55 protein-coding genes and 1 pseudogene (2 of these 56 running past the window's edge) are annotated in these 55,424 nt (G+C 64.0%); 27 read left to right on the forward strand and 29 right to left on the reverse strand.

The window, feature by feature from the left end; translation table 11 throughout:
• Positions 1–390 carry the final stretch of a cyclic nucleotide-gated ion channel gene (locus IVB50_RS21910; protein WP_247297252.1) on the forward strand. Its footprint begins 837 nt before the window's first position, so the window shows 390 of its 1,227 coding nt (coding positions 838–1,227); the start codon falls outside the window, past its left edge; its stop codon occupies positions 388–390.
• 4 nt (positions 391–394) lie between these two features.
• Here IVB50_RS21910 and IVB50_RS21915 read toward each other — a convergent pair whose 3' ends face one another.
• Positions 395–889 (reverse strand): DUF3455 domain-containing protein, encoded by a 495-nt coding sequence (locus IVB50_RS21915; RefSeq protein ID WP_247297254.1) that lies wholly within the window; start codon positions 887–889, stop codon positions 395–397.
• Between the two features lie 99 nt (positions 890–988).
• Positions 989–2,203 (reverse strand): NADP-dependent isocitrate dehydrogenase, encoded by a 1,215-nt coding sequence (locus tag IVB50_RS21920; protein ID WP_018456365.1) that lies wholly within the window; start codon positions 2,201–2,203, stop codon positions 989–991.
• 357 nt (positions 2,204–2,560) lie between these two features.
• Here IVB50_RS21920 and IVB50_RS21925 point away from each other — a divergent pair, with 357 nt between their 5' ends.
• Positions 2,561–3,760 (forward strand): TrmJ/YjtD family RNA methyltransferase, encoded by a 1,200-nt coding sequence (locus tag IVB50_RS21925; RefSeq protein WP_247297255.1) that lies wholly within the window; start codon positions 2,561–2,563, stop codon positions 3,758–3,760.
• 60 nt (positions 3,761–3,820) lie between these two features.
• Here IVB50_RS21925 and IVB50_RS21930 read toward each other — a convergent pair whose 3' ends face one another.
• The 5 genes from IVB50_RS21930 to mddA all read right to left on the reverse strand — a co-directional run bounded on the left by IVB50_RS21930 (position 3,821) and on the right by mddA (position 8,922).
• Positions 3,821–5,524: an amidohydrolase gene (locus IVB50_RS21930; RefSeq protein WP_247297257.1), complete on the reverse strand. Its 1,704-nt coding sequence runs from the start codon at positions 5,522–5,524 to the stop codon at positions 3,821–3,823.
• 171 nt (positions 5,525–5,695) lie between these two features.
• Positions 5,696–6,445 carry a hypothetical protein gene (locus tag IVB50_RS21935; RefSeq protein WP_247297259.1) on the reverse strand — a complete coding sequence of 250 codons (750 nt, stop codon included), beginning with the start codon at positions 6,443–6,445 and terminating at the stop codon, positions 5,696–5,698.
• A 28-nt stretch (positions 6,446–6,473) separates the two neighbouring features.
• Positions 6,474–7,451: an NADPH:quinone oxidoreductase family protein gene (locus tag IVB50_RS21940; RefSeq protein WP_247297261.1), complete on the reverse strand. Its 978-nt coding sequence runs from the start codon at positions 7,449–7,451 to the stop codon at positions 6,474–6,476.
• Positions 7,448–8,098, reverse strand: a complete 651-nt coding sequence (locus IVB50_RS21945; protein WP_247297263.1) for a helix-turn-helix transcriptional regulator — start codon at positions 8,096–8,098, stop codon at positions 7,448–7,450. The genes IVB50_RS21940 and IVB50_RS21945 overlap by 4 nt, the downstream gene beginning before the upstream one ends.
• Before the next feature lie 23 nt (positions 8,099–8,121).
• Positions 8,122–8,922, reverse strand: coding sequence for a methanethiol S-methyltransferase (mddA, locus tag IVB50_RS21950; RefSeq protein WP_247297265.1), 801 nt, complete (start codon positions 8,920–8,922; stop codon positions 8,122–8,124).
• A 148-nt stretch (positions 8,923–9,070) separates the two neighbouring features.
• Between mddA and IVB50_RS21955 the strand changes: the two genes are divergently transcribed.
• Together IVB50_RS21955 and cynS are read left to right on the forward strand one after the other, a co-directional pair.
• A complete protein-coding gene (locus tag IVB50_RS21955) occupies positions 9,071–10,615 on the forward strand; it encodes an alpha/beta fold hydrolase (protein WP_247297267.1) in 1,545 nt (514 codons plus the stop codon).
• A 138-nt stretch (positions 10,616–10,753) separates the two neighbouring features.
• Positions 10,754–11,242: a cyanase gene (gene cynS / locus IVB50_RS21960; protein WP_018455520.1), complete on the forward strand. Its 489-nt coding sequence runs from the start codon at positions 10,754–10,756 to the stop codon at positions 11,240–11,242.
• Positions 11,243–11,297: 55 nt separating this feature from the next.
• Here cynS and IVB50_RS21965 read toward each other — a convergent pair whose 3' ends face one another.
• Complete coding sequence (locus IVB50_RS21965; RefSeq protein ID WP_018455521.1) at positions 11,298–11,621, reverse strand: DUF1476 domain-containing protein; 324 nt, start codon at positions 11,619–11,621, stop codon at positions 11,298–11,300.
• 310 nt (positions 11,622–11,931) lie between these two features.
• Here IVB50_RS21965 and purC point away from each other — a divergent pair, with 310 nt between their 5' ends.
• Complete coding sequence (gene purC / locus IVB50_RS21970) at positions 11,932–12,699, forward strand: phosphoribosylaminoimidazolesuccinocarboxamide synthase (protein WP_008974302.1); 768 nt, start codon at positions 11,932–11,934, stop codon at positions 12,697–12,699.
• 12 nt (positions 12,700–12,711) lie between these two features.
• Positions 12,712–12,954, forward strand: coding sequence for a phosphoribosylformylglycinamidine synthase subunit PurS (purS, locus tag IVB50_RS21975; protein WP_026232966.1), 243 nt, complete (start codon positions 12,712–12,714; stop codon positions 12,952–12,954).
• Between the two features lie 10 nt (positions 12,955–12,964).
• Here purS and IVB50_RS21980 read toward each other — a convergent pair whose 3' ends face one another.
• Positions 12,965–13,981 carry a magnesium and cobalt transport protein CorA gene (locus IVB50_RS21980; protein WP_018455523.1) on the reverse strand — a complete coding sequence of 339 codons (1,017 nt, stop codon included), beginning with the start codon at positions 13,979–13,981 and terminating at the stop codon, positions 12,965–12,967.
• 163 nt (positions 13,982–14,144) lie between these two features.
• On the opposite strand from IVB50_RS21980, the gene purQ reads away from it, so the two are divergent.
• Positions 14,145–14,846 (forward strand): phosphoribosylformylglycinamidine synthase subunit PurQ, encoded by a 702-nt coding sequence (gene purQ, locus IVB50_RS21985; protein WP_247297269.1) that lies wholly within the window; start codon positions 14,145–14,147, stop codon positions 14,844–14,846.
• Positions 14,843–15,813, forward strand: a pseudogene (locus IVB50_RS21990) (tripartite tricarboxylate transporter substrate binding protein BugD). The gene purQ and the pseudogene IVB50_RS21990 overlap by 4 nt, the downstream one beginning before the upstream one ends.
• A gap of 45 nt (positions 15,814–15,858) precedes the next feature.
• Here IVB50_RS21990 and IVB50_RS21995 read toward each other — a convergent pair.
• Entirely contained in the window at positions 15,859–16,257 is a 399-nt protein-coding gene (locus IVB50_RS21995) for a RidA family protein (protein ID WP_018455526.1), read from the reverse strand.
• A gap of 153 nt (positions 16,258–16,410) precedes the next feature.
• Between IVB50_RS21995 and IVB50_RS22000 the strand changes: the two genes are divergently transcribed.
• Positions 16,411–17,007 carry a TetR/AcrR family transcriptional regulator gene (locus IVB50_RS22000; RefSeq protein ID WP_085349363.1) on the forward strand — a complete coding sequence of 199 codons (597 nt, stop codon included), beginning with the start codon at positions 16,411–16,413 and terminating at the stop codon, positions 17,005–17,007.
• Between the two features lie 31 nt (positions 17,008–17,038).
• On the opposite strand, the gene IVB50_RS22005 is transcribed toward IVB50_RS22000, so the two are convergent.
• Complete coding sequence (locus IVB50_RS22005; protein WP_247297270.1) at positions 17,039–17,995, reverse strand: DMT family transporter; 957 nt, start codon at positions 17,993–17,995, stop codon at positions 17,039–17,041.
• 75 nt (positions 17,996–18,070) lie between these two features.
• Positions 18,071–18,550: a PaaI family thioesterase gene (locus IVB50_RS22010; protein ID WP_085384292.1), complete on the reverse strand. Its 480-nt coding sequence runs from the start codon at positions 18,548–18,550 to the stop codon at positions 18,071–18,073.
• A gap of 183 nt (positions 18,551–18,733) precedes the next feature.
• Here IVB50_RS22010 and purL point away from each other — a divergent pair, with 183 nt between their 5' ends.
• Positions 18,734–20,944, forward strand: a complete 2,211-nt coding sequence (purL, locus tag IVB50_RS22015; RefSeq protein ID WP_247297271.1) for a phosphoribosylformylglycinamidine synthase subunit PurL — start codon at positions 18,734–18,736, stop codon at positions 20,942–20,944.
• 101 nt (positions 20,945–21,045) lie between these two features.
• Here the strand turns inward: purL and IVB50_RS22020 are convergent, their stop codons facing one another.
• Positions 21,046–22,224: an acyltransferase gene (locus IVB50_RS22020; RefSeq protein WP_085349361.1), complete on the reverse strand. Its 1,179-nt coding sequence runs from the start codon at positions 22,222–22,224 to the stop codon at positions 21,046–21,048.
• A 190-nt stretch (positions 22,225–22,414) separates the two neighbouring features.
• On the opposite strand from IVB50_RS22020, the gene IVB50_RS22025 reads away from it, so the two are divergent.
• Positions 22,415–22,588, forward strand: coding sequence for a DUF1328 domain-containing protein (locus IVB50_RS22025; protein ID WP_007602280.1), 174 nt, complete (start codon positions 22,415–22,417; stop codon positions 22,586–22,588).
• A gap of 175 nt (positions 22,589–22,763) precedes the next feature.
• Here IVB50_RS22025 and IVB50_RS22030 read toward each other — a convergent pair whose 3' ends face one another.
• Positions 22,764–23,123 (reverse strand): DUF427 domain-containing protein, encoded by a 360-nt coding sequence (locus IVB50_RS22030; protein ID WP_247297272.1) that lies wholly within the window; start codon positions 23,121–23,123, stop codon positions 22,764–22,766.
• Positions 23,124–23,333: 210 nt separating this feature from the next.
• On the opposite strand from IVB50_RS22030, the gene IVB50_RS22035 reads away from it, so the two are divergent.
• Together IVB50_RS22035 and IVB50_RS22040 are read left to right on the forward strand one after the other, a co-directional pair.
• Positions 23,334–23,570: a BolA family transcriptional regulator gene (locus IVB50_RS22035; protein WP_007602284.1), complete on the forward strand. Its 237-nt coding sequence runs from the start codon at positions 23,334–23,336 to the stop codon at positions 23,568–23,570.
• 24 nt (positions 23,571–23,594) lie between these two features.
• Positions 23,595–24,788, forward strand: coding sequence for a low temperature requirement protein A (locus IVB50_RS22040; protein WP_026232969.1), 1,194 nt, complete (start codon positions 23,595–23,597; stop codon positions 24,786–24,788).
• Positions 24,789–24,813: 25 nt separating this feature from the next.
• Here IVB50_RS22040 and egtD read toward each other — a convergent pair whose 3' ends face one another.
• Together egtD and egtB are read right to left on the reverse strand one after the other, a co-directional pair.
• The gene (egtD, locus tag IVB50_RS22045) at positions 24,814–25,785 is read right to left on the reverse strand and encodes an L-histidine N(alpha)-methyltransferase (protein WP_085384329.1); all 972 of its coding nucleotides are present in this window, start codon (positions 25,783–25,785) and stop codon (positions 24,814–24,816) included.
• A gap of 52 nt (positions 25,786–25,837) precedes the next feature.
• Positions 25,838–27,130, reverse strand: a complete 1,293-nt coding sequence (egtB, locus tag IVB50_RS22050; RefSeq protein WP_162496424.1) for an ergothioneine biosynthesis protein EgtB — start codon at positions 27,128–27,130, stop codon at positions 25,838–25,840.
• A 240-nt stretch (positions 27,131–27,370) separates the two neighbouring features.
• On the opposite strand from egtB, the gene grxD reads away from it, so the two are divergent.
• The 4 genes from grxD to IVB50_RS22070 are packed head-to-tail and all read left to right on the forward strand — an operon-like array spanning position 27,371 to position 30,849.
• Entirely contained in the window at positions 27,371–27,697 is a 327-nt protein-coding gene (gene grxD, locus IVB50_RS22055; protein ID WP_007602294.1) for a Grx4 family monothiol glutaredoxin, read from the forward strand.
• Between the two features lie 3 nt (positions 27,698–27,700).
• The gene (locus IVB50_RS22060) at positions 27,701–28,252 is read left to right on the forward strand and encodes an O-acetyl-ADP-ribose deacetylase (protein ID WP_018455537.1); all 552 of its coding nucleotides are present in this window, start codon (positions 27,701–27,703) and stop codon (positions 28,250–28,252) included.
• Between the two features lie 46 nt (positions 28,253–28,298).
• Positions 28,299–29,585 (forward strand): serine hydrolase domain-containing protein, encoded by a 1,287-nt coding sequence (locus IVB50_RS22065; RefSeq protein WP_247297273.1) that lies wholly within the window; start codon positions 28,299–28,301, stop codon positions 29,583–29,585.
• A gap of 1 nt (position 29,586) precedes the next feature.
• Complete coding sequence (locus IVB50_RS22070) at positions 29,587–30,849, forward strand: serine hydrolase domain-containing protein (RefSeq protein ID WP_018455539.1); 1,263 nt, start codon at positions 29,587–29,589, stop codon at positions 30,847–30,849.
• On the opposite strand, the gene IVB50_RS22075 is transcribed toward IVB50_RS22070, so the two are convergent.
• From IVB50_RS22075 to murI, 6 genes are all read right to left on the reverse strand, one after another.
• Entirely contained in the window at positions 30,850–31,917 is a 1,068-nt protein-coding gene (locus IVB50_RS22075; RefSeq protein ID WP_247297275.1) for a threonine aldolase family protein, read from the reverse strand.
• A 90-nt stretch (positions 31,918–32,007) separates the two neighbouring features.
• Positions 32,008–32,625, reverse strand: a complete 618-nt coding sequence (gene rpsD / locus IVB50_RS22080; RefSeq protein WP_007602315.1) for a 30S ribosomal protein S4 — start codon at positions 32,623–32,625, stop codon at positions 32,008–32,010.
• Between the two features lie 196 nt (positions 32,626–32,821).
• Complete coding sequence (locus IVB50_RS22085) at positions 32,822–33,589, reverse strand: acyltransferase (protein WP_018455541.1); 768 nt, start codon at positions 33,587–33,589, stop codon at positions 32,822–32,824.
• A gap of 105 nt (positions 33,590–33,694) precedes the next feature.
• Positions 33,695–34,078 carry a cupin domain-containing protein gene (locus IVB50_RS22090; RefSeq protein WP_027518835.1) on the reverse strand — a complete coding sequence of 128 codons (384 nt, stop codon included), beginning with the start codon at positions 34,076–34,078 and terminating at the stop codon, positions 33,695–33,697.
• A 62-nt stretch (positions 34,079–34,140) separates the two neighbouring features.
• Entirely contained in the window at positions 34,141–34,914 is a 774-nt protein-coding gene (locus IVB50_RS22095) for an aldolase/citrate lyase family protein (RefSeq protein ID WP_247297281.1), read from the reverse strand.
• A gap of 61 nt (positions 34,915–34,975) precedes the next feature.
• Entirely contained in the window at positions 34,976–35,773 is a 798-nt protein-coding gene (gene murI, locus IVB50_RS22100; protein ID WP_247297282.1) for a glutamate racemase, read from the reverse strand.
• 173 nt (positions 35,774–35,946) lie between these two features.
• Here murI and IVB50_RS22105 point away from each other — a divergent pair, with 173 nt between their 5' ends.
• Positions 35,947–36,498, forward strand: coding sequence for a cytochrome b (locus IVB50_RS22105; RefSeq protein ID WP_247297283.1), 552 nt, complete (start codon positions 35,947–35,949; stop codon positions 36,496–36,498).
• Positions 36,499–36,605: 107 nt separating this feature from the next.
• Positions 36,606–37,247, forward strand: coding sequence for a glutathione S-transferase family protein (locus IVB50_RS22110; RefSeq protein ID WP_247297284.1), 642 nt, complete (start codon positions 36,606–36,608; stop codon positions 37,245–37,247).
• A gap of 16 nt (positions 37,248–37,263) precedes the next feature.
• Here IVB50_RS22110 and IVB50_RS22115 read toward each other — a convergent pair whose 3' ends face one another.
• Positions 37,264–38,070 (reverse strand): cyclic nucleotide-binding domain-containing protein, encoded by an 807-nt coding sequence (locus IVB50_RS22115; RefSeq protein ID WP_018455547.1) that lies wholly within the window; start codon positions 38,068–38,070, stop codon positions 37,264–37,266.
• Between the two features lie 278 nt (positions 38,071–38,348).
• On the reverse strand, positions 38,349–39,440 hold the full coding sequence (locus tag IVB50_RS22120) for a preprotein translocase subunit SecD (protein ID WP_247297286.1): 1,092 nt from the start codon (positions 39,438–39,440) through the stop codon (positions 38,349–38,351).
• Between the two features lie 258 nt (positions 39,441–39,698).
• On the opposite strand from IVB50_RS22120, the gene IVB50_RS22125 reads away from it, so the two are divergent.
• The 4 genes from IVB50_RS22125 (at position 39,699) to IVB50_RS22140 (ending at position 46,925) form a co-directional block, all read left to right on the forward strand.
• Positions 39,699–41,606 (forward strand): acyl-CoA synthetase, encoded by a 1,908-nt coding sequence (locus tag IVB50_RS22125; RefSeq protein WP_247297288.1) that lies wholly within the window; start codon positions 39,699–39,701, stop codon positions 41,604–41,606.
• A gap of 167 nt (positions 41,607–41,773) precedes the next feature.
• A complete protein-coding gene (locus tag IVB50_RS22130) occupies positions 41,774–43,627 on the forward strand; it encodes a caspase family protein (protein ID WP_247297290.1) in 1,854 nt (617 codons plus the stop codon).
• 39 nt (positions 43,628–43,666) lie between these two features.
• On the forward strand, positions 43,667–45,475 hold the full coding sequence (locus tag IVB50_RS22135) for a caspase family protein (protein ID WP_247297292.1): 1,809 nt from the start codon (positions 43,667–43,669) through the stop codon (positions 45,473–45,475).
• A gap of 124 nt (positions 45,476–45,599) precedes the next feature.
• Complete coding sequence (locus IVB50_RS22140) at positions 45,600–46,925, forward strand: hypothetical protein (RefSeq protein WP_085358876.1); 1,326 nt, start codon at positions 45,600–45,602, stop codon at positions 46,923–46,925.
• A gap of 105 nt (positions 46,926–47,030) precedes the next feature.
• Here the strand turns inward: IVB50_RS22140 and IVB50_RS22145 are convergent, their stop codons facing one another.
• Together IVB50_RS22145 and purB are read right to left on the reverse strand one after the other, a co-directional pair.
• Positions 47,031–48,203 carry a M20 aminoacylase family protein gene (locus IVB50_RS22145; protein WP_085349348.1) on the reverse strand — a complete coding sequence of 391 codons (1,173 nt, stop codon included), beginning with the start codon at positions 48,201–48,203 and terminating at the stop codon, positions 47,031–47,033.
• A gap of 108 nt (positions 48,204–48,311) precedes the next feature.
• Positions 48,312–49,619 (reverse strand): adenylosuccinate lyase, encoded by a 1,308-nt coding sequence (gene purB / locus IVB50_RS22150; RefSeq protein ID WP_247297294.1) that lies wholly within the window; start codon positions 49,617–49,619, stop codon positions 48,312–48,314.
• A gap of 575 nt (positions 49,620–50,194) precedes the next feature.
• Between purB and IVB50_RS22155 the strand changes: the two genes are divergently transcribed.
• Positions 50,195–50,779: a TetR family transcriptional regulator gene (locus tag IVB50_RS22155; protein WP_018455555.1), complete on the forward strand. Its 585-nt coding sequence runs from the start codon at positions 50,195–50,197 to the stop codon at positions 50,777–50,779.
• 57 nt (positions 50,780–50,836) lie between these two features.
• Here IVB50_RS22155 and IVB50_RS22160 read toward each other — a convergent pair whose 3' ends face one another.
• The 3 genes from IVB50_RS22160 to IVB50_RS22170 form a co-directional block, all read right to left on the reverse strand.
• Positions 50,837–51,139, reverse strand: a complete 303-nt coding sequence (locus tag IVB50_RS22160; RefSeq protein ID WP_018455556.1) for a hypothetical protein — start codon at positions 51,137–51,139, stop codon at positions 50,837–50,839.
• Positions 51,140–51,282: 143 nt separating this feature from the next.
• Positions 51,283–51,930, reverse strand: coding sequence for a response regulator transcription factor (locus IVB50_RS22165; protein ID WP_085385056.1), 648 nt, complete (start codon positions 51,928–51,930; stop codon positions 51,283–51,285).
• A gap of 7 nt (positions 51,931–51,937) precedes the next feature.
• Positions 51,938–53,308 carry a histidine kinase gene (locus IVB50_RS22170; protein ID WP_085361683.1) on the reverse strand — a complete coding sequence of 457 codons (1,371 nt, stop codon included), beginning with the start codon at positions 53,306–53,308 and terminating at the stop codon, positions 51,938–51,940.
• Positions 53,309–53,487: 179 nt separating this feature from the next.
• On the opposite strand from IVB50_RS22170, the gene IVB50_RS22175 reads away from it, so the two are divergent.
• The 3 genes in view from IVB50_RS22175 to IVB50_RS22185 are tightly spaced (each overlapping or abutting the next) and all read left to right on the forward strand, a layout consistent with a single transcriptional unit that may run on beyond the window.
• On the forward strand, positions 53,488–54,258 hold the full coding sequence (locus tag IVB50_RS22175) for a MotA/TolQ/ExbB proton channel family protein (protein WP_085351049.1): 771 nt from the start codon (positions 53,488–53,490) through the stop codon (positions 54,256–54,258).
• A complete protein-coding gene (locus IVB50_RS22180; RefSeq protein WP_085351050.1) occupies positions 54,255–54,941 on the forward strand; it encodes a hypothetical protein in 687 nt (228 codons plus the stop codon). Before IVB50_RS22175 ends, IVB50_RS22180 begins: the two co-directional genes overlap by 4 nt.
• On the forward strand, positions 54,934–55,424 hold the 5' portion of the coding sequence (locus tag IVB50_RS22185) for a hypothetical protein (RefSeq protein WP_018455562.1). It continues 115 nt past the right edge of the window; 491 of the gene's 606 nt are visible here — the first part of the coding sequence; it begins with the start codon at positions 54,934–54,936; the stop codon falls past the right edge of the window. Before IVB50_RS22180 ends, IVB50_RS22185 begins: the two co-directional genes overlap by 8 nt.

Here is a 55,424-nt window from a genome sequence, read left to right on the forward strand (position 1 = left end):
GAGATCGCCGACATCATGCGGCTGCTGCGGGCGCGCACGATCGAGCAGGGCGAGATCCTGGTGCGGCGGGGCGATGCGGCTTCGTCGATGTATTTCATCACCGCCGGCGAGGTCGAGATCGCGCTGCCGAACCAGCAGGTGCGGCTCGCGGATGGCACATTCTTCGGCGAGATCGCGCTGCTGCATAAGACAAAACGCAGCGGCACGGTGACGGCGACACGCAAGAGCCGGCTGCTGGTGCTCGACGCCCAGGACTTTCACGCCTTGATCGAACGCATGCCGACGCTCGCCGCGCACGTCCACAAGACGGCAAAGGCGCGGCTGGAGGGCAGCGGCGACCTTGCAGTGGCGGAGCTGGCGCAGGTGGAGCGCGACGGCACCGACCGCTGAGGGCTCAGCCCTTCTTCAGGAAGACGTAGTCGGCCGAATAGGGCGCGCTCTTGAAGTCGCCGGCCTTGTCGCACGCGCCGTCGAGCTTGCCGCCATGGGTGTTGATGCGCTGAACCGTGGTAACGGGCGTGAGGACGCCGCTGCCGCGGTGGGCGGTCACTTCCAGCTTCAGCCAGGGAATGTCGGCGGCAGTGGTACCCGGCGCATTGCCGGCGGCCTTGGCGGCCACGGCGCTGCCGTCGGCATGCTCCCAGTTCGGTCCGGCATAGTGCCGGCCGATCGTCTTGCCCTCGGCGAGCAGGGTGGCGATCGGTTCACAAAAAGTCCAGGCGAGCTTGCCGTCGGTGCCGGCCTTGCATTCATAGACCTGCGCGCCCTCGGCGTGGACGCTGAGCACGATGCTCTCGCCGGGCGCGGCGATGGCGTCGGGAAGCGGGTCGGCGGCCACAGCCGGTCCAGCGAGCAGCAACAGGCAGGGGACGGCAAGCTTGATCGACATGGTCGCATCTCCGCGCAAAGGTCCAAATAAGCGAACGGGCCGCGTTTGCGACGCGGCCCGTGATGATGTCCGGCCCAGTCGGGCGAAATTGCGGACGGCTTACGCCGCCAGCGCCTTGCCGAGGTTCTCGGCGACCTTGTCGAGGAAGCCGGTTGTCGAGAGCCAGCGCTGGTCGGCGCCGACCAGGAGCGCGAGGTCCTTGGTCATGTAGCCTTCCTCGACAGTGTCGACGCAGACCTTCTCCAGGGTGTTGGCGAACTTGGCGAGCTCGGCATTGTTGTCGAGCTTGGCGCGGTGCGACAGGCCACGGGTCCAGGCGAAGATCGATGCGATCGAGTTGGTCGAGGTCTCCTTGCCCTTCTGATGCTCGCGGTAGTGGCGGGTCACCGTGCCGTGGGCGGCTTCGGCTTCTACCGTCTTGCCGTCGGGGGTGAGGAGAACCGAGGTCATCAGGCCGAGCGAGCCGTAGCCCTGCGCCACCGTGTCGGACTGCACGTCGCCGTCGTAGTTCTTGCAGGCCCAGACATAACCGCCGGACCATTTCAGCGCGGAGGCGACCATGTCGTCGATCAGGCGGTGCTCGTAGGTCAGGCCCTTGGCGTCGAATTCCTTCTTGAACTCGCGCTCGTAGATGTCCTGGAAGATGTCCTTGAACCGACCGTCATAGACCTTCATGATCGTGTTCTTGGTCGAGAGATAGACCGGGTAGTTACGCAGCAGGCCGTAATTCAACGATGCGCGGGCGAAGTCGATGATGGAATCGTCGAGATTGTACATCTGCATCGCGACGCCGGCGCCGGGGGTCTTGAACACTTCCTTCTCGATGACGGTGCCGTCCTCGCCGACGAACTTCATCGTCAGCGTACCCTTGCCCGGGAACTTGATGTCGGTGGCGCGATACTGGTCGCCATAGGCGTGGCGGCCGATGATGATCGGCTTGGTCCAGCCGGGAACCAGGCGCGGCACGTTCTTGCAGATGATCGGCTCGCGGAAGATCACGCCGCCGAGGATGTTGCGGATGGTGCCGTTCGGCGACTTCCACATCTGCTTGAGGTTGAACTCCTTCACCCGGGCTTCGTCCGGGGTGATCGTGGCGCACTTGACGCCGACGCCGACCTTCTTGATCGCCTCGGCGGCGTCGATCGTGACCTGATCGTTGGTGTGGTCGCGGTACTCCATTCCCAGGTCGAAATATTGCAGCTCGACATCCAGGAACGGGTTGATCAGCTTGTCCTTGATGTACTGCCAGATGATCCGGGTCATCTCGTCGCCATCGAGTTCGACGACGGGGTTGGACACCTTGATTTTTGCCATGATCGGGGAAGCCTCTTGGGAACGGCGCTTGTGGCGCGCCACGGGAATATCCGCCGCCTCTTAGCACCGGGACGCGGCCGGCGAAAGCCAAGGGATTATGCACTTTTAGCTCATCCAGCCTCCGCAGATGGGGGGCGGGAGCAGCCCTGCCGCGGGGACCGGGCTGAGGTTTCAGGCGAGATTCAAAAGTCGAATCCAACCCGTTATTTCCCTTGAGAATTTCGTCAGGACAGGCAAACGACAGGCGAACGGGCGCCGGCCCAAGACCGAGGTCAGACCAGGTCAGGACCGGCCTTGAATCAATTCATGAAGAGCGCCTGTCCAAGACCTTGAGAACCAGTGTGAAAGCGAAGCGAGATGTCCGGGACTGACAAGAGCAAAGCGGGCCTTTCTCTCGACGGTCCCATCGTGATCCTGGTCGAGCCGCAGCTGGGCGAAAACATCGGCATGGCCGCGCGCGCCATGGGCAATTTCGCGCTGAGCCGATTGCGCATCGTCAACCCTCGCGACGGCTGGCCCAACATCGCCGCCCAGCGCGCCGCCGCCGGGGCCGACTATATTCTGGACAAGGTCGAATTGTTTGACACGGTCGGTGAGGCCGTCGCCGACCTCGACCTGCTGTTCGCCACCACCGCGCGTCCCCACGACCAGGCCAAGCCGGTGGTGGGACCGGAAGCCGCAGCTAGCGAGATTTCCGGGCACGCCGCCGCCGGCGGCAAGGCCGGTATCCTGTTCGGCCGGGAGCGCTGGGGCCTGACCAATGAGGAGGTCGGGCTCGCCAACCGCATCATTACGTTCCCGGTCAATCCGGGCTTTGCCTCGCTCAACCTCGCCCAAGCGGTGCTGCTGGTCGGCTACGAATGGTTCAAGCGGGCGACCTCCGGCGAGCTGCCGCACGCCATGCCGGAGCGCTCCGAGCGCGCCTCGCAGCACCAGATGCAGGCCTTCTTCGACAATCTCATCCGCGAACTCGACCGGGTCGAATTTCTGCGCCCGGCCGAGAAGCGCGACACCATGCTGGTGAACCTGCGCAACATCTTCACCCGGATGGAGCCGACCAAACAGGACATGCACACCCTGCACGGCGTGGTGATGGCGATCGCGGAGGGACGGAAAGGACCGGCCAAGGGCGGCGTGCTCGACGGCGAGCAGGCAACGCGCCTGCGCGCGCTGTTGGCCGAGCACGGGCAGGGTGGCGGCGTGCCCGACAGCGGCTCCACCGTGCGCGGCCTCGCCCGTCTGCTCCGCCGCAACCCAACCGATGCCGAGCGGCTGCTTTGGCAGGCCCTTACACGCGACCGCCGCTTCGCAGGCCAGTTCAAGCGCCAGACTCCTGTGGGGCGGCATATCCCGGACTTCGTCTCGTTCCCGCACCGGATCGCGATCGAACTGGTGAACACGGGCGAGAATGAGACGATCGTCGCGGATCGCGCGTCGCGGCGGGCGTGGCTCGAGGCGCGCGATTATCGCGTGATCGAGATGCGGGCTGCGGACGTGGAGCGGGATCTCGAGGCGGAGCTGGTACGGTTGCAGGGGATGATCGAGCAGAGCGTGTAGATTTCGTCGGGAAGCAGAGCGAATGGTCGCTGTCGCTCACCTTGGCCGATCAGGGCCGGTTCAGCGCTGGAAGACCACCTTGCCGCCGACCAGGGTTAGGTCCACCTTGATGTCCTTGATCTGCTCCTCCGGCACGGCCGCGTAGTCAGCAGAGAGCACCACGATGTCCGCCAGCTTTCCGGGCTCAATGGTCCCTTTGCGCGCTTCATCGAACGTATAACGCGAAGCCGCGCTGCTGTAGAGCCGGAGGGCCTGCTCGCGCGTGATGGTTTCTGCCGAGCCGTAGACGTTTCCGTTGGGGTCCTTCCTGGTGACCATGATGTACATGTTGAGGAAGGGGTTGATCGGGTTGACCGGAAAATCCGTCCCGGCGCCGAGGCTGTTGAGCCCCATTTTTTCGATCAACGTCCTAGTCGGCACGGCGCGGTCGGCGGTTGCTTTCCCGAGAAATCGTTCGACGGTCGCTGCCTTATCCCACATGAAAACGTTCTGGAAATCTATGCGGACTCCCAGTCTTTGCGCACGCTCCATCTGTTCTGGCCGGATCAGGCTGGCGTGGATGAGGACGAAGCGACGGTCGCGGATCGATTTTTCTTTATCCGCTGCCTCGAAGGCATCGAGCACCTGGTCAATACCCAGATCGCCCACCACGTGGACACCGACACGCCAGTCATAACGGTTGCAGACGGAGATGAGTTGCTTCAGCCGCTCGGGAGTCTGCTGCGTGATGCCGTGATAGTTGTCGTGTGAATCGGGATACACGTCACGCATGAGCGCTGTCTTCAGCGTCATGCCGCCGTCGTAAAAGATCTTGATGCCCGCGAACTTGAGCCAATCGTCGCCGAAGCCTGATGAGGCCCCATTGCCTGACATGATCGCTTCCCATGCCGTCACATCGGCTGGGGGCTCCGGTCGAAACATCACGCCGGTGCGCAAAGTGGCTTTCCCGGCTGCGACAAGCTTCTGCAGCGTGCGGACATCGCGCGGCTCTGTTGCGCCTTCGATCACACTGGTGATGCCGAAGCTGTTCAGCACACCTTCGGCGATGGTGAATTGCCGCATTTCGTCGTCTTCTGTCCAGGGTGGTACGGCCTTCTCGACCCGATCGATCGCCGTCTCCACGAGCACGCCGGTCAATTCACCGGCTGCGTCGCGTTCAAACTTTCCACCACTCGGATCCGAGGTGGTCTTGTCGACACCGACCACTTGTAGAGCCATGGTGTTCGCCATCGAGAAATGCCCGACGGTGCGAAGATAGACCGGGTTGTTCGGAGCAACGCTATCGATCTCCTGCCTCGTGAGATAGCGCTTCTCGGCCAATTGCGAGGGCGGGTGCCACGCGCCACCTACAATCCACTCACCCGGCTTCTTCTTGGTGACGAACGATTTGATGGCCTCGAGCGCGTCCGCAACGGTCTTGGCTCGGCCCAGGGTTACGACATAGTCGCCCAGACCAGCGGCCTTGAAGTGAGCGTGTGTATCGATCAATCCGGGGATGACGGTCTTGCCAGACACATCGAGCACGCGGGTCCGGGCGCCTGCAAGCGCCTTGATCGAAGCACTGGTTCCGGTCGCGATGATCTTTCCATCCGCGACGGCGACTGCCTCCGTGACGGTCGATCGGTCGTCTAAGGTCAGAACCTTGCCATTAACGAGGACCAGGTCAGGCGCATTAAGCTCCGGCTGCTGTGCCTCGGCATTTGCGACGCCAGCGATGAACATGCCCGTAGCAAGGATTGCAAATGCCTTTAACTTGCGGACCATCGCGTACCCTCTTGGATCTTTTTTGCTTGGCGACAACTGCAAGAATATCTTTGATTAAACGTGGGTTCAACGCTTCTCGAGGCTTGGCAGCGTCGCACGGTGGCTAAAGTGGAGTGCTCCCGTGGTTAGCTGGAAAGCTGGCCCTCCTGGTACCGGGCACCCATGTCCCCTCTACGAAGGACGTCCGAGCTGCACTTCGCGCTGGACCGCAATCCATGTCGCTCGCGCCACCGCCAGCAATCTCCCGGCTTCATCGTGAAGCGCAGCTTCGGCCGCGCGTTTGCGGCCGTCGCGGCCGATGGGCCAGGCCGTGATGATGCAGCGTTCTCCCGGGCGCGGGCGGGCTTCGATCCGTGCTGACATTCGCCCCAGCAGCAGCGGTGCCTTGTCGAAGCCGCCGCTCTGTGGATCGCAATTGCAGGCAAAACCGGTGGGGCAGTCGAGCGCCGACCAGAGGAATTCCGGCGCGACGAGGCCGTCGTCGGCGGCGAGATTCTGATCCGGCGTCCAGCTCGCCGCGAGAACGGCGTTGTGACCACGGAGCGCGCCGGCAAAAATGCGCAAGCCGTCGCCTTTCGCCCTTGCCGGACCGCACACGAAACATGTCGGCAATGGATGCTCGTGCGGCTTGACCGGCGTCAGCAATTCGGCGGCGCAGGCGTCCTCGAAGCTGGCTGTCTCCAGTCGCGAAAGCTCCACGCTTGCCGGCTGCCCGGTCGCGACGATCTTGTTGCCGTCGCGAAGCTCCCATGTGCCGTCGTCGGTTGCGACCGCATCGAGCGGAGTGTCCAGCGGCGGCGGCGCGCGCAGCGTTATCTCCGCGGCGCCGGGAATGTGGCGGGCGAGCCGGCCGCAGACATAGCCGCCGTTGCCGGAGTTCGGAGGACCGCAAAAGCGTTTGTCGATGATGATCTGTGTCATCGGTTTTGTTCTCTCTTTCCGGCTCACCTTACCTGATCTTGAGGACAATTCGCCCCTGAACCGTTCGGTTGGCCACGGCGCGCATGGCTTCTCCGGCCTCCTCCAAACGAAGGACGCGATCGATGTGCGGACGGATTTTTCCCTCGGCCAGCAATTGCATCAGCGTGGCGTTCATACGCGCGGCATCAGCTGAGAATTTCTCCGCCCAGGCGCCGACGAAGACGCCGAGGATGGAATAGTTCTTGAGCAGCGGCAGGTTCATCGGGAGCTGGGGAATTTCGCCGCTGGTGAAGCCGATCGGCATCAGCCGTCCGCCCCATTTCATCGACCGCGCCATCTGCTCGAAAATCGCGCCGCCGATCGTGTCGAAGCCGATGTCGATGCCTTCTCCTGACGTGATCGACTTGATGCGGTCGCGCAGATCCTCGCTACTATAGTTGACGATTTCGCCAGCCCCATAATTGCGGACGAGGGCACCCTTGTCATCGGAGCCGATACCGGCGACGACGTGCAGGCCCAGGTGGCGGCCAAGGTCGACCGCGGCAAGGCCGACTCCGCCGGCGGCACCGGTGACGAACAGCGTTTCGCCGCGCTGCGCCCTGGCCCGCTCGACCAGCGCATAATAGGCCGTGCCGTAATTGTGCAGGACCGTCGCCGCTGCCTCGAACGCGACGCCTTCCGGCAGAAGCACGCACTTTGAGTCCTTCGCTATCATCCGTTCGGCGTAGCCGCCGGTCCAGGCGCTGCACGCCACGCGGTCACCAGGCGCGAATCCCGTGACCTTGTCGCCGACCGCGACGACGACACCGGATGCTTCCGTGCCGGGCACGAAGGGCGTCGGCGGCCGCATCTGATAGAGACCCGAGACCACCAACTGGTCCATGAAACTGACGGAGGCCGCATGGACGTCGATCAGGATCTCGTCGCCGGAGGGCTTCGGCTCGTCGATTTCACTAAGGCGCAAATCGGCGGGGCCAGTGAATGAGCTGCATAGAATTGCTCTCATCGTGTCGCTCCAACGGATTGTCTGCATTCGGCAGGTTTGCGTAACGGCGTCGCATATCCCGCGACAAGCTTGACGAAATCTGCCTGTCGCGCTGCACCGGTCTTTTCAAACAGGCGCCGGACATGCGTCTTGATCGTCGTATTGGCGACGCCGAGTGCCGCCGCCACTTCGGGAACGCCGCCGCGTTCGACGATCGCGAGCATCACACGCAACTCGGTCGGCGTCAGTTTGAATGCCTTGCCGATCACTTCGGAACGAGACGGTAGCATCAGCGCCGCCCTGCGGACGAACAGCGCGGCGACGGCGCTGTAGGCGACACCCCCACGTCGGCGCGCGCCGGAAGTTAACGGCAGAGCATGGGCGACGTGGCGCTTCCCATCCCGCCCGATCATCGGCAGCGCGATCCCGTCGGCGCCGAGGAACGCGTTTTCCTGCCCGGCGGCGGCGAAAAAATGCTGCAGGGTCCGGTTGACCGTCGGATCGCAAGCCGCGAGGTGCCCGCGGATTTCGTGCAGGATGTCGCGCGCTTCGATCATGTCCTGCCCGGCAGTATTGGCGTGAATGAGACGCGCCTCCGCGTCAACGAGACAAAGACCGACGTCAAGCCCATCCAGCGTATCGGCAAACGTGGCGGCCTCCGCCGACATCCGGGGAATAGCTGATATTGTATTCATTGCGACGCTCCAGCAGGCCGAGGCGGCTGGCGATCTTCCGTCCGACGACCGAAAAGACGCGGCAGCAGCATGGGAACGCGCCGGCGATAGTCATGGTAGGTCGCGCCGAACTCGGCGATCAGGTCGCGCTCCTCGAACTGAAGCGCGGCCAGGATGTAGGCGGTGTTTGCGAGCGCAAACAGAAGGTGGCCAACAGTCATCTCGGGCGTGGCCCAGAACGCGAGCAGAAAGCCGAGCATGATGGGATGGCGCACGATCTTGTAGAGCAGCGGCGTCCTGAACGATTGACCTGGTATCTCGCTCCCGCGGAACGCGACGAAGGCCTGGCGGAGGCCGAACAGATCGAAATGATCGATCATGTGGGTCGAGGCGAACGCGATGAGCCAGCCCAGCCAATGCACGCCGATCAGCAACCAGGCCACCATTCCGCTCGCCTCCCAGATCGGCGTCGGGATCGGACGCCACTGCCAGAACAGCAGCAACAAGATCAGGCTGGAGAGCAGCACATAGGTGCTGCGCTGGCAGGCGAGGGGAAGGAATTTGGCCGACCATCGTTTGAAGGCCGGGCGCGCCATGACGCTGTGCTGGATCGCAAACAGGCTCATCAGCAGCAGGTTGACGACGATGGTGAAGCTCAGGTCCGTGGGGTTGCCGACATCGATCGACTTATCGATCGACATATCGATCGACTTGGGCACGACATAATTGCCGACGAAACCGAGCGCATAGAGAAATGAGACCGTGAAGATCACGTAGCTCACGATGGCGTAGAGCAGGATCAGGAGGCGCGAGATCATGTTTTTTCCTATTGTGCCTGATGCAGCCGTGCCGCATGGAGGAGCCTGAATTGCTCGCCCGCGAGCAGGCTCGATCTGCCCCGACTGCTATTGCTGGACCGTCCCCTGTGCGTCCCCCGGGGGCGCCGCAAGGGGAGGGAGGACTTTCATGACGGCTTTCTCGCTGGGGACATTCGGGTTCCCTGAGGTCCACGCCGACGGCCGCCCGATCAAGTTGGCCTTGCGCAAGGGCCTGGCGCTGCTGGTCTATCTCGCGGAGGCCAAGGGCGCTGTGGCCCGCGAAATCGTGGCGACGCTGCTGTGGCCTGAAACTGACCGCGAGACCGGCCTTGCGCGGTTGCGGCGGCTGCTTCACCGAATCGAGCTGACGCTCGGTCAGCAGGTGTTCGAGACCGACCGCACCAGTCTGCGATGGTCTCCGGCAGTCGCGCTGCAGGTCGATGCACATATTTTCGAGAGCGCCTGCGATCGCGGTGACTTTGACGAAGCCTGCCAGATTTATCGCGGAGATTTCCTCGCAGGCTTCTCCCCGGAGGACTGTCCGGAATTCGACGATTGGGCGTTCTTCCGCCGCGAGGCGCTGCGGGGACGGCTGATGCACGCGCTGGAGCGTCTGGTGCAGGACAAGACCGCTGCCGGAGACTACTTCGCCGCGACCGCGCATGCGACCCGTCTGGCCGAGCTCGATCCTTTGAGCGAGGTCTATGGCCGGCATCTGATCCGCAGCCTGCTGCTGGCGGGCGACCGCAGCGCGGCAGAGCGGCACCATGCGGCACTGACGCGGCGGCTGCGTGACGAGCTTGGTGTTACGCCGGAAGCCGAGACCGCGGCGTTGATGAGTCCTGCGGCGGCACACTCTGTACCAGCGACGCGCTACGTCAAGGGCGCCGGTGTGCATCTGGCGTATCAGACCTATGGCAGCGGTCCGCTCGACATCCTGGTCATGCCCGGCTTCGTATCGCATGTGGAACGCGCCTGGGAGCATCCGGCGAGCCGAACCTTTCTGGCCTCACTGACGAAGCTGGGGCGTCTGATCGTGTTCGATCGTCGCGGGATCGGGTTGTCCGACCGGGTTGGGTCGGCGCCTGATATCGACGTCACCGCGGAGGATATCGGCACCGTGCTGCGCGCCGCGGATGCGCGCCGCGTCGTGCTGTTCGGCGCATCCGAGTGCGGGCCGGCCTGCATCAAATTCGCCGTCGACGAGCCGCGTCTCGTGGCCGGACTCATCCTGTTCGGTGCATTGGCCAAGGGCTGCTGGTCGCAGGACTATCCGCACGCGTTGCGCGCCAGCCAGTACGACGCCTGGAGCAAGCACCTCATCGCGCAATGGGGAGGTCCGGTGGGGATTGAGACCTTCGCACCCAGCCTTGCCGGCGATCCCCAGGCCCGCGCATGGTGGGCGGGGCTATTGCGCGCGGCCTCCAGTCCCGGCGGCATCTCGGCCGTGCTCGAGGCGTTTCGCGACGCCGACGTGCGGCAGCTTTTGCCGCAAATTGCCATGCCGACATTGGTGTTGCATCGTCGGGACGACAAGGCCGTACGGATCGCGGCCGGCCGCGATGTGGCGAGCCGGATCAAAGGTGCGCAATTCGTCGAGCTCGACGGCAACGATCACTGGTTCTTCGCGGGCGATCAGCAGCCGGTGCTCGATGCGATCAGGGGATTTACGGAAGCATTGCCGAGGCGATGAGGCGAGGCACGTAAATCCGTAGCCCCGGTCATTGGCACGTTTCGTGCCTGCCAAAGTGGCACAAAAAAGCGTCGCGTCTATCCGCTGCCTCGAGGAAATGAGCCGGCGCGACATAGTCTTAGCCAAGGAGACCCTGACATGAAACGCGAAGACCTCACCGAGAAGCTGCTCGACATCAAGCGCGAGAAGGGCTGGAGCTGGAAATATATCTGCGAGAAGATCGGCGGCTATTCCGAGGTGCTGATAACAGGCGCGATCCTCGGCCAGATGAAACTGACGAAGCCGCAGGCGGCCAACGCCGGCGAACTGTTCGGCCTGTCGAAGGCGGAGACCGCCATGCTGAACGAGGTGCCGATGCGCGGCACCGGCACGCCGATGCCGCCGACCGACCCGCTGATCTACCGCTTCTACGAGATGGTGATGGTCAACGGCCCGGCCTGGAAGGCGCTGATCGAGGAGGAGTTCGGCGACGGCATCATGTCGGCGATCGACTTCGACATGGCGATCGAGCGCGTGGCGAATCCGAAGGGCGACCGCGTCAAGTTCACGATGAGCGGCAAATTCCTGCCGTACAAATATTACGGCGCCAGCGGCAACGTGCCGGAATATGGGTTCAAGGAGGGATAGCTGGTTGGCATTCCGGGGGCGCGTCGCAGACGTGGCCCCGGAATGATGCTTCGCCTTATTTCCCGGCCTTCACCTCGGCCGCCGCCACCGCGATCAGCTCGTTCATCTTGGCGCGAATTGCCTGTTCGGTGACGGCCACGTTCTTGGCGGCGAAATCGGCCATGACCTTGCGCAGGACGTCGGCGTCACCGGCTTCCTCGAAATCGGCCGCGACCACCTCCTTGGCATAGGCCGTGGCGGCATCACCCGTGATGCCGAGCTTTTCGGCCGCCCACAGCCCGAGCAGCCGGTTGCGGCGGGCTTCCGCCTTGAATTTCTGCTCCTCGTCGAGGGCAAACTTCTTCTCGAAGCCTTCCTCGCGCTTGTCCAACGTGCTCATGCCTTTTCCAATTCCCTGCTGACTGGACCCGGCTGGCCCTCGTTGCGAGAGCCCCGGTGCATGCCTAGATAGGGGGCAGGAATCGGCAAAACAACGAGCCGTTAAGCCGCAGGCAAGGCGGTATAAGTTTGATGCCGGACGGCCGGATCGATTGTGCTGGGACAGCCAATCGGATAGGTTGCCTCAGGCTGGGTTCCCGTTCTGTTTTCTAGGGGTTCCGGGCCGTTCACGGCAGCTCCGCTGTGGGTCGTAGTCTCGTCAACCGGAGCACACCAAATACATGGATTTCAACAAAACACGGTACATCCCCATGAGCCGTCGGCGTCGCATTTATGAAGGCAAGGCAAAGGTTCTTTACGAAGGCCCGGAGCCCGGTACCCTGATCCAGCACTTCAAGGATGACGCCACCGCGTTCAATGCGAAAAAGCATCAGGTGATCGAGGGCAAGGGTGTCCTCAACAACCGGATCTCGGAGTACCTGTTTCAGCACCTCAACGACATCGGGGTGCCGACCCATTTCATCCGCCGCCTCAATATGCGCGAGCAATTGATCCGCGAAGTCGAGATCGTGCCGCTGGAAGTGGTGGTGCGGAACGTTGCCGCCGGCTCGCTGTCGCAGCGCCTCGGCATCGAGGAGGGCACGCAGCTGCCCCGCTCGATCATCGAGTTCTACTACAAGAACGACCAGCTCAACGATCCCATGGTGTCGGAAGAGCACATCACCGCTTTCGGGTGGGCGACACCGCAGGAGATCGACGACATCATGGCACTTGCCATCCGTGTCAACGACTTCCTCACCGGTCTCTTCCTCGGCATCGGCATCCGCCTCGTCGACTTCAAGATGGAGTGCGGCCGGCTGTTCGAGAACGAGATGATGCGGATCATCGTCGCCGACGAGATCTCGCCGGATAGCTGCCGCCTGTGGGACATCAAGTCGAACGAGAAGCTCGACAAGGACCGTTTCCGCAGGGATCTCGGTGGGCTGCTCGAGGCCTATACCGAAGTCGCCAAGCGTCTTGGCATCCTCATGGAGAACGAGCGTCCGGCGGGCTCAGGCCCGGTGCTGGTGAAGAGCTAAGAGGGATCTGACGTGAAGGCACGTGTTACCGTGACGTTGAAAACGGGCATCCTCGATCCGCAGGGCAAGGCGATCGAGGGTGCGTTGAAGTCGCTCGGCGTCGACGGCGTCGCCAGCGTCCGGCAGGGCAAGGTGTTCGACATCGAGCTCGCGGGCACGGACAAGGCGAAGGCGGAGGCGGCGTTGAAGGATGCCGCCGACAAGCTGCTGGCGAATACCGTGATCGAGAACTACCGGGTCGAGCTGATCGGGTGAACGGGATGGCTCACAGCCATCCGACCCGACGAAAACGCCAATACAGCGCGCCGCACGCCGTCAGCATCACGCCGAGCAGCGTGTAATAGCCGTACTCCCAGTCCAGCTCCGGCATGTGCTTGAAGTTCATGCCGTAGATGCCGGCAAGCGCGGTCGGGATCGCGATGATCGCGAGCCAGGAGGCAAGTTTCTTGGAGACCGCCGTCTCCTGGGCCTGGCCGACCAGCAGGCTCGCTTCGAAGGCGAAGGCCAGCACCTCGCGCATGGAATCGATCCGCTCCTGGATGTTGCGGACGTGGTCGGTGACGTCGCGGAACAGCGGCTGCATCGTCGCGCGCACCATCGCAAGCTCGTCGTGCTCCAGACGGCGGCAGACCTCCACCAGCGGCCCGATCGCGGTCCTGAGCCGCAAGAGGTCGCGGCGCAGCATATAGAGCCGCTCGATCTGCGCCTTGCTGATCGCCTTGGAGAGCACGTCATCCTCGATGCTCTCGACCTCTTCGTGAATGCTCTCGAGCACGGGCGAGTAGTTGTCGACGATGAAATCGAGGATGGCGTAGAGGATGTAGTCCTCGCCGCGCGCGAGCGCTCGCGGGCAGCTTTCGCAACGTTCGCGCACCGGCGTGTAGGATGTCGACGCGCCGTGGCGCACCGAGACCAGATAGCCTTCGCCAACGAAGATGTGCGTCTCGCCGAAGGCGATCCGGCCCTCGATCAGTTGCGCGGTTCGCGCCACGATGAACAGGGCCTCGCCATATTGCTCGATCTTCGGTCTCTGATGGGCGTGGTTGGCGTCCTCGATGGCAAGCTCGTGCAGGTCGAACTGCTTCTGCACCGCGCTGAGCAGCGCCATGTCGGGCTCGTGCAGCCCGATCCAGACCACGTGGCCGGGCTTCGCCCGCCAGCTCGAGGCCTCGCTGATGGCAATATTGGCGACGCGCCGGCCGTCGACATAGGCACCGGCGGCGATCACGCCCTCGGTGGACACCGGCTCGGAGAGGGATGCGGGCAGCGAGGGGACATTCATGGCTTTAATCCCGGGCGAATCGATCGGCCGATGGCGGGCTATGGCCTGTGCACAACGCTCGCGGCCGAGGCTAGCACTGGTAAAATCCCCGTCAAATGGATATGTCTGCTCACGATTTGGCAGCCGTGCCAGCCCCATTCAATCTTCGTTCGGAACCTCTGCCATGAAAGCCGCCGTCCTCGTCTTTCCCGGAATCAACCGCGAGCGCGACATGGCGCGTGCCTTGAGGCTGATCTCGGGCAGCGAGCCCGCGCTGGTGTGGCATGCCGAGACGTCGCTGCCTGATGGCACCGACCTCGTGGTGGTGCCCGGCGGGTTCTCCTATGGCGATTATCTGCGCTGCGGCGCGATTGCGGCGCGGGCGCCGGTGATGGACGCGGTGCGCGACTATGCGGCCAAGGGCGGCCTCGTGCTCGGCGTCTGCAACGGTTTTCAGATCCTCTGCGAGTCCGGCCTCTTGCCTGGCGTCCTGATGCGCAATGCGCGGCTGAAATTCATCTGCCACGACGTGCATCTGCGCGTGGAGCGCTCCGACACGCCATTCACGCGCGGCTACAATGCCGGGCAGGTGATCCGCGTGCCCATCGCGCATGGCGAGGGCAATTATGCGGCGGACGCGGAGACCATCAAGCGGCTCGAAGGCGAGGGTCGCGTCCTTTACCGCTATTGCTCGGCTGACGGCGCGATCGACGATATCAGCAACATCAACGGCGCCGCGCAATCCATCGCCGGCATCGTCAACGACAAGGGCAACGTGCTCGGCATGATGCCGCATCCGGAAAACCACGTCGAAGACATCATGGGCTGCACCGACGGTCGCGGCCTGTTCGCCGGCCTCACCGCGCATCTGGAAAAAGCCGCGTGATTGCGTTCGTGCTGAAGCGGCTGCCGGCCGCTGTCGCCGTCGTTGCGTTCGCGACGGCCGCGTTCGCACAGGATTTCCCCAAGCGTCCCGTCACCATGATCGTGCCGTTCGCGGCCGGCGGCACGTCCGACGTGATCGCGCGCACGGTTGCCGAGCAGATGGGCATCGCGCTCGGCCAGACCATCGTGATCGAGAATGTCGCCGGCGCCGGCGGCTCGACCGCACTGGCGCGCGCCTCCCGCGCCGAGCCTGACGGCTACACCATTGCGATCGGCAATGCCGGCACCAACGCTGCGACCTATACGATCTATCCAAAGCTGCCGTTCACGCCGGACTCCTTCGTGCCGATCGCCATGGTGGCGAAGACGTTCGGCATCATCGCCGTGCGCAAGGATTTTCCGGCAAAGGACCTGAAAGAGTTCATCGCCTACGCCAAGGTCAATCCGGGCAAGATCAATCTCGGCCATGCCGGCGTCGGGTCCTCGAACTACCTGATCTGCAAGAGCTTCGTCACAGCCGCCGGGATCGACGCGACGCTGGTCGGCTATCGCGGCGCCGCCCCCGCGCTCACGGATGCGATCGGCGGCCAGATCGACGGCGTCTGCGATGCGGCAGCCTCCGTCTCGCAGTCGATCAACGAGAAGCTGGCGCGCGGGCTCGTGGTCGGCTCGACCGTGCGGCTCGCGACCCTGCCGGATCTGCCGACGTCGGCCGAAGCCGGCCTGCCCGAATTCGAGGCGCAGGGCTGGAACGGCCTGTTCGCGCCCAAGGGCACTCCGCCGGCGGTCATTGCCAAGCTGAATGCCGCCGCGCGTACGGCCGTGGAAACCGACGCGGTGAAGAAACGGTTCGCCGACCTCTCGACCGTTGTCCCCGATCCCGACGAGCACACGCCCGAGGTGCTGCAAAACCTCGTGACGCGCGAGTCGAGAAGTACCGCAAGATGCTGGCCGACGACGCCAAGTAATAGCGCGAGGCTCCTGACGGTTGGCATCATAGCCACCGAGAACGCTTACCCCGCAGCAGGAATGCGGGCGATCACCTTGATCTCGAAGTCGAACCCGGCAAGCCAATTCACTCCGACTGCCGTCCAGTTCGGATAGGGTGCCTCCCCGATCTCCGCAGCGCGAATTGCCATCACCTTCTCGATCTGCGTGGCCGGATCGGTATGGAACGTGGTGACGTCCACCACATCGTCCAGCGTGCATCCGGCCGCTGCGAGAACGGCACGCAGATTGGCAAACGCGCGTCGGACCTGGTCCTCAAACACCGGTTCGGGCGAGCCGTCCTCGCGACTTCCAACCTGCCCGGAGACGAAGAGCAGGTCGCCGGACCGGATCGCGGCCGAATAGCGGTGCGCTTCATAGAGGGCGTGGCGGCCGGCCGGGAAGATTGCGTCGCGCTTGGGCATGTCTGGATCCTTGATTGATGGATGGCGGTCGCAGCTGTGGTGGGCAGGGCCTGCCACTGGATTTCCACGAGCTGTTCATATACGTAGCGTATGTGGAATATGGATCACATACGGACCGTATGTCAATAGGGTCGGCAAATGGAGTTGGGAAGCATGGCGAAGGGCAAGCGCGCCGAGGCGATGGCGGAAAGTCGGGCCAAGCTCATCCGGGCCGCGCGCAGGGCGTTTGCCACACAAGGCTATGCAGCCGCGTCGATGGACGAGCTGACTGCTTCCGTCGGACTGACGCGGGGCGCGCTGTATCACAACTTCGAAGACAAGAAGGGGCTGCTCTGGGCCGTCGTTGAGCAGATCGACAGCGAAATGGCGGAACGGCTCCGCACGGCCCGCGAGCAAGCGCCGAGCTTGTGGCAAGGACTGCTTGCAGAGGGGACCGCCTATATCGAGATGGCGCTCGATCCTGAAATTCAGCGCGTCATGCTTCTGGATGGACCGGCCGTGCTCGGTGATCCATCCAAGTGGCCCGGCGAGAATGCCTGTCTTGAGATTACCATGCGAACCATTCGGTCGCTGATCGAACAGGGGATTGTGAAGCCCGTCGATGTCGAAGCGGCGGGACGCTTGCTGAACGGGGCTGCGCTGAGCGCAGCGCTGTGGGTCGCCGCAGCCGACGATCCGCCAGGCGTCCTGACCAAGGCCGTTGACGCCTTCCAAGCGTTGGCGAGCGGATTGTTGCGCAAGCCGCATTGAGCGCCTCGTGCCGAACGGCGGAAGCAACGGGTCACCGCAGCTTCAACCGCTCCGTCGGCACCGTCATCGCGGCGACGCCCGCCATGACCAGCACCAGTCCCAGCGCCAGGTTCGAGGGCACGCTCTCGCCGAGCAGCAGCACGGAGAGGCCGACGCCGATCGGGATGCGCAAATAGCCTTGCGCGTTCGTCGTCAGCGTGCCGAGCCGTCCCAGGCACATGTAGAACAGCATCAGCCCCAACGCGCTGGAGACTATGCCCATGACAATGGTGGCTGTGATCGCGGTCGGCGTCGGGTGCAGCGTCCAGGGCTGGTCGACGATCAGCGAAGGCGGCAGCAGCACGAGGCCGCCGAACAGCAGCGAGCCGGCTGCCACCACCATCGGATCGTATTCGGACAGCCGCAGGCCGAAGATCGTGGCGCAGGCGAACGAGATGGTGGCGAGCAGGATGGCGATCTCGGCCACGATCTCGTTGCCGAAGCCGCGCAGCGCATCCAGGCCCACGATCACGATTGTGCCGGCGAGGCCGAGGAGCGCGCCCAAGAGCTTCAACAGCGTTGCCGGTTCGTGACGCGTGATCAGCGAGGTGATCAGGAAGGCGAAGATCGGCGTGGTCGAGGCCAGCACCACCGTGTTCGACGCCGGCACATATTGCTGCGACCAGGTGATGATCAGGAACGGAAAGGTCGAGTTGATCAATTGCTGGGTGGCGAACAACTTCCACGCCTTGGCGTCGGTCGGGATCCTGACGCCGCGCATCCACAGGATCGCGAACAGGAAGGCGGCCGCGATCAGCGAGCGCGCCGAGATGAAGGTCACGGGCGGGATCGTATCCAGCGCGAGCTTCGCCAGCGGATAGGTTGAACTCCAGCAGCAGGCCAGCGCGAACAGCAGCGCATAGTCGCGCCAGTTGCGCGCGCCTGTGGCGGGCATGGACGGCAATTGCGAGACTGTGGCCCGCCCCGTCGGCGATGTGCTCTGCGGCACCTTGATGTTGCTCCCCGGCGCGACAGCGCTGGACACAAGTCTGGGCGAGGGGGCGCCAAAAGGGAAGGCGGCGAGCTATGCGTTTGGCTGCGGTGCCGGCTTCCGCTTCACCCGCTTGATCGTACCGGAGAAGGTGAAGAGAGGCCGCCCGCCCGATATCAGCTTGCCGCGCAGGAAGATCAGCGAGCCGCCGGCGCGGGAGACCTCGCCGACGCATTCGATCAACTCGCCTTCGCGCGCCGCGTCGAGGAAGTCGCAGGCGAAATTGGTGGTCACCGCCGGCCCATCCAGTTCGTGGGTGGCGATCGCGAACAGGCAATAGTCGGCAAACGCCATGAAGCAGCCGCCATGGACGTTTCCGGAGCCGTTGAGGTGCTTTTTCTCAACCCGGAACGCCGAGCGGACGCTGCCGTCGTCCTCGATCTTGTGCCAGAACGGGCCGATATGGCTCTCAAAACTGTCACGAATCCAGGTTCGCCAGCCCTGGAATTCCCCATCGGTGGCGACGTGGAGGTCGGGGCGGCGAGGCGGGGGCGCTTTGGTCAATTCATGCAAGGAAATGGGCCTTCAATTGCGGGTCTTTTGTCCTTAAATCCGATCTGTCCGCGCTGTGCAATTCCTGTTCCCGCAGCCCCCGGCCGCAAAACGTGGGACAGCGGGAAAATGCGCCATAAAGGGCTTTTCCAAGCCGTCCGATGTTCCTAAGAACGGCCAACCGCCGTCGAAAGCCCAAATTCCATGAAGAACGAACCCAAGATCACCCCCGAGCTGATTGCCGCCCACGGGCTCAAGCCCGACGAGTATGAGCGCATTCTCAAGCTGATCGGGCGGGAGCCGACCTTCACCGAGCTCGGCATCTTCTCGGCGATGTGGAACGAGCACTGCTCGTACAAATCCTCGCGCCTCCATCTCAAGGGCTTGCCGACCAAGGCGCCCTGGGTGATCCAGGGCCCGGGCGAGAATGCCGGCGTGATCGACATCGGCGACGGCCAGGCCGTGGTCTTCAAGATGGAGAGCCACAACCACCCGAGCTACATCGAGCCTTACCAGGGCGCGACCACCGGTGTCGGTGGCATCTTGCGCGACGTTTTCACCATGGGCGCGCGGCCGATCGCCTGCCTCAACGCGCTGAGCTTTGGCGCACCGGAGCATGCCAGGACGCGGCATCTCGTCTCCGGTGTCGTCGCTGGCGTCGGCGGCTACGGCAACTCGTTCGGCGTGCCGACGGTCGGCGGCCAGGTCCGTTTCCACACCCGCTATGACGGCAACATTCTCGTCAACGCGATGGCGGTCGGCCTCGCCGATACCGACAAGATCTTCTATGCCGCCGCCTCCGGCGTGAACATGCCGATCGTCTATCTCGGCTCCAAGACCGGCCGCGACGGCATCCACGGCGCCTCGATGGCCTCGGCCGAGTTCGACGACAAGTCCGAAGAGAAGCGTCCGACCGTGCAGGTCGGCGATCCCTTTGCCGAAAAGCTGCTGTTAGAGGCTTGTCTCGAGATCATGGAGAAGGGCTGCGTCATCGCGATCCAGGACATGGGCGCGGCGGGCCTGACCTGTTCGGCGGTGGAGATGGGCGCCAAGGGCGACCTCGGCGTCGATCTCGATCTCGACGCGGTGCCGACGCGCGAGCTCGGCATGAGCGCCTACGAGATGATGCTCTCGGAGAGCCAGGAGCGCATGCTCATGGTGCTCAAGCCCGAGAAGGAGAAAGAGGCCGAGGCGATCTTCAAGAAGTGGGGCCTCGATTTCGCCGTGGTCGGCTACACCACGCCGAGCAAGCGCTTCGTGGTCAAGCATGGCGGTGACGTCATGGCCGATTTGCCGATCAAGGAGCTCGGCGACGAGGCGCCGCTCTATGATCGCCCGCATGTCCCCTCCGCCGCGCTGCCGGTCGTGCATGCGCGCGAGGTGGCGGCGCCGATGGGTCTCGGTGCCGCGCTCGAAAAGCTGATCGGCACGCCCGATATGTGCAGCAAGCGCTGGGTCTGGGAGCAGTACGACCACGTCATTCTCGGCAACACCATGCAGCGTCCCGGCGGCGATGCCGCGGTGGTGCGCGTGCAGGACGGCCCGAAGGGCTTGGCGCTGACCGTCGACGTGACGCCGCGCTATTGCGAGGCCGATCCGTTTGAAGGCGGCAAGCAGGCGGTGGCGGAAGCCTGGCGCAACATCACCGCGGTTGGCGGCAAGCCGCTTGCGATCACCGACAATCTCAATTTCGGCAATCCTGAGCGGCCCGAGATCATGGGCCAGTTCGTCGGCTGCCTGAAGGGCATCTCGGAAGCCTGCCGTACGCTCGACTTCCCGGTCGTGTCCGGCAACGTCTCGCTCTACAACGAGACCAACGGCCGCGCGATCTTGCCGACGCCCTCGATCGGCGGCGTCGGCCTGCTCGATGATTTCACCAAGTCCGCGTCGCTCGCCTTCAAGGCCGAAGGCGAGGCGATCCTCCTGATCGGCGAGACTCATGGCTGGCTCGGCCAGTCCGTTTACTTGCGCGACATCTGCGGTCGCGAGGAGGGCGCGCCGCCGCCGGTCGACCTCGCGGCTGAGAAGCGCAACGGCGACTGCGTGCGCGGCATGATCCATGCGGGCACCGCGACCGCCGTGCACGATCTGTCCGACGGGGGCCTGCTGATTGCGCTGGCCGAGATGGCGATGGCGGGCGGCATCGGCGCCAAACTGCTCGCGGCGCCGACCTCCTTGGTGCCTCAGGCCTATTGGTTCGGCGAGGACCAGGCGCGCTATCTCGTCACCGTGCCTGAAACCGAGGCCGGCCGCGTGCTCGCCAAGATGCGCGGCTGCGAGGTGCCCTGCGTGCGGATCGGCACCACCGGCGGCGACGCGATCGCGATCGCGGGCGAGGCGCCTGTAACGATCGAGGCGCTGCGGACCTCGTTCGAGCGCTGGCTGCCGGAATATATGGGCGGGAAGGCAGCCTGAGGGGCTGAACCGGTAGCCCGGTTGAGCGAAGCGATATCCGGGTCTTTGTCGTGAGGTTTCCCGGATATCGCTACGCTCATCCGGGCTACGGGTATCGCGCCTCACAACACGTGCGACGCTCCCGGAATCTTCCGTAAGGCCGCCGTCAGACCCCAGCTCAGGATCACCGTAAGCACGAAGCCGATCGCAGCCTTCACGATCGCCGGCAGGCTGTAGTCGAACAACGCGTACTGGATCCACAACGCGATCGGGTAGTGCACCAGGAAGATGCCGTAGGCATCCGCCTGCATGCGGTCGAGCAGGTTCGGGCCCGGCGACTTCTGGTGCAGGAAGAACGCGAGAATCGCGAGCAGGATCGAGCCTGAGAACAGCACGAAGAACGTACCGTAGATCGCCTGATACCAGTGCGGTTGTGGGTCGGGATTACCGAGGATCTCGCGCTTGATGTAGATCATGCCCCACATCAGGCAGTAGGCGATCAGCGTGGCGATCACCCACAGCCAGCGCTGTTTCGGCAACTGCCCGCCGGCGCTGAGGATGCCGCGATCGAAGTTGGCCGCTCCAACGCTGACGCCGATAAAGAAATAGGCGAAGTAGAGCAGGATGCGGCTCGCCTGCACCGAGAACGGCCCGAGCTCGAACCATTTGCTGCCGCCGAAATAGAGCAGCGCCGGCACGTAGGCGATTGCCGTGACGACGACGAGCAGCAGCCAGAATACGGCCGGCTGGTCGAATCCGCGCAGCGACACCCGGTTGCCCGGGTCGACCAGACGCGCGGAGACCCGGTAGAGCAGGCTCGCGGTCAGGTCGAATGCCAGCAGCACCCACACGAACCAGATCGGGCCGCTCGGCCACGGGCCAACCGTGATCGTCTTCCACCAGAACGCCGTGAAGCTCAGCCCGGGATCGTGCCGCAGCGCGATCGCGTAATAGGCGAGCGGGATGACGGTGAACGCCGCGATCGCGAACGGCAGCCCGAGCCGCAACAGGCGGTCGCGGAGAAAAACTGACGGCGCCTTGCGCGCGATGCCCGGCCAGGTGAACAGTCCCGACAGGAAGAAGAACATTGCCATGAAGAAGCTGTCGGTGGCCAGCACGACCACGTCGAAACCGGCCCAGGACGCCGGATCGGTGTGCCCGAAATAGGTGTAGGGAATCACGGCGTGGTGCAGCAGCACCACCAGCGTCAGGAAGGTGCGGGCGCGATCGAGCGACAGATTGCGCGCCTTGGCCCTCGGCGCCGCGTGCGCCTCTGCCCCGATCGTCGCTGAATGTGACATCGTCATCGTGGCCGCCCCGGTCGCGCTTCGGTCCCGCCCGGACTTTGCCGCCGGGAACCGGATTCAGCAAGGGTCGTTTGGGACGCCCGCGGGTCCCTGAGACCGCCAGGAACCAGTTCCCTGCGACGAAGTTAGCGTTCGCCAAAAGGGCCTGAGGACCGCGGCAGGCGGTACAATTTCGGAGCTGGCGATGACGATCCTGAAATGGGCACTGATCTTCTTACTTGTCTCGATCGTAGCCGGCGTGCTCGGCTTCACCGGCATCTCGGCCGCCTCCGCCGACATCGCCCGCTTCCTGTTCTACGTGTTCGTCGCGATCTTCCTGGTGCTGCTGATCCTGGGGCTGACGATATTCAGGGCGTAGCGGGGCGCTGCCCACGCACACAGTCGTCATGCCCGGGCTTGAAGCTTCGCCGGCCCAACACCTATAGCCCGGCGAAGCCTCGGCGGAGCCGGGTCCCGGGCATCGACGTTGTTCTGTATCCGCGATTGCCCAAAAACGTGGATGGCCGGGACGAGCCCGGCCATGACGGAAGCAGCTACCCCAATTCCTCGATCTTCACCTTGTCCGGATAGAAGGCGAGATGGCTCGAAATCTCGGTCATCGCGGGAAAGGGGGCCTCATAGGTCCAGATCGCGTTGTCCAGTGTCTTGCCGTCCGCCTTGACGCTGTAATAGCTCGCATCCCCCTTGTAGGGGCAGTGGGTGACGCGGTCGGTGCGCTCTAGCAGCGCCATGTTGGCGTCCTGCCGCGGCACATATTGCACCGCCGGATATTTCGCCTCTTTCAGCGTCAGCGCTTTGGTGGTCTCGGCGATCACGATATCGCCGGCTGTGACGCGGACGCGCCGGGGATTTGGGGTGATGGTGATGGGGTGGTCGGGCCCTGGAAGCTTCATGATTTCACGCCTTTTTCGATCACTCTGCCGCGCGCGGCACTTTGTCGTGGCTTTATCCAGATCGGATCACCGATATAGTGCCGGAAGGCGTGACGTAGAAGGCCGTTCACGCTAAGTTTGGCCGCGCCGGAAGGTTGGCTTTGTAGAACCGGACCCCGGCAGCGATTCGACGACAAGACTGATTGCAGCCGAGACAGGAGCACGACCCGAATGCCAATGGACGCCCACGATATCGAGGCGATGATCAAGGCGGCGATCCCCGATGCCGAGGTGACCATCCGTGACCTCGCCGGGGACGGCGATCACTATGCCGCGACCGTGATCTCGGAGACCTTCCGCGGCAAGTCCCGCGTCCAGCAGCACCAGATCGTCTATCAGTCCCTCCGCGGCCAAATGGGCGGCGTGCTGCATGCGCTGGCGCTGCAAACCGGGGTGCCGGGCGCTTGATCTGATCGTGACGGGGGGATGACGATGGCTGCGGACAATCCGCGCGGCGCGATGTTTCGCGTCATCCTGCCAAACCAGCACAGCCGCGTCACCAATGCCGAGCTGTTCTTCGACCTGGTCTTCGTTTTCGCGATCACGCAGGTCTCGCACACACTGCTGCACCATTTCACGCCGCTCGGTGCCGTGCACGTCGCGGTGCTGTTTCTCGCGGTATGGTGGGTGTGGGTCTACACCGCCTGGGTCACCAACTGGCTCGATCCCGAGCTGACGCCGGTCCGGATCCTGCTCTTCCTGATGATGCTGGGCGGCCTCGTGCTGTCGACGACGATCCCGACCGCCTTCGAGGGGCGGGGCCTGTGGTTTGCGATCGCTTACGCAACGATGCAGGTCGGGCGCACCGCCTTCTGGATGTTTGCAACGCCGCGGCATCGAACTGCGGTCCGGCACAATGCGATCCGCATCCTGACGTGGCTCTCGGTCTCCGCGATCTTCTGGATCCTCGGCGGCCTCGCCCATGACGAGGCGCGGCTATGGTTCTGGATTGTGGCGCTGACGATCGAATATGTCTCGCCGGCGGTGCGCTTCTGGATCCCCAAGCTGGGCTTCTCGTCGGTCGAGGCCTGGGCCGTCGAAGGCGGCCACATGGCCGAGCGCTGCTCGCTGTTCGTCATCATCGCGCTTGGCGAGGCCGTTGTCGTCAACGGTGCGACGTTTGCCGAGCTTGACTGGACCGCTGACAACATTTCGGCCTTCGTCTCCGCGCTGGTCGGCAGCATCGCGATGTGGTGGGTCTATTTCCACAAGGGCGCCGAGGCCGGAGCCGAGCGCATCTCGAGATCCGCCGAATCCGGCCGCTTGGCGCGGCTCGCCTACACCTACCTGCATATGCCGATCGTCGCCGGCATCATCCTGACCGCGGTCTCCGACGAACTCGTGCTGAAGCATCCGGTGGGGCATTCAGATGTCAGGATCATCGTGAGCACGATCGGCGGGCCGCTGCTGTTCCTGGTCGGCACCATCCTGTTCAAGCACGCGATCCGCGGCTTCCTCCAGCTCTCGCACGGGATTGGCATCATCGCGCTCGCGGCACTGTGGTGGTTTGCCGCCGAACTGTCGCCGCTATGGCTGTCGGTCGCCGCGACGGTGATCATGATCGTTGTTGCGGTATGGGAGTCGGTTTCGCTGGGATCGACGCCGGAAGAAGCCGAGGAGCATTGAGCCGCCGCCATTGGCGCCGGAGCGCTTACTCCGCCACCTCCAGCGCGTGCACTGAGAACATCTTCGCCGCATCCGTCCAGCTCTCGCGCACCCGCCAACCCGCGCCTTGCGCCAGCGTCGCGAAGCGCTCGATGCTGTATTTGTAGCTGTTCTCGGTGTGGATGCTCTCGCCGGCGCGGAACGAAAAGCTGGTGCCGAGCAGGCGCACGGTCTGGCTCTTCTTGCTGATCAGGTGCATCTCGATGCGGTGCCGCTCGCGATTGTAGATCGCGCGATGGGTGAAGGCGGAAAGGTCGAAATTGCCGCCGAGCTCGCGGTTGATCCGCACCAGCACATTGAGATTGAAGCGAGCGGTGACGCCGGCGGCATCGTTATAGGCGTCGTGGAGCAGGCGCTCCTCCTTCTCGAGATCGGCGCCGATGATCATCTGCGCGCCGCGGCCCAGAATGGCGCGTGCGCTCTTCAGGAAGGCCTGCGCTTCATGCGGTTCGAAATTGCCGATGGTCGAGCCTGGGAAGAACCCGACCTTGGGCATGGTCGCCACCGCCTTGGGCAGCTCGAACGGCGTGGTGAAGTCGGCCGCCACCGGGTAGATGCCGAGTGACGGAAAATCCCGCTTCAGTCCGTTTGCCTGCGCCGTCAGGAAGTCGCCGGAGATGTCGACGGGCACATAGGCCGCGAACTTGCAGTGGTTGAGCAGCAGGCGGACCTTTGTGGTCGCGCCTGCGCCGAATTCGACGAGGGCCGCGTGCTCCGGAATGATTTTCGCGATCTCGCTGCCGCGCTCCTTCAGGATCGCTAGCTCCGTGCGCGTCGGGTAATATTCCGGCAGCCGCGTGATGGCCTCGAACAATTCAGATCCGGCCGCATCGTAGAAATATTTCGGCGACAGCTTTTTAGGCTGCTGCGACAGGTCCTCGATGGCCTCGCGGGCAAAGGCGGTGGTCTGTTCGTCGGGAAGATGGGCTTCGGCCAAGGCGCTAGCGTGCACATTCATGATACTCTCCTGAACGCGCTGTCCGGCGCGCATTTGTCGTCGGATGAGAATTTTACTCGTAGTCGGCGAGCCGCAGTCCCGTGAATTGCCAGCGGTGGTGCGGATAGAAGAAGTTGCGATAGGTGATACGGCTGTGCCCCTCCGGAGTTGCAAGCGAAGAGCCGCGCAGCACCAGCTGGTTGACCATGAACTTGCCGTTGTATTCGCCGAGCGCGCCTTCGATCGCGCGATAGCCGGGATAGGGCGAGTAGGACGATCGCGTCCACTGCCAGACGATGCCGAAGGCATCGTTGAGCTGGCCCGAGCGGGCCGCGACCTCCCATTCCATCTCGGTCGGCAGATGTTTTCCGGCCCAGCGCGCAAAGGCGTCAGCCTCGTAATAGCTGACGTGGCAGACGGGCGCGTCGGGATCGACCGGCTTGAGGCCGGCCAGCGTCATCACATGCCATTGGCCGTCGATCTCGCGCCAATGACCGGGGCAGTCCCAGCCCTCGTTGTTCACGGCCGCAAAACCGTCCATCAGCCACAGCGTTGCGGTCCGGTAGCCCCCGTCACGCATGAAGGCGAGCCATTCGCGATTGGTGACGAGATTGCGTGCGAGCTTGACCGGGCCGACGAGGGCGCGGTGCGCCGGCTTCTCGTTGTCGAAATGAAAACTATCATCGACGTGACCGACGGTGTGGATGCCTTCGTTCAGCGTCAGCCAATCCTCGCTGGCCGGCGTCGCGGCCGGGAAGCGCCAGTCCGGATCATAGGCCGGCGGGATCGGGTTCTGCGCGAAGGCGTGCAGGATGTCGGTGAACATCAATTCCTGATGTTGCTGCTCGTGATTGAGGCCGACCTCGACCAGCGGCGCGATCTCGCGAAGCTTGTCCTCGCCGGCGTCGCGGAAGAATTTCACGACGGCAGCGTCGACATGTTTTCGATAAGCGCCGACCTGATCGGCGCTCGGACGGGTGATGTCGCCGCGGTGATTGCGGGAATGGCGCGGACCGGCGCTGACGTAATAGGAATTGAACAGGAAGGCGAAGTCAGGGTGAAAGGGCCGGTAGCCCGCACAGTGCTCGCCGAGCACGAACTGCTCCCAGAACCACGTGGTGTGCGCCCTGTGCCATTTCGTCGGGCTCGCATCCGGCATGGACTGGATCTGCTGGTCCTCCGGCGACAGTGGCGCGGCCCGGCGCTCCGTCTCGTCGCGAACGGCGAGAAACGCGTCTTCCAGCCTCTGGGCAAGGCCGCCCAAATCGACCGACAGTGACGGAGCGGGGGCCGGAGCGGAGGCTTGTTTCGTCACGTTTTTCTCCAGACAGGACAAGAGAACGTTGTTGGTGTGGACGGGTTCCAAAACGCCGGGTTCGTCCTAGATAGGGGCTCCGTGACGGTATGAAAGTCCTCCCTGACGATGATATTCGTGGCATCATGCAATGGGCCGGTGCAGCCGAGAGCGGTCCACAAGAGGCAGCTCGCCGCCATTTTACTTTGGATGCACAACGGTTTGGGCTACATATATACCCAGGTATCGGGTTAGATCGGCGGAGCCAGCCCGAAGCAATTGGAGTGGGCTCCGCCCCATAAGGACACGGATATGAGCATCGAGGAATTCATCGCCAACGAAGTGAAGTCGAACGACGTGGTTCTGTTCATGAAGGGCACACCGCAATTTCCGCAGTGCGGGTTCTCCGGCCAGGTCGTCCAGATCCTCGACCACATCGGCGTCGGCTATAAGGGCCTCAACGTTCTCGAATCCGCCGAACTGCGCAACGGCATCAAGGACTATTCGAACTGGCCGACCATTCCGCAGCTCTATGTGAAGGGCGAGTTCGTCGGCGGCTGCGACATTGTCCGCGAGATGTTCCAAGCCGGTGAATTGCAGCAGCTCTTCTCCGAAAAGGGCGTCGCTGTCGCGGCCTGATACGTGACCCAGCTGACGCGCCGGATCGGCGGCGCGGAGCTCAAGGTCATCGTTGCTGACATCACCACGCTGAGCGTTGACGCCATCGTCAACGCGGCCAACACGTCGCTCCTGGGTGGGGGCGGCGTGGATGGCGCGATCCATCGGGCGGCCGGGCCCGAGCTTCTAGCCGCGTGCCGGAAGCTCGGAGGATGCCCGACCGGCGATGCCAAGATCACGAAGGGCTACCTTCTCCCTGCGCGTCATGTCATCCATGCAGTCGGTCCGGTCTGGCACGGCGGCACTCGCGGTGAGGCAGAGGCGCTGGGCTCCTGTTATCGCCGTGCGCTTGAGCTCTGCGGGGCCAATCAGCTGACCTCCGTGGCGTTCTCCGCGATTTCGACCGGGGTTTACGGCTTTCCAGCCGACCAGGCCGCGAAGATTGCGGTCCATGCGACCATTGAGGCCCTGCCGGCCGCGCCGTTGGTCGTCGACGTCATATTTTGCTGTTTCTCGGAAAAGAGCGCGGCTCTGCACGCGGACGCTTTGGCGCGGTACGGCGGCCCTTGTGCCTGATGACGTGGTCGGTACACTCCGCCGGGCCATGTTCCGGGGAGGGGATATGATTTCACAGTCTGGACTGCGCGCGCTTGTCTGCGCCGCGCTTGTATTGTTAGGTACGATGTCGTTCGCGCGGGCGGAGGGCACCTACGAGATTCCGGCCGGCGCGCATTTCAATCCGGACAAGCTCGCGAGGATCACCGAGTTCTTCAAGAACGAGGTCGCGACCGGCAAGATCGCAGGGGCAAACGTCCTCATCAAGCAACATGGCAAGCCCGTCTACCACGAAGTCTTCGGCGTGCAGGACGCCGTCAGCAAGGCGCCGATCACCGACAAGACGATCTTCCGCCTGTTCTCGATGAGCAAGGCGATCACTTCCGTCGTTGCAGTGAAGTTGATCGAGGAAGGTACGATCAAGCTCGACGATCCCGTCTCGAAATACATTCCCTCCTTCGCCAATGTGAAAGTCGGCGTCGAGAAGAAGGCCGAGGACGGCACCAAGTCGCTCGAGCTCGTGCCGCCCAACCGGCCGATGACGGTGCACGATTTGATGACGCACACCTCCGGCGTCACCTACGGCTTCTATGGCGACAGCCTGGTCCGCAAGGCCTATCGCGACGCCAACATCTATGCCGGCGATTTCGACCTCGCGGAGTTCGCCGAGCGCATCGCAAAACTGCCGCTGCACAACCAGCCGGGCGCGCTGTGGCAATACGGCCATTCCACCGACATCCTGGCGCGGGTCATGGAAGTCGCGGCCGGCAAGCCGCTCATCGAGATCGAACGGGAGAAGCTGCTCGACCCGCTCGGCATGGTCGACACCGGCTTCTTCGTCACCGATCCCGAGAAGCAGAAGCTGCTGGCGCAGCCGGTGCCGAACGACAGCGATTTCCGGGTCGGGCGGATCAACGATCCGACAGTCGTCAAGAAGATCCAGTTCGCCAGCGGCGGTATGGTCACGACCATGGCCGATTATGAGCGCTTTACGCAGATGCTGCTACAGGGCGGCAATCTCGACGGCAAGACGATTCTCAAGCCCGAGACGTTCAAGCTGATGGTGACTGACCAGATCGGCCTCAAGTCGGGCGTCGATCGCGATTATTTTTATTTCCCCGGTGACGGTTTTGGTTTCGGTCTCGGACTTGCGGTGCGCACCGACCCCGGCAACGCAAAACCGCCGCCGCCCGGCGATCTCGGCGAATTGAAATGGGATGGCGCCTCCGGCTGCTATTTCGTGGTCGACCCCAAGCAGGACATGTTCTTCGTGCTGCTGGAGCAGACCCCGACCGAGCGCCAGCGCGTGCAGCGAACATTGAAGCAGCTGGTTTATGAAGCGATGGAGAATTGACATGTTCGGGCGCCGCGCATTGATCGCGGCGCTCGTCCTTCTCGCCGGCGGCATCGTTGCGAAGGCAGGTTCCGAGAGACCTGCGGTCCACACGCTCGCGCCCGCGGGGCTGGCGAAGGTTTCCGACTACATCCGCAACGAGGTGGCCACCGGCAAGATCCCCGGAGCCATCCTGCTGCTTCAGCAGCACGGCAAGCCGGTCTATTATCAGAATTTCGGCGTCCGCGACGTCGCGACCGAGTTATCGATGAGCGCGGACACGATCTTCCGCCTCTATTCGATGTCAAAGCCGGTGACCTCAGTCATGGCGATGATGCTGGTTGAGGAGGGCAAGCTGTCGCTCGACGATCCCGTCTCGAAATACATTCCGGCCTTCGCCGGCATGAAGGTCGGCATCGAGAAGAAGGCCGAGGACGGCAAAGTCGCCCTGGTGCTGGAGCCGCTGGAGCGACCCATCACGATCAAGGATCTGCTGCGCCACACCTCGGGGCTGCCTTACGGCTATTACGGCGGCGGCATGGTGCGCGAGCTCTATGCGAACGCCAATCTCTTCAACAGCGATCTGACCAACGCCGAATTCGCCGCCAAGATCGCCACGCTGCCGCTTGTCGAGCAGCCCGGCACGGTGTGGGATTACGGCTATTCCACCGACGTGCTCGGCCGCGTCGTCGAAATCATTGCGGGAAAGACGCTGCTGCAGTTCGAGAAGGAGCGGCTGCTCGATCCGCTCGGCATGACCGAGACGGCTTTCTTCGTCGCCGATCCCGCCAAATTCCCGCGCATCGCCGAGCCGATGCCGGAGGACCGCAACATCAATCCGACGACGCAGGTCCGCGACATCAGGCGGCCTGCGACCTGGGAATCGGGCGGCGGCGGCATGGTCGGTACGATCGGCGACTACGCCCGCTTCGCCCAGATGCTGCTGAATGGCGGCACCTATGACGGCCGACGCTATCTCAAACCGGAGACCATTGCGCTGATGGCCTCGGATCATATCGGTCCGGAGACGAAGATCGCGCGCGACCAGAACTATTATCCGGGCGGGTCTTCCGGCTTCGGCCTCGGCCTCGCCGTGCGCATCTCGGTGCCTCCTGGAACAACGTGGCCGCTTGGCGAATATCGCTGGGACGGCGTCGGCGGCACGTTCTTCTTCATCGATCCCGAGGACGATCTGTTCGGGATCTTCATGGTGCAGACCCCGACGCAGCGCGGCCGGATTCAACTGGCGCTGAAGACGCTGATCTACCAGGCGATGGGGCGGTGATTACGCTCCGCGCACGATCTCGCGGATATATCCGATCGTCTCCTCGACCTGGCTCGCATTGACGTCGAGATGCGTGCAGGCGCGGATGCGGCCGTCCATCATCGCAAGCGTCACGCCGCGCTGGCGCAGCGCCGCGACCATCTTGTCGCCGGGAACGCCGGTACCATCGGGCTTGAAGAACACCAGGTTGGTTTCGGGCTCCTGCACCTCGATGCCTGCGATCTGCGACAGTCCGCGGGCGAGCGCGCGCGCGTTGGCGTGATCGTCGGCGAGCCGATCGACATGATGGTCGAGCGCGTAGATGCAAGCCGCCGCGCAGATTCCGGCCTGTCGCATCGAGCCGCCGAGGCGCTGCTTCCACTGCCAGACCGCATCGATGAAGGCGCGCGAGCCCGCGAGCACGCCTCCGATCGGCGCGCCCAAGCCCTTCGAAAAGTCGATCCAGGCCGAATCCCACCCCGCGGTCATGTCGCGCGGAGAGATGCCGCTCGCAACTGTGGCATTGAGCAGGCGCGCGCCGTCCATGTGGGTGACGAGGCCATGTTGTTTCGCGATCGCGACGATCTCGTCGAGCGCGGCCTTCTTCCAGACCGTACCGCCGCCGATATTGGCGGTCTGCTCGACGCTGACCACCGTCTGCGGCGGCTGGTAGCGGGTACGCGGATGCAGCGCTCTGCGAAAGGTCTCCGGCGTGAACTGGCCGTCGGGTCCCTTCAGCTGCGTGACCTGAAAGCCGCCGATCGCGGCATGCGCGCCGCCTTCGCGCGCGATGATGTGGGCGCTCTCATGGGCGAGGATCTCGTCGCCGGGGCGGCAATGCACCAGCGTCGCGGTGACGTTGCACATCGTGCCTGACGGCATGTACACCGCGGCTTCCTTGCCGAGCAGCTCGGCCACGCGCTCGCACAGGGCGTTCACGGTCGGATCGTCGCCGACCTGCTCGTCGCCGACCTCCGCCCGCGCCATCGCCTCGCGCATCGCAGGTGTCGGCTTTGTCTGCGTGTCCGAGAGCAGATTGATGCGCACCGGCGGCGCCTTGGGATCGATCGGGGGAGGGGTATAGAGCATGCGACGCCTCCTGAAGGTAAACGGCCACTGAAGTGTGGCTCTTTAAGCAAAAAAGGCCCCGGCGAACCGGGGCCTTTCGATATTCAGATCTTAGCGCGAATAGAATTCGACGACCAGATGCGGCTCCATCTGCACCGGGAACGGCACGTCGGAGAGGTGCGGGATGCGAATGTATTTCGCGGTCATCTTGCCATGGTCGACTTCGAGATAGTCGGGGGTGTCACGCTCGGAGAGCTGGCTGGCTTCGAGGACGTGGGCAAGCTGCTTGGATGATTCCTTGACCTCGATCACATCGCCGAGCTTGACCAGATAGCTCGAGATGTTGACCTTGCGGCCGTTCACCTTGACGTGGCCGTGGTTGATGAACTGGCGCGCGGCGAAGATCGTCGAGACGAACTTGGCGCGGTACACAACCGCGTCGAGACGGCGCTCGAGCAAGCCGATCAGGTTCTCGCCGGTGTCACCCTTGAGGCGGCTGGCCTCGACATAGATGCTGTGGAACTGACGCTCGGAGATGTTGGCGTAATAGCCCTTCAGCTTCTGCTTGGCGCGGAGCTGCACGCCGAAGTCGGAGAGCTTGCCCTTGCGGCGTTGGCCGTGCTGGCCGGGGCCGTATTCGCGGCGGTTCACGGGGCTCTTCGGGCGGCCCCAGATGTTCTGGCCCATACGGCGATCGAGCTTGTACTTCGCCTCACTGCGCTTAGTCATCGCGTCCTCTTCAGGTACTTGGTTTGAGGAAACGCGCCCTCCTGTGTGACGGGCTAGCCCGGCACTGACAGGTCCGACCCCAAAGCTTAAGGGACAGGACCACGGGTCGCGAAACGCTTCGCGGGCCGAAATCGGCCCGCGAGCAAGCGGCTTTTAGGGGGATTTGGGGCTCGCTGTCAATGCGAATGGCCCGGAATCACGTTCCGACTGCCCGGATCGACTTCGACCCGGCCGCACGCAATTCGGCAGCGATTTCAGTGTTCAGGACCTGTTCCAGCCGGGTCAGGACGCGGGCGATCGGGGCGGCGTCGGTGACCCGATGATCCCAGCGGATCACGACATGGATGGTCTGGTCAGGCCCGACCACCCCATAGCTGACGATGAAGGGGCCGGGCGTGATCGGGTGAAGCTCGCCACCGCCATAGGCGGCCACCGAGCTCACTGCGAAGCTGCCGAACCAGTTGCCGCGCTGCCGGCCGAAATTCAGCCCGATCGCCCAAGACAGCCGCCGCAACGGCAGCGGCAGGCGGGTCGCCCGCATGATCTTGCGAAACATGGGAATTTCGTCGATCGGGGCGGTCTTTGCGTGCCGGATCTCGGCGTCGACCGCAGTCAGCGTCATGGCCTCGGGAGCCGCGATTCGCTGCGGGATCACGCATTCCTCGCCGCCCTCGACCCGGGCAATGGCCACCGACGCTACGCTCTTCGGCAGCTCGTAAAGCGACGGCCAGGGCCATTTGGCATAGACGGTACGCAGGACCGGCTCGTCCCTGGCGACGAGGGCAAAAGCCTTGACGAACATGGCCGCCCAGCCGGCTGGCGCCATCGCGCCCGCGCGGGCCTCCAGCAGGGGGCCAATATCGAGCGAACGGGACAGGGACACGAAGGGCACGCCCATCGAGGCGTGCATGAGGTCGATAATCAGGCGACGCGGCAGCGAAATGGTCTTGGGCGTCCCGCGCATCGCTCTTTGGTTTCCCCTGATTAAAGTTTGTGCAGCGAGCGGGGTTCCCGCTCGCCGCCTGCTCTAGCACGAACCAACCCGCATGGGGCCGGTCGGTTCGCCGCATCAGGGCGCCGGCGAGGCCAGCGGCTTAGTCTTGTCGACGACGTAAACTCCAAGCACTTTCATAGCCTTATCGCCGTGGGCTTTGGCGTCATGCACGACGCCCGCCGGGATCTGGTAGGAATCGCCGGCTTTCAGCGTCTTTTCCGGCTGCCCGTCGATGAGGAGATTGAGTTCACCTTCGAGCACGTAGCCGGTCTCGATGCCCGGATGGGTATGGCGTCCGGCCGCGCCGCCCGCCGGGACCTCCGCGATGGCCGTGATGGTGTTGTAGCCATCCGGAAACTCGACCTTCTGGAGCGGGGTGCGCTTGATGCCGGGCTGCTGGGCGAAGGCCGCAACAGCGAGGCCGGTGAAGGCGAGAGCGAGCAAAGTCTTTTTGAGCATGGTTTTTCCTCCCTGGAACGGCTGAGCCTAGCAGCGCCGCGGTTCCCGGCAAGACTCAATGGCTAGCGCTTGATCCCCTCGAACGCTGCTATGATGCCGCGCTGGAATAGCGACCAGTCGAAGCCGAGCGCGATCGCGCGGTAGCCGCGGTCGACCAGGGCGTTGGCCTGGTCCGCGGTACGGGCCACACCGCCGATCGGCACACCGCTTCTGAGGATGCCGGCCTCGGCCCGCGCCACCAGCTCCAGCAATTCCGGATCGTCCATCTGGCCGCGCTTGTTGATGGAGGTGGCGAGATCGCCGGGGCCGATCACAGCTACATCGATGCCGGGCGTGGCCATGATCTCGTCGATGCGGTTGACGGCGTCGACGTGCTCGATCGTGATCATGCAGATCATCTCGTCGTCGGCGCTGGCCATGTAGTCCGGCATCGACTGGCCCCAGCGGAATGGCGCATGGAACGGACCCCAGAGCCGATCGCCGCGTGGAGGATAGCGCACGCTGCGCACTGCTTTCTCGGCCTCCGCGCTATTGGTGATCATCGGGAAATTGATGCCGAAGGCGCCGATGTCCATCGGTGCCTTCGCAAGCCATGGCTCGTTCGCCGCGATGCGCACCAGCGGCGTGCATGGGGTGCCGGTGGTGGCCGCGATCATCGCATGTGCTTCGGTCAGTCCAATCGGCCCGTGCTCGAGATCGACGATGATCCAGTCGAGAGAGCGCGCCATGATCTGCACGGTCTGCACGCTCGGGATCGTCGCGATCGCGCCGAAGGCAGGACGACCCTCGCGCCAGAGCTGGCGAAGACGGTTGAGCGGCGTGGTCGGGACGGACATGGGAAGAACCTGTAGGAAACGACGACGGCGGACCCTAGCAGCGGGGCGTCGAGGCGCAAGATCAGGCTGGAATGCGGCCGCCGAAGAACGGCGTCAGCATGGCCGAAAGGCCATGCACGCGGTTCGAGGTGAAGATCATTTCGGCGCCGGATTGCGCGATGCCACCGGTGTGCGGGCCGAGCAGATCCGAGACGCGGCGGGCGATCGCGGGCGCCGGATCAATCCAGTCGACCGGCCAGGGGGCGAGCTTTTTCAGCCGGTCGAGCAGCAGCGGGTAATGCGTGCAGGCGAGCACCACGGTGTCGGTGCGTGCGCCTGCGTCCCCGGCATCGCCCACGAAACACGGGGCGAGCTCGGCGAGGATGGCGTCGTCGCTGACGGGAGAGCCGCTGAGCTCGGATTCAGCCAGCGCGGCCAACTCGGGCGAGCCGACCAGTGTCACCTCGCAACCCTGCGCGAAATCGCGGATCAGCGCCTTGGTGTATTCGCGCTTCACCGTGCCCCTGGTGCCGAGCACCGACACGCGCCGGCTCCTCGACTGCGCGCAGGCCGGCTTGATCGCCGGCACCGTGCCGACGAAGGGCAGGGAATAAGCGGCGCGCAGATGCGATAGGACCAGCGTGGACGCCGTGTTGCAGGCGATCACGACGAGGTCAGGATCGTGCATGCCGATCAATTCCCCCATCAGCGGCACCACGCGGGCGATGATCTCGTCCTCGCTGTGGTGGCCATACGGGAAGAAGGCGTCGTCCGCGACGTAGACGTAATGCGCGTCGGACCGCGCAGCCACGACCTCACGCAGGACCGTGAGGCCGCCAAGGCCGGAATCGAACACCAGAATCGTAGGGGAATTGGTCACGTGAACACTCTAGCCCGCCATGGTTACCATTCGGTTTTTGGGGCGGTTTTGCGGCAGGGGCACTTAGGGCTATTTTGGAACGATTCAATTTCGCGACGGCCACATGTTCCCGGTATCAGCTGCCGTACTGCGGTGCGGACAGGGACAGGCCCGCAAAACTCCGGAGCACCGACATGATCAGAAATACCAGTTACGGCTGGGGCAGCATTTCCCGATGGCTGCACTGGAGTCTGGCGCTGACCATCATCGGCATGATCGGCTTCGGGTGGTGGATGAACCATATCCCGGCGCGTCCCGACCGCTTCTTCTACCGCTCGATCCACGCCGATATCGGATATGTGATCCTGCTGCTCACGGTGCTTCGCCTGGTCTGGCGTCTCGTCGACCCGGCGCCCGCCATGCCGGCCGGGACCTCGCGCTGGCAGAAGGTCGCGGCCCATGTCAGCCACGGCGCGCTCTACCTCGCCGTCATCGTCGTCACCCTGCTCGGCTGGGCGCATTCCGGTGCGCACGCCCCTGATTATTCGGACTTCTTCGGCCTGTTTCACGTGCCGCAATTCACGGCTCCCGACCGCGCGGCGGCTGGCGTCTATGAAGACCGCCACATCCTCTTTGCCTATGTGCTGCTCGCCTTGATCGCGATTCACGTGATCGCCGCCCTGTGGCACCATTTCATCCGCCGCGACCGCATCGTGGCGCGGATGGTGACGGACGAGGCGGGGTAGGGCGGACATGGGAGGAAGCATCGCGCCCGCGATTGCTTCGCGGCGCTCGCAATGACGGAGTAAGGTGTGGGGTCACGAACTATCCAATTGCGATCGCAGGAGGCCTCATGCTCACCGTCCATCATCTCGGCAAGTCGCAGTCCGAGCGTATCGTCTGGCTGTGCGAGGAGCTGGGGATTCCCTACGAGTTGAAGCGCTATGCGCGCGATCCCGTCACCATGCTGGCTCCGGCCGAGTACAAGGCGCTGCATCCGGCTGGCACGGCGCCGGTGATCACCGACGGCGAGTTGGTGCTCGCGGAATCCGGCGCCGTCGTCGACTACATCGTTGCAAAATATGGCAACGGCCGACTCGTGCTCGGTCCCACTGATCCCGCCTTCGCGCAGTTTCTGTATTGGGTTCATTTCGCCAATGGCAGCCTGCAACCCGGTATGGGACGGATGATGATCCTGAACCGGCTCGATCTCGCCAAGGACAATCCGACCCTGCTCGCGATGAAGGGGCGTCTCGATCAGGCCTACGATCTTCTCGACGCAAGGCTTCGCGAGGCCGAATATCTTGCGGGCAGCGCCTTCACGACCGCCGACATCATGACAGTTTTCTCGCTGACCACGATGCGCTACTTCCAGCCCTATGACCTCCAGCGCTCTCCGAACGTGGTCAAATATCTCGGCCGCATCAGTGCGCGGGCGGGCTATCGGCGTGCGATGGAGAAGGGCGACCCGGGCATGGCGCTGCTCTTGGACTGAGCGGCGAGGCGATCGCTCACGCGATCCTGTTCGTGGTGGCGGCCCTCTCTGTTGCCAGCTGCTTCTGCAGGCGCTCGATGTTTTGCAGCAGCCGCTGGCTGGTCAGCACCAGGAAGTAATAGCCGAACTGCGGGTCCTGGAAGTAGATCTCGAGCAGCCGGTCGTAGGTGATCGTCAGCACCTGGCCGTCCTCGATGCATTCGACCGTTCCGGTGCGCCGGTTGTCCGGCGTGAGGAAGCCGAGTTCGCCCATGAGCGTTCCGGGCAGGATCTCGATGTTGATCTCCTTGACCAGGAACTTGCCGGTGACGGTGAGGAACATCTCGTTAGCCGGATCGCGCAGCTTGAACAGCGTATCGCCGCGACGATATTTGCGTTCGGTCATGAACGGCTTGAGCCATTCGATCGACATGTCGCCTTCGGCTGCATGGCGCGCCTTCTTGACGAGCTTGAGCATCTGCCGCAGGCGCAAGGCGTTGATCGGTAGCAGCAGGAGATAGAGCAGGAAGGTCGACACGTTGGCGGAGAGCGCGCCGAAGACGGCGAAGAACGCGCAGCCGACCATGTTGGCGACGCGCAGCGGCACCATCGTTCGCATCAGGAGGGTGGCGACGAAGAAGCCGGCGCCGACCGCGGCGAACATATTGGCCAACGTGATGTTCTGGACGAAGATCTCCAGCATCCGATTGAAGATCGAGTCATAGGTGACGTTGTTTGGATCGAGGCCCATCTGGACCAGGATCTTCGCGATCCTGAGGTTATCCGTCGCCGCCTCGAGAATGCGGTCGAGGATCGACGAAATGTCTGTGCTGCCGGACGGCATGGTACTATCCCCGCGTAAGGCCTTCAGTCCCGGTCGGTATTCTCGACACCTATAGCCGAAATCGAACGACGACCGCTTGAATGAAGTTTTGGGCCGCCGTGCCGCAAGAGGCAAATTTTAGCCTGATCGGGCGTTTCGGCAATTGCCTGTTTGGCGGTGCATATGGCCGTGGCGCGCCCGCGATTCGGGGGCCAGTGGGTACGAGCCTCGGCGTGGTCGACCTCGGCGGCCGACCGGGCGAGGGGGACCAGGCGTGGGCGTGGGGCGATCCCCCCGCCTTAGGGCTTGGCGGGCGGCACGACCTCCTGCTCGACCAAGCCGAGGTGCCCCGGCAGTGAACCAGCGCGCAGCAGCATGGCGACGCTGTTTGCTTCCTCCAGGGTGAAATTGCCGGAGATCTGGCCCGAGCCGCCGGTGATGGGCTCGCGGATGATGGGGGCGGAGATCACCTTGCCGTCGAGCACGATGGCGAAGGGCTTTGCGATATTCTCTTCGGTGATGTGGGCAAAGCGCCGCGTGCCGCGGCCGTTGAAGCGGAACGAGGCGATCGGCTCTTTCGTGGCGCTCGCAAACCCCGGGCCCGCATAGCTGATGTCGTCGCCGTCGAGCACGCTGTCCTTGGCGACCAGATAAAGGCTCTTGTCCTTGAAGCCGGGCAGGACTTCCGTGCCTGCCGGTGGCGTGCCGGATTGCGCCTGCTCCGGCGGCACCGAGAGGTCGATCAGGCGGAAGCCGACCTTGACCCTGCGGGCGAAGACCGCGGTGACGCGCTCGGGCTCCATCACACCGGGCAGGAAGATGCGGATGCGGTCGGTCCCATCGGGCTGGACGCTGGCCAGCTGGACGCCGGCCTCCTTCAGACGCTGCTCGATCATGGCGATGGCATCTTCGACGAGTTCGTGCAACCGCGCGGCGGATGCCGCATTGGTCGGCACGAGCCTGACCAGTCCGTCGCCGTCGGTCACGGCGAGTGCATGCGACGGCAATCCTTCCGCGGCCGACGCGAGCTTGCGCGCGAGTTGCTCGCGGCCCTTGACGTCGGCAATCTTCAACTCAACGCCGCCGTCGCGGATCGCAAGACCGGAGAAGGCGATCTTGCCCTCGCGCAGGTTCTTGTAGACGTCGTCGCGCAAATCCGTGACTACGCTCTCGCGCAGGCCATCGGTGTCCACCTTGTAGACGATGCGTGACCCGCCGAGCTTCTCCATCTTGTCGCCGATGAAGGCCGAGATCTTGGCGCGCATCTTGTCGAGCTGGCCGTCCTCGGCGAGTGCCGCGCGGGGGAGGGCGATCACCGATGTCATGATCCCCGCTGTCACGGCGAGCGCGATGAACAGCCGGGTAGCGCAATCCCGCGGGGGCGTAGTCATGATCACCTCAGTCTTGCGCCAGGGCGCTGGCGAGGACGCCGGCATGTGAGTCCTATGCCAGTTCTTGGTCCCCGGATCGGGCGCGCAGGTTCAAAAGCCTCTCACCACAGCCCGATTACGGCGGCCGTTAGGTCATGGACGAACGCCAAATCATCCATCATTCTGCCCGTGCTCGGCCGGCCATCGGTCGAGGCCCCGCCAACCCAAAAGTCAAAAGACAGGGCGCGGGGAAATGCATCTGAGGGAGGACGGAATTCCATGGCGGGCATCCATGCGCTCGATCGGCTCATCGGCAGCGACTATCCCGACCTGGCGACGGACGCAGAGGTTCGAGCCTTCGAGCAGGTCCCTTACGCCGATCGCGTCGCGGCCGAGAGCACTTACGACGCCGTCAGGCTGGGTGCGGTCCGCAACCCCGACGGGCCGGCGATCCAGTTCCTGCAAAATGCCGATCCCGCCGACACGCCGATCGTGGTCACGTACCGCGACTTCATCGCGCGCGTCACGCAAGCGGCCAACATGTTTCACGCACTCGGCGTGGAGAAGGGCGACGTCGTCAGCTTCATGCTGCCGCTGGTGCCGGACGCCTTTGTAACGCTGTTCGGCGCGGAGGCCGCCGGCATCGCCAATCCCGTCAATCCGCTCCTGGAGCCGCACCAGATCGCTGAGATCCTCGAGGCCGCGAATACGAAGATCCTGGTGGCGCTCGGGCCGATGCCGGGCACCGACATCTGGCAGAAAGTCGAGCAGATCAGGCCGCAACTCAAGCAGCTCAAGGCGATCGTGCAGGTGTTCGGTGCTGGCGATCCGGCGAGAGGAATCTTTGCCTTCAACGACCTCATCAAGCCGCAGCCTTCGGACCGCCTTATCAGCGGACGCAAGATTCTCGGCAGCAACATCGCCGCCTATTTCCACACCGGCGGCACCACCGGCACGCCAAAGCTGGTGCGGCACACGCATGCCAACCAAGTCTATCAGGCCTGGGCGCTCAATCTGCTGCTGAAGTCGAAGCCGGGCGCCAACATGCTGTTCGGCATGCCGCTGTTTCACGTCGGGGGCTCCTTGACGCAGGTGCTGACGACGCTGTCGGCTGGCGGTTCGCTGGTCGTGCTGTCGCCGAGCGGATGGCGCAACCCGAATGCGGTGAAGAACATCTGGCAACTGGTCGAGCGCTTCAAGCCGGAGGCGCTGTCGAGCGTGCCGACGGTACTCGCCGCGACGCTCGCGGTACCGCCTGGCAATGCAGACATCTCCAGCCTGAAATATGCAGCCGGTGGCGGTTCCGCGATCCCGGTCGCGGTGGGGTCTGCGATCCAGGACAAGCTCAAGCTGCCGGTCGTCGAGGTCTACGGCATGACCGAGACCTCGAGCGTGCACACGCTGGCCTATCGGTCGCGGCCGATCCGGCTCGGTTCGGTCGGCCTTCCCATGCCTTACGCGCGGGTCCGCATCGTCCAGCTCGATGCCGAGGGCAAGCTGATCCGCGACTGCGCGCCGGACGAGATTGGCGTCGTCATCATGGCTGGCCCAGGCGTGTTCGGCGGCTATCTCAACGACGAGCACAACAAGGGTGCCTTCGTCGACGAGGTCTGGGTCAATTCCGGCGATCTTGGCCGGCTCGATGCCGACGGCTATCTCTGGATCACCGGCCGCGCCAAGGATCTCGTGATCCGCGGGGGCCACAACATCGATCCGGCGCCGATCGAGGAGATCATGTTCCGGCATGCCGCCGTCGGCTTTGCCGCCGTGGTCGGCCAACCCGACGCCTATGCCGGCGAGCTGCCGGTCGGTTACGTGCAGCTGAAGCCGGGCGCGACCGTCGAGCCGGGCGAGTTGGAGACATGGGTGCGCGAGCGTACGCCGGAGCGCGCAGCTGTCCCGGTGCAGGTCATCCCGATCGATCCGATGCCGGTGACGGGCGTCGGCAAGGTGTTCAAGCCGCAGCTGCGCTGGGACGCAGCCCAGCGCGTGTTCACGAAGGTGCTGACACCGCTCACTGAGCGCGGCATCGACTGCAAGGTCAGGGTCGGTGCTCACGGCAGCCACGGTTCGATCGCGACTGTGACGCTGGCGGGCCTGCCGGCGGATCAGCGCGAGGCGGTTGCGAGCGAGGTGCACGCACTGCTTGCACCGTTCGTGATGCGCCATGAGGTGGTGCAAATGTAGCGGACCCAACAGACGGCTTCGACCGTCGGCCCGAAAGCGGGGCGACGCTTCGCCGCATTATCCATAACGCCGGTAGAGCCTCTTATGTGACAAATATCACATAGGAAGAGTTGGTAATTGAGCGATGGTCCGAATAGTCTCGTCGAATTGCATCCGGGGGGACGCAAGTGATTCCGTTTCGGATATTTGTTTTGTTGATTTTGGCCATTGGCCTCGCCTGCGGACCAGCCCATGCGGACCGGCGGGTGGCGCTTGTCATCGGCAATTCCGCCTACAAGAGCGCGCCCAAGCTCGGCAATCCCGTCAACGATGCCACTCTGGTCGGCGGCATGTTCAAGAAGGCGGGCTTTGATTCCGTCGATGTCAGGCTGGATCTCAGCGCCAGCGAGATGCGGCGCATGTTGCGCGAGTTCGCCGGCAGGACCCGCGATGCCGATATGGCGGTGATCTATTACGCCGGCCACGGCATCGAGCTGGAAGGCACCAACTATCTCATTCCGATCGACGCGACGCTGGAGACGGATGGCGACGTGCTCGACGAGACCATCCCGGTGGAGCGCGCGCTGTTCGCGGTAGAGCCGGCCAAACAGCTGCGCCTGATCATCCTGGATGCCTGCCGCGACAATCCGTTTTCCAAGACCATGAAGCGAACGCTGGCTTCGCGCGCGATCGGACGCGGACTCGCCAAGGTCGAGCCGACCAGCCCCAACACCATGATCGCCTTCGCGGCAAAGGCCGGTTCGACTGCGTCCGACGGCGATTCGAGGAACAGCCCGTTCGCCACCGCGCTGGTCGAGCACTTGCCCAAGCCGGGCCTAGATTTGCGCAAGGCGTTCGGATTCGTGCGCGACGACGTGCTGAGGAGCACCGGGAACAAGCAGGAGCCCTTCGTGTATGGCTCGCTGGGCGGCGATGACGTGCCGTTGGTTTCTGCCAAGCCGGCTGCAACCGGTCCGCAGGCAAATCCGCAGGATTCGATTCGCAGGGATTACGAGCTCGCGCTGCAGCTTGCCACGCGCGACGGTTGGGAAGCCTTCCTGGCGCAATATCCCGAAGGCTTCTATGCCAATCTGGCCAAGGGCCAGATGAACAAGATCGCTGCTGAAGAGACGCGCGCGTCGGCCGAGCAAAAAGCGAACGCGGCCGAGCAGCAGAAGGCAAGGCTCATTGCCGAACGCGCCCAGAAGGCCGAGCAGGACAAGGCGGCCGCGGCTGCCAAGGCCGCCGAAGAGGCCCGGGTCGCGGCGGAGAAGCAGAAGCAGATCGAGCAGGCAAGGGCGGACGCGGCCGAGCACCAGCGCAAACTGGCTGAGGCTGCCGCGGCAAAAGCACAAGCCGAGAAGCAGGCAGCGGAGAAGGCCAGGGCCGAGCTTGCCGCCAAGCAGGCCGCCGAGAAGGCGGAGCAGGCGGTAAAACCGGCGGCCGATCGGCAGATGCCTGAGGTCGAGCAGAAAGTTGCAGCCCTTGCGCCGGCGCCGGCATCCACATTGTCGGTGGCTGATCTGACGAAATCACTCCAGAGCGAACTGCGCCGCGTCGGCTGCCTGTCCGTCACTGCGGACGGCGACTGGAATTCAGCTTCGCAGCGCTCGCTGGCGCTGTTCAACAAATACGCCGGTACTCAGTTCGATGCCAAGCTCGCCAGCGCCGACGCGCTCGATGCCCTGAAAGCCAAGCCGCGACGCGTCTGCCCGCTCATTTGCAATTTCGGCTCCAAGGCCGACGGCGATCAATGCGTGAAGATTACCTGCCGCGCCGGCTATCGCGTCGGTGATGACAACGAGTGCGAAAAGACTCAGGAGAAGAAGCCGGTCGCCACGCGTGAGGATTCGCGGAGGCGGGATACGGACCGGAAGGCAAGCGAATCTTCGCCGTCCAGGCCTGAGGCGAGTGGACAGATTATTTGCAGCTCGACGGGATGTCGCCCGGTGCAAAAGGGATGTCGGCTTGTCAGCGGGACGATCCCCGGCAGGGTTAGTTCGAATACAGCCACAGGCGGCAACTTCGAGGTCTGCAATTAGGGTGTCACAGGCAATCGCCCGTAAAAGGCTCGGCGTTTCATGATCGTCTTGCGATCTCTTTCACTGTTGATTTTCGGTCTTTGGCTGGGGTGCGGATCGGCCCAGGCCGACAAGCGCGTTGCGCTCGTCATTGGCAATTCCGCTTACAAGAACGCACCGCGGCTTGCGAACCCGGTGAATGACGCCGGGCTCGTGGGCAGCATGTTCAGGAACGCGGGTTTCGATACGGTCGAGATCCGGCTGGACCTCAATGCCAGCGAAATGCGGCGATCGCTACGCGAGTTCGCGGCCAGGACGCGCGATGCCGACATGGCAGTCATCTACTATGCAGGCCATGGCATCGAGCTGGACGGCAGCAACTATCTCGTTCCGACCGATGCGATGCTGGAAACTGACGGTGACGTCCTCGACGAGACGGTCGCGCTGGATCGCGCGCTGTACGCGGTCGAACCGGCCAAACAACTCCGTCTCGTCATCCTCGATGCGTGCCGCGACAACCCATTCGCCAAGACGATGAAGCGCACCCTGGCCTCGCGCGCGATTGGTGGCGGACTTGCCAAGGTCGAGCCGACCAGTCCGAACACGATGATCGCCTTTGCGGCCAAGGCGGGATCGACGGCGTCGGATGGCGACTCCCGCAACAGCCCGTTCGCGGTCGCGCTGACCGATCATCTCCCGAAGCCCGGGCTCGACTTGCGCAAGGCATTCGGGTTTGTCCGTGACGACGTCTTGAAGAAGACCGGCAACAAGCAGGAGCCGTATGTCTATGGCTCCCTGGGCGGCAGCGACGTGCCGCTGGTGCCGCTGAGGCCAGTCGCCGCAGCAGGTCCGCAGGCGAACCCGCAGGACAGTGTGCGCAAGGACTACGAGCTGGCGCTTCAGGCCGGCCTGCGCGAAGCCTGGGAAGCATTCCTCCAGACCTATCCGGACGGCTTTTACGCCAACCTCGCTCGTGTGCAGTTGAAGAAGATTGCCGCCGAGGAGGATCGCACGGTGGCGACCGAGAAGGCGCGTCTGGCCGAACAGGAGAAGGCGAGGCTCGCGACCGAACGAGCCCAGAAGGCCGAGCAGGAGAAAGCCGCCGCAGCTGCCAAAGCCGCGGAAGAGGCGAGGATCGCGGCCGAGAAAGCCAAGCAGATCGAGCAGGCCAAGGCGGAGGCGGCCGAACGAGATCGCAAGGCGGCGGAAGCTGCCGCGGCCAAGTCGCTCGCGGAGAAGCGGGCGCTCGAGAAAGCGGCGACGGAGGCCGCAACGAAGCAGGCGGCGGACAAGCAGGCGGCTGATGCCGAAAGCAGGAAGGTCGCCGCGCTGTCGCCGCCGCCAAGCTCCCCGCCGCCCGGCGATCTCGCGAAATCCGTTCAGAGCGAGCTGCGCCGCGTCGGCTGTCTTTCGGCCGCCGCTGACGGCGATTGGAACGCCGCATCGCAACGCTCGCTGACGCTGTTCAACAAATATGCCGGCACCCAACTCGACGCGAAGCTTGCAAGCGTCGACGCGCTCGATGCGCTGAAGGCGAAACCAGGACGCGTCTGTCCGCTCGTATGCAATTTCGGCTTCAAGGCCGACGGCGATCAATGCGCGAAGATCACCTGCCGCGCCGGCTATCACGTCGGCGATGACAATGAATGCGAGAAGGTGCCGGAGAAGAAGCCGGTGGTGACGCGCGAGGATTCGAAGAGGCGCGACCAGGACCGCAAGGAGGCGGAGTCCGCGGCTCCGAAGTCGCAGTCCTCTGGGCAGATGATCTGCAACAACGCCGGCTGCAGACCGGTCGCAAAGGGCTGTCACCTCGGGCCGGTGCCCAATGCGAACGCCAGCGCCAAGATCACCGGCGAGGTCTGCAACTGAGGGCCAGGCAGCGGTGATGTCCGGCCGGACCAGACACGTCTGCGGTTGAGGTGAGGGCAGGCGACACGAGGCTTGCGTGCCCCGCCGCAAGCGAGCATCATTCCCAAAAAAATGGGGAAAACCGATGCTTGAGCTCTCGCGCCGCAGTCACCTTCAGCAATTGTCGGCCGTGCTCGGATCCGCCGCGCTGCCTGGGTGGTCGAGATGCGCTAGGGCTTCGGAGGCAGACATTCCCCCCGAGGGCATCGGCAAGGGCATCAAGCACATCTCCTACAGCGACATCGGCGGACGGCCCGACAGCGTGCAGGTGATGTTCAACCGGCAGCATGTCTATGTCGGACATATGTTCAGCGACGGCGTGACGGTCCTGGACGCATCCGATCCGCGTGCGCTGAAGCCGGTCAATTTCTTCACCGCGGGACAATACACTCGCACCCACCATTTACAGGTGGCGGAAGACCTGCTGCTGCTTGCAAACGGCGCCAACATCGTCGCGATGCAGTCCTACGACAATATGCGCGGCTATTTCGAGAACACGCTGGTCGACAGCATCACCAAGGCCAAGAAATTCCGCTGTGGGCTGTCGATCCACGACATATCGAAACCGAACGAGATGCGCGAAATCGCATTCCTCGAAATGCCCGGCTTCGGCATCAATCGGCTGTGGTGGCCGGGCGGCCGCTATGCCTATGTATCGGCGCATCTCGACGGGTTCACCGACCACATCCTTTGCGTGGTCGATCTCAAGACCATCACCAAGCCGGAGATCGTCGCGAAATGGTGGCTGCCGGGCATGAACCGTGCGGCCGGCGAGCCGGCAACGCCGAAGGGCAAGCGCTTTGCGCTCCATCACATGATCACGGCGGGTGATCGCGGCTATGCTGCCTGGCGCGATGGCGGCTTCACCATTCACGACATCAGCGATCCCGTGAATCCAAAGCTGCTGTCCCACATCAACTGGTCGCCGCCCTTCGCCGGCGGGACGCATACGCCGCTGCCGCTGCCCAAGCGACAGCTCGCAATCGTCGCCGACGAAGCGAACGCGGACAATTGCGCCAAGGGGCTGTTCCATACATTCGTTCTCGACGTGCGCGCGCCGGCAAATCCGGTGCCGATCGCGACCCTGCCCACCCCGCGCGACCGCGATTTCTGCACGAACGGCACCTTCGGTCCGCATAATCTGCACGAGAACCGCCCGGGCTCGTTCCAGAGCGAGGAGACGATCTTCGCAACCTACAACAATGCCGGCGTCAGGGTGTTCGACGTCAGGGACGCCTTCGCACCGAAGGAGATCGCGTATTGGGTGCCGCCGACACCGAAAAAGCTCATCGATCCGCGCCCGAACGTCGCGCTCGCGGCCAAAACCTGCGACGCCTATGTCCGGCCTGACGGGCTGATGTTCGTCTCCGACTGGAACGCCGGCATGCACGTGCTGCAATATCAGGGATGAGCGGTGTTGTAGGGTGGGCAAAGGCGCGAAGCGCCGTGCCCACCATTTGCAGCGGAGAAGTTTGTGGTGGGCACGCTTTCGCTTTGCCCACCCGGCGGACCTGCACTAACCCGCCGGCATCCGCGTCTCCACCAACCGCGCCCAGAACGATGCGCCGTGGCCCAAAATGTTGTCGTTGAAGACGTAGGCCGGGTGGTGGCACTCGTTGCCGTCGCCCATGCCGACCAGGATCATCGCGCCGGGGCGTGCTTCCAGCATGAAGGAAAAATCTTCGGCGCCCATCATGGGAATGAACTTGTCGTTGACGCGCTCGGCACCGACGATGTCGCGGGCGACGTCGGCGGCAAGGCCGGCCTCGCGCGCATGGTTCATCGTCACCGGATACATCCGCGTGTATTTGGTCTCCGCCGAGCCGCCATAGGCGCGCGCGATGCTCTCGGCGACTTCGCCGATGCGGCGCTCGACGAGATCGCGCACTTCAGGGTCGAGCGTGCGCACGGTGCCGCCGAGCTCGGCGACCTCGGGGATGATGTTGAAGGCCGTGCCGGAGTGGAATTGCGTGATCGAGATGACGGCTGATTTGAGCGGGTCGACGTTGCGGGACACGATCGACTGCAGCGCGTTGACGATCTGAGCGCCGATCAGCACGCTGTCGATCGACTTGTGCGGACCCGCGCCGGCATGGCCGCCCTTGCCGTGCACCGTGATCTGGATGTTGTCGGAGGAGGCGAGCATCGCGCCGGGTGTGGTCGCGAAATGGCCTTCGGGCAGGCCCGGCATGTTGTGCATGCCATAGACCTCCTGGATGTTCCAGCGCGTCATCAGCCCGTCCTCGACCATCGCCTTGCCGCCGCCGCCGCCTTCTTCCGCGGGCTGAAAGATCACCACGGCCGTGCCGTCGAAATTGCGCGTCTCGGCGAGGTATTTGGCGGCGCCGAGCAGCATCGCGGTGTGGCCGTCATGGCCGCAAGCGTGCATCTTGCCGGGGACCTTGGAGGCATAGGGTACGCCCGACGTCTCCATGATCGGCAGCGCATCCATGTCGGCGCGCAGGCCAATGGTCTTGCCCGAGGCGGACTTGCGGCCGCGGATCACGCCGACGACGCCGGTGCGGCCGATGCCCGTCACCACCTCGTCGCAGCCGAACTCGCGCAAGCGGTCGGCGACGATGCCGGCGGTGCGGTGGACGTCGTATTGCAGCTCCGGATTCTCGTGGAAGTCATGGCGCCAGGCGGCCATTTCGTCGGAGAGGGCGGCAACGCGGTTGACGATGGGCATGAGGGAGGTCCGCCTTGATTTGTAGCCCGGATGAGCGAAGCGAAATCCGGGATTTTTTGTGGGAAAAGTCCCGGGTGTCGCTGCGCTCACCCGGGCTACGAATGACGCTCAGCTTTCGCCGAACACGCGCTTGAAGATCGTGTCGACGTGCTTGAAGTGATAGCCGAGGTCGAACTGCTCGTCGATTTCGGCGTCGGTGAGATACTTCTTCACGTCAGCGTCCTTCTTCAGGAGCTGGAGGAAGTCGCCCTCGCCGCGCCAGACCGGCATGGCGTTGCGCTGCACGAGCTTGTAGGCGTCCTCGCGGCTTGCGCCCTTCTGCGTCAGCGCCAGTAGAACGCGCTGCGAATGCACGAGGCCGCCGAGGCTGTCGAGGTTCTTCTGCATGTTGGCGGGGTACACCAGCAGCTTGTCGATCAGGCCGGCGAGGCGGACCAGCGCGAAGTCCAGCGTCACGGTCGCGTCGGGGCCCATCATGCGTTCGGCAGAGGAGTGCGAGATATCGCGCTCGTGCCAGAGCACGACGTTCTCCAGCGCCGGGGTCACATAGGCGCGCACCATGCGCGACAGCCCGGTGAGGTTTTCCGAGAGCACCGGATTGCGCTTGTGTGGCATCGCGGACGAACCCTTCTGCCCTTCGGAGAAGAACTCCTCGGCTTCCAGCACTTCGGTGCGCTGCATGTGGCGGATCTCCACCGCGAAACGCTCGACCGAGGAAGCGATCACACCGAGCGTCGAGAAATACATCGCGTGGCGGTCGCGGGGGATGACCTGCGTCGAGATCGGCTCGGGGACGAGGCCCATGGCATTGGCAACATGCTGTTCGACGCGCGGGTCGATCTGGGCAAAAGTGCCGACCGCACCAGAGATGGCGCAGGTGGCGACTTCCTTCCGCGCCGCGATCAGGCGCTCCCTGGCGCGCGAGAATTCCGCATAGGCATAAGCGAGCTTGAGGCCGAAGGTCACGGGTTCGGCATGGATGCCGTGGCTGCGGCCGATGGTCGGCGTCATCTTGTGCTCGAGGGCGCGCTTCTTCAGCGCCGCCAGCACCTTGTCGAGGTCGGCGAGCAGCAGGTCAGCGGCGCGGGTGAGCTGGACGTTGAGGCAGGTGTCGAGCACGTCGGAGGAGGTCATGCCCTGATGCACGAAGCGCGCTTCGGGGCCGACGATCTCGGCGAGGTGGGTGAGGAAGGCGATGACGTCGTGCTTGGTCTCGCGCTCGATCTCGTCGATGCGGGCGACGTCGAAAGTGGCGTCCTTGGCCTTGCCCCAGACCGTTTTGGCGGCCTCCTTGGGAATCGTGCCGAGCTCGGCAAGGGCGTCCGCCGCATGCGCCTCGATCTCGAACCAGATCTTGAACCGGGTCTGCGGCTCCCAGATCGAGGCCATTTCCGGGCGGGTATAGCGGGGGATCATTGGACTGCTCCAGGAAGGTGGGCGGGCGACCCAGAAGGGGCGACCTGCCAAAATGCTTTTTACGCCGTGACTTAGCAGAGCGGGGAGAGCGAAACAAACGGCACCGGCAACGTAGCGGGGGATGATTGGGCTGGGTGGGGGGCATCGGCCGGCCGCGGCGCGCGATGAGCGGCACGTGCCCCGGGGCCGCAGATATTAACTGTCAATCACGGATCATTGACTGACAGATATTGAAATCTGTCAGCGAGACGTGTATATCCGTTCTCGGACGCTCCAATCGGGCGTCTGGCGGCATCCCGGGAGCCCGACGTCCCAAGCAGATGGGGGATTGAGGGTCGCAATTGAACAACAGGGACCGCCAATTGATTGGAGACTTACGACAATGACGACCGAAATCATCAATTTGACCGGGACGATTGGGCACTGGCTCAATTTACTGGTGGCGCGCCAGATCGCGGCGCAGGCTGCAAAACTGCCTCATTAAGGCGAGAGCTTTCCGAAACGACCGGCACGGGCGCTTCGGAAGCAGCTCTGTCACCGGGTAACTGAGCCCTCAACGGGAACATGGTGCTGGCATGAACGAAGCCGTTATCTTGACGCCGGAGCGGATCCTCGAAGTCACCGAGGACGTGCTGCGGCGTTACGGACTGGCCAAAGCCACCGTGGTCGACGTTGCCCGTGCGCTCGATGTGAGCCATGGCAGCGTCTATCGCCATTTCCCGAGCAAGGCTTCGCTGCGCGAAGCGGTTGCCAAACGCTGGCTTGACCGCATCGACGCGCCGCTGCTGGCGATCGCCAAGGAGCAGGGCCCGGCGCCTGACAGGCTCGACCGCTGGCTGCGCACGCTGTTCGCCGCCAAACGTTCGCGTGTGCTCGACGACCCCGAGATGTTCGACACTTATCTGACCCTGGCGCGCGAAGCCTGCGCGGCCGTCAAATGTCACAAGGACACCATGATCGACCAGATCGCGGCAATCCTGTCCGACGGCGTGACGCAGGGCGTGTTCGCCGTCGATGACGTCAAGACCACCGCGCGTGCGATCTTCGATGCCACAGTCCGCTTTCACCATCCGGCCCATGCGGACGAGTGGAAGGATGCCGATCTCTCGGCGCGTGTCGATGCGACGCTGGCGCTGGTATTGCGCGGGCTGAAGGCGTAGGCCGAATACTCCACGCGCTGTTCCAAAGCCGCTCGATCGCCCGCATGGGCGGCGCTTTTATCCGTCGACCTTGTGGGCGAGGGCACCATCGCGAAGCGAACGCGGATGGTGGGACTTTTTCCGCGCACGAAGAGCGGTACCCGCCAATGGCACGACCGGGGGGCTTTCCGGATACGCATTGACTTCAATTTCGACGAGGTCCTTCGCCCGCTTTCGAAGCCTGTAGAATGCAAGCTCCTGTTCGAGCATGGGGCAGTGGAATCGAATGGTTGCTGTGTCTGGCAAGCGGCAGAGTTCATCGATGAGCTCGCCGACAGTGATGAGCGCGGGATAGGTAGCTTCGCGGATAGCCTTACTCATGGCGGAACTCCTTCACTGCGGTACTAACTGGAGTTCGATGGCCTCCGTTCCAATCCGCATCGCAAGGCGGTCGAAATATACCTGGGAGACGCCCGCATGCGGAGGATGGCTCCGTGCGCCTGCCTTCAGGGAGGGGCAAACATCTAGATCTTCGTCAGTCCACAATTGGCTGCCAGCCGCACCAGCTGCGCGTCCGTACGCGCGCCGGTCTTGGTCTTGATCAGATAGTGATAGTTCTGCACCGTCTTGACGCTCAGATTGAGATGCGCAGCGATCTGTTCGGTCGTGGCACCGCCGGCGAACTGGCGCAGGATCTCGATCTCGCGTTCTCCCAATTGATCCAGCGCCGAGCCCGCCGACAGACTGTCCTCGGCCAAGATGTGCGCGATGTCGTCGCTCATGGCGCGCTCGCCGCGGGCAACGCTGCGGATCGCGGACACGACCGCGGACGGCTCGCTACTCTTGGTGACGAAGCCGCTGGCGCCGGCACTGAAGGCTGCCTTCACCAGAACGGCTTCGTTGTGCATGGTAAAGACGAGGATGCGCGCCCGCGGACTGCGCGCGCGGATGTTGCGGATGGCTTCCAGTCCGCTCGCGCCGGGCATCGAGATATCAAGCACGACGACATCAGGATCGCGCGCCTTGAAGGCGCTGTAGGCATCCGCAGCGTTGTCGGCTTCCGCCACGACATGCAGATCACCCTGGCTTTCCAGCACGCGCCGATAGCCTTGCCGCACGATCGGATGGTCGTCGACCAGCAGCACGGAAATGCCTGTTGCCATCTCGTTCATGCCGGCCTCATGCGGCGAGCGGGATGGTGGCGGCGACGCTGAGTCCGCCTCGGGCAGGCAGGATCGAGAATGAGCCGCCGGCCGCTGCGACGCGCTCGCGGATGCCGGTGAGGCCGAAGCCGGCCGACTGCTTGACGCGTGCCGCGTCGCCGCCGCCATCGTCGTCGACACGGATCAGCAATGCATCGTCGTCGCCCGCGCGCCGTTCCACGCTGAGCGAAATCTCGCGTGCCGCGCCGTGGCGCAACGCGTTGGTCAGGCATTCCTGCGCGACGCGATAGGCCGTGATAGCGGCCGGGCCGCTGATGTCGGTGAGGTCGCCCTTGAGATCGAGCTGGATCGTCGGCCGCGCCGAGCTCTGCGAGCGCCAGCTATCCACCAAATTCACGAGGCTCGCCTCCAGCCCAAGCTCGGCGGGCAGGGGATTGCGCAGGCGCTTCAGCGCGTCGCGCAGCGAGGCCATCAGATGATGCGTGGCCTGCGAGATCATCCGCGCGTCCTGCGCGACGTCGTTGTGCTTGTCTCCCTTCGTGCTCGCCGTTTCGATGGTGTTGGCGAAGGCGAGGATGGCCGAGAGATTTTGTCCGAACTCGTCGTGCAGCTCGCGGGCGAGCGCGCAGCGTTCGTCGTCGCGGATCTCGATCAGGCGCCGCGTCAGCGCCGCGCGCTGTTCGGTAGCCTCCTCCAGCCGGCCGCCGAGCTCGCCGACGGCGCTGCCGATCATCGCCAGCTCCATCGACCGGAAGCGCGGCAGTTTCGTGCGATATTGGCCGCGGGCCATGCGCTGCAAGGCCGTGACGATCGTGCGCGCCGGCGCCAGCGCATGCGCAATCGCGAGCGAGGCCAGCAGCGCGATCGCCGCCGCCATCAAAAGCGCGACGTCGATCACGTTGAGGATGTACTCCCAGGCAAGCGAGATGGCGGCCGTTTCATCCGGCGTCGCGACCACCGTTCCGGCGGTCGCCGCGCGGGGACTGACGGGCCGTATCACTTCGGCATGGCTGCCGAGGAAGGTCGGCACGATCGACGCGAACCAGCGCGGCGGCGTCTTGCCCAGCCCCTCGCTCTGGCCGCAGAGCGGCTTTTCGAATGCGATGGCCGGTTGGAATTCGACGCAGACGCCGGGTGAGATCAGCTTCATCGTTTCCAGCGTGCGCCACTCCGGAACCGGCAGAAGCTGCTCGCGTGTTCTGCTGCTACGCAACAGGAATTCGTGCCAATACAGGGCCTGAAGCGCCTGGGCGACCCGCTGCGCCGAGGCCGCAGTCGCCCGGTCCACGCTGCGATAGGCGTCGAACGTGGCCCAGATCGTCGCCGCGCCAAGGCAGAGCACGACAATGAGAAACAGACGGGCGACAAGCTGAAGCACAAGGCGCATGCGATCACCCCAAAGTTTGCTAAGGTCAGCCTAACAACGCCGCCGCGCCTTGCCAATTGCGAGGCACGGCAAGATGGTAGCTCGGGCAAATTTCCCATGCTGGATTGGGCATGGCTCTTTGGACCGGGCGCGGCGGCTTTGATCTAATGGGCGGAATTCACGGCCAGGAGCGGTGCAGCATGAGTTCGATGACGATTGGGCCGATCGCGGGGCCTGCTGCCGACCCATCCGAGCGCAGTGCGCTCCTGTTCTGGATGATCTTCACCGGGCTTTCGATCTTCGCCGTCGTGCTGCTGTGGCGGTTCGGCCTGATCCGCTTGATGCTGACCTCAGATCGGACCTACATTTCCAGCGTGATCGCGCTGCTCTATGTCCTCACCTGCGGTCACTGCTTCCTGCGCACGCGGGCCATTGCCCGCGAGGGCGCGGCGGCAAGGCGCTGCCGCGCGGTGCTTGCGGCCCCCGAGGGCGGCAGGGCGCTCGACGTCGGCGCTGCCGCGCTGCCGCGCGGGCTGGTGCGGGACCACATTGAGAGCCTCGTGACCAAGGCCGCGGCGCAGGACTACCGCCCCGTCGACCAGACGCTATTGCTGCGAACGCTCGCCGACCGGCTGCGCGGCTCCAACGGCTTCGGGGCCTTCGTCTCGGATACGCTGATGAAGCTCGGCCTGCTCGGCACCATCGTCGGCTTCATCATCATGCTGGCGCCGATCGCGGGACTGGATGCCGCCGACAAGGTCGCGATGCGATCCTCGATGGGACTAATGAGCGACGGCATGGCGGTCGCGATGTACACGACGCTGGCGGGCCTCGTCGGTTCGATCCTGGTCCGCATCCAGTATTACATGCTGGATGCCGCGACCCAGAAGGTGTTCTCGGATGCGGTGGTGCTGACCGAGACCTATGTGACGCCGGTGCTGGAACGTAAGGGCGCTGGAATCGCGACATGATGGATGATTTCGGTCTCTATCCGCGCGAGGAGCCGTTCGATCCCTTGGGCGTGATGCTGTTCAAGGCGCTCCAGGTGATCGCTTTCCTGTTCTTCCTCGCGCTGCTCGCGGTCTCGCCGGACGCCAAGGACGGCAAGATCGACTCCAAGGCCGAGTTCATGATCACGCTGGACTGGCCCGACAGCCATCCCGACGATCTCGACCTGTTCGTGCAGGATCCCGTGGGCAATATCGCCTGGTATCGCCACCGCGAGGCCGGCTTCCTCACGCTCGACCGCGACGATCGCGGCGGAGCCAACGACTTCATCATGGTCAACGGCAAAAAGATTGCCTCGCCGATCCGCGAAGAGATCGTCACGGTGCGGGGCATCGTTCCCGGCGAATACACCGTCAATGTCTCACATTTCGTGGCTACGACCGGCGAGCCTGTGACGGCCAATGTGAAGGTGCAAAAACTCAATCCGACGGCGCAGGTGATCTTCGATAACAAGTTCACGGTCGATCACACCGGCGACGAGAAGACCGCGGTGCGGTTCCGACTCGACGCCGAAGGCAAGGTCGTCAATGTGGACCAGCGGCCGAAATCGCTGCTGGAGACCTTTCGCAGCGGCTGGCGCAACGGCGCCGATCTCGACCCGAGCACCGGCGTGAGCAAGAACGCTGTGAGGGTGCGCCGTGACTAGCCTGCCAACGGTCATCCTCACGCTATCGATAGCCTACGCCGTCATCGGTGCGCTGCTGCTGGTCGTTCTGGTCTATGCGCGGCTGCATTGGTCGTTCAAGGCGGTCGCGGTGGTCGTGACCAGTGCGTTCTATGTCGTCAGCTTCACCGAGATGCGCGGGCTGCTCGGCTGGGCCAGCGCCGATCGGCTGCCGGCCTCGTTCAAGCTGCTGAAGGCCCGCATCGTCGAGCCGCATTCGCTGGAGGGCGATCCCGGCTCGATCTATCTCTGGGTCGAGCAGCTCGACGAGGACAATCGGCCGAGTGGCATCCCGCGCGCCTTTCGTGTGCCCTACAATGACAGGCTGGCCGACAAGACCCATGCGGCGGAGAACGAGATCGCGCTGGGACATCCGCAAGGCGGCCGGGCCGCCGATTTCGGCGGCGGCGATGGCAGCCTCATCGACATGGTCCGGGAATATGTGACGCCCAAGACCATCATGGA

Origin of the sequence: Bradyrhizobium sp. 87, assembly GCF_023073015.1 — a bacterium.
In the GTDB taxonomy this organism is placed as follows: Bacteria; Pseudomonadota; Alphaproteobacteria; order Rhizobiales; family Xanthobacteraceae; genus Bradyrhizobium; species Bradyrhizobium canariense_D.

Bases quoted from the DNA above. Each gene is read 5' to 3' on its own strand.
- IVB50_RS21915 (WP_247297254.1), bottom strand. From the start codon at position 889: ATGTCGATCAAGCTTGCCGTCCCCTGCCTGTTGCTGCTCGCTGGACCG.
- IVB50_RS21920 (WP_018456365.1), bottom strand. From the start codon at position 2,203: ATGGCAAAAATCAAGGTGTCCAACCCCGTCGTCGAACTCGATGGCGAC.
- IVB50_RS21925 (WP_247297255.1), top strand. From the start codon at position 2,561: ATGTCCGGGACTGACAAGAGCAAAGCGGGCCTTTCTCTCGACGGTCCC.
- IVB50_RS21930 (WP_247297257.1), bottom strand. From the start codon at position 5,524: ATGGTCCGCAAGTTAAAGGCATTTGCAATCCTTGCTACGGGCATGTTC.
- IVB50_RS21935 (WP_247297259.1), bottom strand. From the start codon at position 6,445: ATGACACAGATCATCATCGACAAACGCTTTTGCGGTCCTCCGAACTCC.
- IVB50_RS21940 (WP_247297261.1), bottom strand. From the start codon at position 7,451: ATGAGAGCAATTCTATGCAGCTCATTCACTGGCCCCGCCGATTTGCGC.
- IVB50_RS21945 (WP_247297263.1), bottom strand. From the start codon at position 8,098: ATGTCGGCGGAGGCCGCCACGTTTGCCGATACGCTGGATGGGCTTGAC.
- mddA (WP_247297265.1), bottom strand. From the start codon at position 8,922: ATGATCTCGCGCCTCCTGATCCTGCTCTACGCCATCGTGAGCTACGTG.
- IVB50_RS21955 (WP_247297267.1), top strand. From the start codon at position 9,071: ATGACGGCTTTCTCGCTGGGGACATTCGGGTTCCCTGAGGTCCACGCC.
- cynS (WP_018455520.1), top strand. From the start codon at position 10,754: ATGAAACGCGAAGACCTCACCGAGAAGCTGCTCGACATCAAGCGCGAG.
- IVB50_RS21965 (WP_018455521.1), bottom strand. From the start codon at position 11,621: ATGAGCACGTTGGACAAGCGCGAGGAAGGCTTCGAGAAGAAGTTTGCC.
- purC (WP_008974302.1), top strand. From the start codon at position 11,932: ATGAGCCGTCGGCGTCGCATTTATGAAGGCAAGGCAAAGGTTCTTTAC.
- IVB50_RS21980 (WP_018455523.1), bottom strand. From the start codon at position 13,981: ATGAATGTCCCCTCGCTGCCCGCATCCCTCTCCGAGCCGGTGTCCACC.
- purQ (WP_247297269.1), top strand. From the start codon at position 14,145: ATGAAAGCCGCCGTCCTCGTCTTTCCCGGAATCAACCGCGAGCGCGAC.
- IVB50_RS21995 (WP_018455526.1), bottom strand. From the start codon at position 16,257: ATGCCCAAGCGCGACGCAATCTTCCCGGCCGGCCGCCACGCCCTCTAT.
- IVB50_RS22000 (WP_085349363.1), top strand. From the start codon at position 16,411: ATGGCGAAGGGCAAGCGCGCCGAGGCGATGGCGGAAAGTCGGGCCAAG.
- purL (WP_247297271.1), top strand. From the start codon at position 18,734: ATGAAGAACGAACCCAAGATCACCCCCGAGCTGATTGCCGCCCACGGG.
- IVB50_RS22020 (WP_085349361.1), bottom strand. From the start codon at position 22,224: ATGTCACATTCAGCGACGATCGGGGCAGAGGCGCACGCGGCGCCGAGG.
- IVB50_RS22025 (WP_007602280.1), top strand. From the start codon at position 22,415: ATGACGATCCTGAAATGGGCACTGATCTTCTTACTTGTCTCGATCGTA.
- IVB50_RS22030 (WP_247297272.1), bottom strand. From the start codon at position 23,123: ATGAAGCTTCCAGGGCCCGACCACCCCATCACCATCACCCCAAATCCC.
- IVB50_RS22035 (WP_007602284.1), top strand. From the start codon at position 23,334: ATGCCAATGGACGCCCACGATATCGAGGCGATGATCAAGGCGGCGATC.
- IVB50_RS22040 (WP_026232969.1), top strand. From the start codon at position 23,595: ATGGCTGCGGACAATCCGCGCGGCGCGATGTTTCGCGTCATCCTGCCA.
- egtD (WP_085384329.1), bottom strand. From the start codon at position 25,785: ATGAATGTGCACGCTAGCGCCTTGGCCGAAGCCCATCTTCCCGACGAA.
- grxD (WP_007602294.1), top strand. From the start codon at position 27,371: ATGAGCATCGAGGAATTCATCGCCAACGAAGTGAAGTCGAACGACGTG.
- IVB50_RS22065 (WP_247297273.1), top strand. From the start codon at position 28,299: ATGATTTCACAGTCTGGACTGCGCGCGCTTGTCTGCGCCGCGCTTGTA.
- IVB50_RS22070 (WP_018455539.1), top strand. From the start codon at position 29,587: ATGTTCGGGCGCCGCGCATTGATCGCGGCGCTCGTCCTTCTCGCCGGC.
- IVB50_RS22075 (WP_247297275.1), bottom strand. From the start codon at position 31,917: ATGCTCTATACCCCTCCCCCGATCGATCCCAAGGCGCCGCCGGTGCGC.
- rpsD (WP_007602315.1), bottom strand. From the start codon at position 32,625: ATGACTAAGCGCAGTGAGGCGAAGTACAAGCTCGATCGCCGTATGGGC.
- IVB50_RS22085 (WP_018455541.1), bottom strand. From the start codon at position 33,589: ATGCGCGGGACGCCCAAGACCATTTCGCTGCCGCGTCGCCTGATTATC.
- IVB50_RS22090 (WP_027518835.1), bottom strand. From the start codon at position 34,078: ATGCTCAAAAAGACTTTGCTCGCTCTCGCCTTCACCGGCCTCGCTGTT.
- IVB50_RS22095 (WP_247297281.1), bottom strand. From the start codon at position 34,914: ATGTCCGTCCCGACCACGCCGCTCAACCGTCTTCGCCAGCTCTGGCGC.
- IVB50_RS22105 (WP_247297283.1), top strand. From the start codon at position 35,947: ATGATCAGAAATACCAGTTACGGCTGGGGCAGCATTTCCCGATGGCTG.
- IVB50_RS22110 (WP_247297284.1), top strand. From the start codon at position 36,606: ATGCTCACCGTCCATCATCTCGGCAAGTCGCAGTCCGAGCGTATCGTC.
- IVB50_RS22115 (WP_018455547.1), bottom strand. From the start codon at position 38,070: ATGCCGTCCGGCAGCACAGACATTTCGTCGATCCTCGACCGCATTCTC.
- IVB50_RS22120 (WP_247297286.1), bottom strand. From the start codon at position 39,440: ATGACTACGCCCCCGCGGGATTGCGCTACCCGGCTGTTCATCGCGCTC.
- IVB50_RS22125 (WP_247297288.1), top strand. From the start codon at position 39,699: ATGGCGGGCATCCATGCGCTCGATCGGCTCATCGGCAGCGACTATCCC.
- IVB50_RS22135 (WP_247297292.1), top strand. From the start codon at position 43,667: ATGATCGTCTTGCGATCTCTTTCACTGTTGATTTTCGGTCTTTGGCTG.
- IVB50_RS22140 (WP_085358876.1), top strand. From the start codon at position 45,600: ATGCTTGAGCTCTCGCGCCGCAGTCACCTTCAGCAATTGTCGGCCGTG.
- IVB50_RS22145 (WP_085349348.1), bottom strand. From the start codon at position 48,203: ATGCCCATCGTCAACCGCGTTGCCGCCCTCTCCGACGAAATGGCCGCC.
- purB (WP_247297294.1), bottom strand. From the start codon at position 49,619: ATGATCCCCCGCTATACCCGCCCGGAAATGGCCTCGATCTGGGAGCCG.
- IVB50_RS22155 (WP_018455555.1), top strand. From the start codon at position 50,195: ATGAACGAAGCCGTTATCTTGACGCCGGAGCGGATCCTCGAAGTCACC.
- IVB50_RS22160 (WP_018455556.1), bottom strand. From the start codon at position 51,139: ATGAGTAAGGCTATCCGCGAAGCTACCTATCCCGCGCTCATCACTGTC.
- IVB50_RS22165 (WP_085385056.1), bottom strand. From the start codon at position 51,930: ATGAACGAGATGGCAACAGGCATTTCCGTGCTGCTGGTCGACGACCAT.
- IVB50_RS22170 (WP_085361683.1), bottom strand. From the start codon at position 53,308: ATGCGCCTTGTGCTTCAGCTTGTCGCCCGTCTGTTTCTCATTGTCGTG.
- IVB50_RS22175 (WP_085351049.1), top strand. From the start codon at position 53,488: ATGAGTTCGATGACGATTGGGCCGATCGCGGGGCCTGCTGCCGACCCA.
- IVB50_RS22180 (WP_085351050.1), top strand. From the start codon at position 54,255: ATGATGGATGATTTCGGTCTCTATCCGCGCGAGGAGCCGTTCGATCCC.